The 55,926-nt window shown below is 45.8% G+C and carries 60 protein-coding genes (2 of these 60 only partly in view); 35 read left to right on the top strand and 25 right to left on the bottom strand.

Annotation, left to right across the window (positions count from 1 at the left end; all coding sequences use genetic code 11):
- Positions 1-916, top strand: the 3' portion of a protein-coding gene (locus NCI00_RS14415) for an NADH-quinone oxidoreductase subunit D (RefSeq protein WP_253528664.1). Its footprint begins 305 nt before the window's first position; only the last 916 of its 1,221 coding nucleotides appear in the window; its start codon lies off the left edge, out of view; it ends in the stop codon at positions 914-916.
- Between the two features lie 73 nt (positions 917-989).
- Here NCI00_RS14415 and NCI00_RS14410 read toward each other — a convergent pair whose 3' ends face one another.
- The 3 genes from NCI00_RS14410 to rpmH form a co-directional block, all read right to left on the bottom strand.
- Positions 990-1,691 carry a response regulator transcription factor gene (locus tag NCI00_RS14410; RefSeq protein WP_114463326.1) on the bottom strand — a complete coding sequence of 234 codons (702 nt, stop codon included), beginning with the start codon at positions 1,689-1,691 and terminating at the stop codon, positions 990-992.
- 144 nt (positions 1,692-1,835) lie between these two features.
- Entirely contained in the window at positions 1,836-2,264 is a 429-nt protein-coding gene (gene rnpA / locus NCI00_RS14405; RefSeq protein ID WP_253528663.1) for a ribonuclease P protein component, read from the bottom strand.
- A gap of 85 nt (positions 2,265-2,349) precedes the next feature.
- On the bottom strand, positions 2,350-2,508 hold the full coding sequence (rpmH, locus tag NCI00_RS14400) for a 50S ribosomal protein L34 (RefSeq protein ID WP_013927159.1): 159 nt from the start codon (positions 2,506-2,508) through the stop codon (positions 2,350-2,352).
- 173 nt (positions 2,509-2,681) lie between these two features.
- Between rpmH and NCI00_RS14395 the strand changes: the two genes are divergently transcribed.
- Positions 2,682-4,046: an MptA/MptB family glycosyltransferase gene (locus NCI00_RS14395; RefSeq protein WP_253528662.1), complete on the top strand. Its 1,365-nt coding sequence runs from the start codon at positions 2,682-2,684 to the stop codon at positions 4,044-4,046.
- On the opposite strand, the gene NCI00_RS14390 is transcribed toward NCI00_RS14395, so the two are convergent.
- The 4 genes from NCI00_RS14390 to NCI00_RS14375 all read right to left on the bottom strand — a co-directional run bounded on the left by NCI00_RS14390 (position 4,043) and on the right by NCI00_RS14375 (position 6,767).
- Positions 4,043-4,822 carry a hypothetical protein gene (locus NCI00_RS14390; protein ID WP_253528661.1) on the bottom strand — a complete coding sequence of 260 codons (780 nt, stop codon included), beginning with the start codon at positions 4,820-4,822 and terminating at the stop codon, positions 4,043-4,045. The genes NCI00_RS14395 and NCI00_RS14390 overlap by 4 nt on opposite strands.
- A 119-nt stretch (positions 4,823-4,941) precedes the next feature.
- A complete protein-coding gene (locus NCI00_RS14385; RefSeq protein ID WP_253528660.1) occupies positions 4,942-5,520 on the bottom strand; it encodes a Maf family protein in 579 nt (192 codons plus the stop codon).
- 14 nt (positions 5,521-5,534) lie between these two features.
- Entirely contained in the window at positions 5,535-5,942 is a 408-nt protein-coding gene (locus NCI00_RS14380; protein WP_114463330.1) for a MaoC family dehydratase, read from the bottom strand.
- Between the two features lie 36 nt (positions 5,943-5,978).
- The gene (locus NCI00_RS14375; RefSeq protein WP_253528657.1) at positions 5,979-6,767 is read right to left on the bottom strand and encodes an SDR family oxidoreductase; all 789 of its coding nucleotides are present in this window, start codon (positions 6,765-6,767) and stop codon (positions 5,979-5,981) included.
- Between the two features lie 216 nt (positions 6,768-6,983).
- On the opposite strand from NCI00_RS14375, the gene NCI00_RS14370 reads away from it, so the two are divergent.
- Positions 6,984-7,709, top strand: a complete 726-nt coding sequence (locus NCI00_RS14370; RefSeq protein ID WP_253528654.1) for a DUF547 domain-containing protein — start codon at positions 6,984-6,986, stop codon at positions 7,707-7,709.
- Positions 7,710-7,757: 48 nt separating this feature from the next.
- Here the strand turns inward: NCI00_RS14370 and NCI00_RS14365 are convergent, their stop codons facing one another.
- Both NCI00_RS14365 and rhaM read right to left on the bottom strand, forming a co-directional pair.
- Positions 7,758-9,107: a Gfo/Idh/MocA family protein gene (locus tag NCI00_RS14365; RefSeq protein ID WP_253528652.1), complete on the bottom strand. Its 1,350-nt coding sequence runs from the start codon at positions 9,105-9,107 to the stop codon at positions 7,758-7,760.
- A 47-nt stretch (positions 9,108-9,154) separates the two neighbouring features.
- Positions 9,155-9,469, bottom strand: a complete 315-nt coding sequence (rhaM, locus tag NCI00_RS14360) for an L-rhamnose mutarotase (RefSeq protein ID WP_253528651.1) — start codon at positions 9,467-9,469, stop codon at positions 9,155-9,157.
- A 206-nt stretch (positions 9,470-9,675) separates the two neighbouring features.
- Here rhaM and NCI00_RS14355 point away from each other — a divergent pair, with 206 nt between their 5' ends.
- Positions 9,676-11,880, top strand: coding sequence for a glycoside hydrolase family 20 protein (locus NCI00_RS14355; RefSeq protein ID WP_253528649.1), 2,205 nt, complete (start codon positions 9,676-9,678; stop codon positions 11,878-11,880).
- Positions 11,881-11,931: 51 nt separating this feature from the next.
- On the opposite strand, the gene NCI00_RS14350 is transcribed toward NCI00_RS14355, so the two are convergent.
- Positions 11,932-12,918, bottom strand: a complete 987-nt coding sequence (locus NCI00_RS14350) for an aldo/keto reductase (RefSeq protein WP_253528648.1) — start codon at positions 12,916-12,918, stop codon at positions 11,932-11,934.
- 219 nt (positions 12,919-13,137) lie between these two features.
- Here NCI00_RS14350 and ygiD point away from each other — a divergent pair, with 219 nt between their 5' ends.
- From ygiD to NCI00_RS14310, 8 genes are all read left to right on the top strand, one after another.
- Positions 13,138-13,962: a 4,5-DOPA-extradiol-dioxygenase gene (gene ygiD, locus NCI00_RS14345; protein WP_445508842.1), complete on the top strand. Its 825-nt coding sequence runs from the start codon at positions 13,138-13,140 to the stop codon at positions 13,960-13,962.
- A gap of 147 nt (positions 13,963-14,109) precedes the next feature.
- Positions 14,110-15,282 (top strand): hydroxymethylglutaryl-CoA reductase, encoded by a 1,173-nt coding sequence (locus NCI00_RS14340; RefSeq protein ID WP_253528646.1) that lies wholly within the window; start codon positions 14,110-14,112, stop codon positions 15,280-15,282.
- A gap of 47 nt (positions 15,283-15,329) precedes the next feature.
- Positions 15,330-16,085 (top strand): enoyl-CoA hydratase/isomerase family protein, encoded by a 756-nt coding sequence (locus NCI00_RS14335; RefSeq protein WP_253528645.1) that lies wholly within the window; start codon positions 15,330-15,332, stop codon positions 16,083-16,085.
- 99 nt (positions 16,086-16,184) lie between these two features.
- The gene (locus NCI00_RS14330) at positions 16,185-17,702 is read left to right on the top strand and encodes a 4-hydroxyphenylacetate 3-hydroxylase family protein (protein WP_253528644.1); all 1,518 of its coding nucleotides are present in this window, start codon (positions 16,185-16,187) and stop codon (positions 17,700-17,702) included.
- Between the two features lie 252 nt (positions 17,703-17,954).
- Positions 17,955-18,200: a hypothetical protein gene (locus tag NCI00_RS14325; protein WP_253528643.1), complete on the top strand. Its 246-nt coding sequence runs from the start codon at positions 17,955-17,957 to the stop codon at positions 18,198-18,200.
- Positions 18,197-18,610 carry a PIN domain-containing protein gene (locus NCI00_RS14320; protein WP_253528642.1) on the top strand — a complete coding sequence of 138 codons (414 nt, stop codon included), beginning with the start codon at positions 18,197-18,199 and terminating at the stop codon, positions 18,608-18,610. The genes NCI00_RS14325 and NCI00_RS14320 overlap by 4 nt, the downstream gene beginning before the upstream one ends.
- Before the next feature lie 260 nt (positions 18,611-18,870).
- Positions 18,871-19,140, top strand: coding sequence for a hypothetical protein (locus tag NCI00_RS14315; RefSeq protein ID WP_253528641.1), 270 nt, complete (start codon positions 18,871-18,873; stop codon positions 19,138-19,140).
- 10 nt (positions 19,141-19,150) lie between these two features.
- A complete protein-coding gene (locus NCI00_RS14310; RefSeq protein ID WP_253528640.1) occupies positions 19,151-19,489 on the top strand; it encodes a XisI protein in 339 nt (112 codons plus the stop codon).
- Positions 19,490-19,589: 100 nt separating this feature from the next.
- Here NCI00_RS14310 and NCI00_RS14305 read toward each other — a convergent pair whose 3' ends face one another.
- The 3 genes from NCI00_RS14305 to NCI00_RS14295 all read right to left on the bottom strand — a co-directional run bounded on the left by NCI00_RS14305 (position 19,590) and on the right by NCI00_RS14295 (position 22,813).
- Positions 19,590-20,591, bottom strand: a complete 1,002-nt coding sequence (locus NCI00_RS14305) for a hypothetical protein (RefSeq protein ID WP_253528639.1) — start codon at positions 20,589-20,591, stop codon at positions 19,590-19,592.
- A 2-nt stretch (positions 20,592-20,593) separates the two neighbouring features.
- Positions 20,594-20,923: a hypothetical protein gene (locus NCI00_RS14300; protein ID WP_253528638.1), complete on the bottom strand. Its 330-nt coding sequence runs from the start codon at positions 20,921-20,923 to the stop codon at positions 20,594-20,596.
- Positions 20,924-21,133: 210 nt separating this feature from the next.
- Positions 21,134-22,813 carry a GH39 family glycosyl hydrolase gene (locus NCI00_RS14295; RefSeq protein ID WP_253528637.1) on the bottom strand — a complete coding sequence of 560 codons (1,680 nt, stop codon included), beginning with the start codon at positions 22,811-22,813 and terminating at the stop codon, positions 21,134-21,136.
- Positions 22,814-23,007: 194 nt separating this feature from the next.
- On the opposite strand from NCI00_RS14295, the gene gcvP reads away from it, so the two are divergent.
- The 3 genes from gcvP to NCI00_RS14280 all read left to right on the top strand — a co-directional run bounded on the left by gcvP (position 23,008) and on the right by NCI00_RS14280 (position 27,855).
- Complete coding sequence (gcvP, locus tag NCI00_RS14290) at positions 23,008-25,887, top strand: aminomethyl-transferring glycine dehydrogenase (protein ID WP_253528636.1); 2,880 nt, start codon at positions 23,008-23,010, stop codon at positions 25,885-25,887.
- A 180-nt stretch (positions 25,888-26,067) separates the two neighbouring features.
- On the top strand, positions 26,068-26,484 hold the full coding sequence (locus tag NCI00_RS14285) for a CBS domain-containing protein (protein WP_114463424.1): 417 nt from the start codon (positions 26,068-26,070) through the stop codon (positions 26,482-26,484).
- 60 nt (positions 26,485-26,544) lie between these two features.
- Positions 26,545-27,855 (top strand): cryptochrome/photolyase family protein, encoded by a 1,311-nt coding sequence (locus NCI00_RS14280; protein ID WP_253528634.1) that lies wholly within the window; start codon positions 26,545-26,547, stop codon positions 27,853-27,855.
- A gap of 9 nt (positions 27,856-27,864) precedes the next feature.
- Here NCI00_RS14280 and NCI00_RS14275 read toward each other — a convergent pair whose 3' ends face one another.
- From NCI00_RS14275 to NCI00_RS14260, 4 genes are read right to left on the bottom strand one after another with little or no spacing between them, the layout of a single operon-like run.
- Positions 27,865-28,542: a LytR/AlgR family response regulator transcription factor gene (locus NCI00_RS14275; RefSeq protein ID WP_166556542.1), complete on the bottom strand. Its 678-nt coding sequence runs from the start codon at positions 28,540-28,542 to the stop codon at positions 27,865-27,867.
- Positions 28,543-28,552: 10 nt separating this feature from the next.
- Entirely contained in the window at positions 28,553-29,572 is a 1,020-nt protein-coding gene (locus NCI00_RS14270; RefSeq protein WP_253528632.1) for a sensor histidine kinase, read from the bottom strand.
- On the bottom strand, positions 29,569-29,982 hold the full coding sequence (locus NCI00_RS14265) for a DUF2846 domain-containing protein (RefSeq protein ID WP_253528631.1): 414 nt from the start codon (positions 29,980-29,982) through the stop codon (positions 29,569-29,571). The genes NCI00_RS14270 and NCI00_RS14265 overlap by 4 nt, the downstream gene beginning before the upstream one ends.
- Before the next feature lie 9 nt (positions 29,983-29,991).
- Entirely contained in the window at positions 29,992-30,741 is a 750-nt protein-coding gene (locus NCI00_RS14260; RefSeq protein WP_253528630.1) for a hypothetical protein, read from the bottom strand.
- A 228-nt stretch (positions 30,742-30,969) separates the two neighbouring features.
- On the opposite strand from NCI00_RS14260, the gene NCI00_RS14255 reads away from it, so the two are divergent.
- Both NCI00_RS14255 and NCI00_RS14250 read left to right on the top strand, forming a co-directional pair.
- Complete coding sequence (locus NCI00_RS14255) at positions 30,970-32,094, top strand: alkane 1-monooxygenase (protein WP_253528629.1); 1,125 nt, start codon at positions 30,970-30,972, stop codon at positions 32,092-32,094.
- A gap of 48 nt (positions 32,095-32,142) precedes the next feature.
- Complete coding sequence (locus tag NCI00_RS14250; RefSeq protein ID WP_253528628.1) at positions 32,143-33,633, top strand: DUF1501 domain-containing protein; 1,491 nt, start codon at positions 32,143-32,145, stop codon at positions 33,631-33,633.
- Between the two features lie 136 nt (positions 33,634-33,769).
- Here the strand turns inward: NCI00_RS14250 and NCI00_RS14245 are convergent, their stop codons facing one another.
- Positions 33,770-35,134 (bottom strand): M28 family peptidase, encoded by a 1,365-nt coding sequence (locus NCI00_RS14245; protein ID WP_253528627.1) that lies wholly within the window; start codon positions 35,132-35,134, stop codon positions 33,770-33,772.
- 142 nt (positions 35,135-35,276) lie between these two features.
- On the opposite strand from NCI00_RS14245, the gene NCI00_RS14240 reads away from it, so the two are divergent.
- On the top strand, positions 35,277-35,507 hold the full coding sequence (locus tag NCI00_RS14240; RefSeq protein WP_253528626.1) for a hypothetical protein: 231 nt from the start codon (positions 35,277-35,279) through the stop codon (positions 35,505-35,507).
- Entirely contained in the window at positions 35,504-35,839 is a 336-nt protein-coding gene (locus NCI00_RS14235; protein ID WP_253528625.1) for a PIN domain-containing protein, read from the top strand. Before NCI00_RS14240 ends, NCI00_RS14235 begins: the two co-directional genes overlap by 4 nt.
- A gap of 141 nt (positions 35,840-35,980) precedes the next feature.
- Here NCI00_RS14235 and NCI00_RS14230 read toward each other — a convergent pair whose 3' ends face one another.
- Positions 35,981-37,705: a M3 family oligoendopeptidase gene (locus NCI00_RS14230; protein ID WP_253528624.1), complete on the bottom strand. Its 1,725-nt coding sequence runs from the start codon at positions 37,703-37,705 to the stop codon at positions 35,981-35,983.
- 268 nt (positions 37,706-37,973) lie between these two features.
- Between NCI00_RS14230 and NCI00_RS14225 the strand changes: the two genes are divergently transcribed.
- The 3 genes from NCI00_RS14225 to NCI00_RS14215 all read left to right on the top strand — a co-directional run bounded on the left by NCI00_RS14225 (position 37,974) and on the right by NCI00_RS14215 (position 40,106).
- Positions 37,974-38,417 carry a sterol desaturase family protein gene (locus NCI00_RS14225; RefSeq protein ID WP_253528623.1) on the top strand — a complete coding sequence of 148 codons (444 nt, stop codon included), beginning with the start codon at positions 37,974-37,976 and terminating at the stop codon, positions 38,415-38,417.
- Positions 38,418-38,522: 105 nt separating this feature from the next.
- Positions 38,523-39,281, top strand: a complete 759-nt coding sequence (locus NCI00_RS14220) for a ThuA domain-containing protein (protein ID WP_253528622.1) — start codon at positions 38,523-38,525, stop codon at positions 39,279-39,281.
- A 165-nt stretch (positions 39,282-39,446) separates the two neighbouring features.
- Complete coding sequence (locus NCI00_RS14215) at positions 39,447-40,106, top strand: porin family protein (RefSeq protein ID WP_253528621.1); 660 nt, start codon at positions 39,447-39,449, stop codon at positions 40,104-40,106.
- Positions 40,107-40,211: 105 nt separating this feature from the next.
- On the opposite strand, the gene NCI00_RS14210 is transcribed toward NCI00_RS14215, so the two are convergent.
- Positions 40,212-40,460, bottom strand: coding sequence for a hypothetical protein (locus NCI00_RS14210; protein WP_253528620.1), 249 nt, complete (start codon positions 40,458-40,460; stop codon positions 40,212-40,214).
- A 147-nt stretch (positions 40,461-40,607) separates the two neighbouring features.
- Here NCI00_RS14210 and NCI00_RS14205 point away from each other — a divergent pair, with 147 nt between their 5' ends.
- The 5 genes from NCI00_RS14205 (at position 40,608) to NCI00_RS14185 (ending at position 45,603) form a co-directional block, all read left to right on the top strand.
- A complete protein-coding gene (locus NCI00_RS14205) occupies positions 40,608-41,801 on the top strand; it encodes an AI-2E family transporter (protein WP_253528619.1) in 1,194 nt (397 codons plus the stop codon).
- Positions 41,802-41,929: 128 nt separating this feature from the next.
- Complete coding sequence (locus NCI00_RS14200) at positions 41,930-43,744, top strand: alpha-amylase family glycosyl hydrolase (protein ID WP_253528618.1); 1,815 nt, start codon at positions 41,930-41,932, stop codon at positions 43,742-43,744.
- A 36-nt stretch (positions 43,745-43,780) separates the two neighbouring features.
- Positions 43,781-44,239 (top strand): hypothetical protein, encoded by a 459-nt coding sequence (locus NCI00_RS14195; RefSeq protein ID WP_253528617.1) that lies wholly within the window; start codon positions 43,781-43,783, stop codon positions 44,237-44,239.
- Between the two features lie 101 nt (positions 44,240-44,340).
- Positions 44,341-44,733 (top strand): hypothetical protein, encoded by a 393-nt coding sequence (locus NCI00_RS14190; protein WP_166556563.1) that lies wholly within the window; start codon positions 44,341-44,343, stop codon positions 44,731-44,733.
- Positions 44,734-44,808: 75 nt separating this feature from the next.
- Positions 44,809-45,603: a transglutaminase-like domain-containing protein gene (locus NCI00_RS14185; RefSeq protein WP_253528615.1), complete on the top strand. Its 795-nt coding sequence runs from the start codon at positions 44,809-44,811 to the stop codon at positions 45,601-45,603.
- Positions 45,604-45,617: 14 nt separating this feature from the next.
- On the opposite strand, the gene NCI00_RS14180 is transcribed toward NCI00_RS14185, so the two are convergent.
- Positions 45,618-46,187, bottom strand: coding sequence for an RNA polymerase sigma factor (locus tag NCI00_RS14180; protein WP_253528613.1), 570 nt, complete (start codon positions 46,185-46,187; stop codon positions 45,618-45,620).
- 131 nt (positions 46,188-46,318) lie between these two features.
- Entirely contained in the window at positions 46,319-46,816 is a 498-nt protein-coding gene (locus tag NCI00_RS14175; protein WP_253528611.1) for a ferritin-like domain-containing protein, read from the bottom strand.
- Between the two features lie 190 nt (positions 46,817-47,006).
- On the opposite strand from NCI00_RS14175, the gene NCI00_RS14170 reads away from it, so the two are divergent.
- Positions 47,007-47,276, top strand: coding sequence for a hypothetical protein (locus NCI00_RS14170; RefSeq protein WP_166556567.1), 270 nt, complete (start codon positions 47,007-47,009; stop codon positions 47,274-47,276).
- 30 nt (positions 47,277-47,306) lie between these two features.
- Positions 47,307-47,579, top strand: coding sequence for a YtxH domain-containing protein (locus NCI00_RS14165; protein WP_253528609.1), 273 nt, complete (start codon positions 47,307-47,309; stop codon positions 47,577-47,579).
- Positions 47,580-47,859: 280 nt separating this feature from the next.
- On the opposite strand, the gene NCI00_RS14160 is transcribed toward NCI00_RS14165, so the two are convergent.
- Complete coding sequence (locus NCI00_RS14160) at positions 47,860-48,225, bottom strand: response regulator (protein WP_114067865.1); 366 nt, start codon at positions 48,223-48,225, stop codon at positions 47,860-47,862.
- Positions 48,226-48,483: 258 nt separating this feature from the next.
- Here NCI00_RS14160 and NCI00_RS14155 point away from each other — a divergent pair, with 258 nt between their 5' ends.
- The 3 genes from NCI00_RS14155 to NCI00_RS14145 all read left to right on the top strand — a co-directional run bounded on the left by NCI00_RS14155 (position 48,484) and on the right by NCI00_RS14145 (position 49,720).
- Entirely contained in the window at positions 48,484-48,795 is a 312-nt protein-coding gene (locus NCI00_RS14155) for a YtxH domain-containing protein (protein ID WP_253528606.1), read from the top strand.
- 78 nt (positions 48,796-48,873) lie between these two features.
- Positions 48,874-49,239: a phage holin family protein gene (locus tag NCI00_RS14150; RefSeq protein WP_253528604.1), complete on the top strand. Its 366-nt coding sequence runs from the start codon at positions 48,874-48,876 to the stop codon at positions 49,237-49,239.
- Positions 49,229-49,720, top strand: a complete 492-nt coding sequence (locus NCI00_RS14145; RefSeq protein WP_253528603.1) for a hypothetical protein — start codon at positions 49,229-49,231, stop codon at positions 49,718-49,720. Before NCI00_RS14150 ends, NCI00_RS14145 begins: the two co-directional genes overlap by 11 nt.
- Here NCI00_RS14145 and NCI00_RS14140 read toward each other — a convergent pair.
- Both NCI00_RS14140 and NCI00_RS14135 read right to left on the bottom strand, forming a co-directional pair.
- Entirely contained in the window at positions 49,713-50,159 is a 447-nt protein-coding gene (locus tag NCI00_RS14140) for a response regulator (RefSeq protein ID WP_253528601.1), read from the bottom strand. The genes NCI00_RS14145 and NCI00_RS14140 overlap by 8 nt on opposite strands.
- Before the next feature lie 29 nt (positions 50,160-50,188).
- Positions 50,189-51,583: a sensor histidine kinase gene (locus tag NCI00_RS14135; protein WP_253528600.1), complete on the bottom strand. Its 1,395-nt coding sequence runs from the start codon at positions 51,581-51,583 to the stop codon at positions 50,189-50,191.
- A gap of 262 nt (positions 51,584-51,845) precedes the next feature.
- On the opposite strand from NCI00_RS14135, the gene rpoN reads away from it, so the two are divergent.
- From rpoN to NCI00_RS14120, 3 genes are all read left to right on the top strand, one after another.
- Positions 51,846-53,267 carry an RNA polymerase factor sigma-54 gene (gene rpoN / locus NCI00_RS14130; protein ID WP_253528599.1) on the top strand — a complete coding sequence of 474 codons (1,422 nt, stop codon included), beginning with the start codon at positions 51,846-51,848 and terminating at the stop codon, positions 53,265-53,267.
- Positions 53,268-53,417: 150 nt separating this feature from the next.
- A complete protein-coding gene (locus NCI00_RS14125; RefSeq protein ID WP_253528597.1) occupies positions 53,418-54,893 on the top strand; it encodes a sigma-54-dependent transcriptional regulator in 1,476 nt (491 codons plus the stop codon).
- On the top strand, positions 54,893-55,926 hold the 5' portion of the coding sequence (locus tag NCI00_RS14120) for a sensor histidine kinase (protein WP_253528596.1). It continues 568 nt past the right edge of the window; only the first 1,034 of its 1,602 coding nucleotides appear in the window; the start codon lies at positions 54,893-54,895; its stop codon lies off the right edge, out of view. The genes NCI00_RS14125 and NCI00_RS14120 overlap by 1 nt, the downstream gene beginning before the upstream one ends.

Raw genomic sequence — 55,926 nt, 5'->3', positions numbered from 1 at the left:
CGCCTACGTGATGGGCGTTGAGCGGATGCTGGGCATTGATAAAGACCTACCCAAGCGCGTCGAATACATTCGGGTATTGGTGGCTGAACTCAACCGCTTGGCATCGCATTTTGTAGCGATAGGCACCTACGCCATGGACATTGGAGCGTATACGCCTTTTCTCTGGATGATGCGCGACCGTGAGCATATTTTGCGGATGCTGGAGTGGCTTTCGGGCGCACGAATGCTCTACAATTATATCTGGGTGGGCGGTTTGTTTTATGATGTACCCGTTGGTTTTGAGGAGCGTTGTTTGGAGTTTGTTAATTATCTTAAACCTAAATTAGAAGAACTTCAACAACTGGTTATTGACAATAAAATTTTTGTACAACGCACGGCTAATGTAGGTGTACTGCCTTTATCAGTTGCGATAAATTATGGCTGCTCAGGACCCGTATTGCGTGGTTCGGGATTGAGATGGGATTTACGCAAAGTAGATGGTTATTCGGTTTATCCCGAATTGGATTTTGACGTACCGATGGGAGAAGGACTGGTCGGAACCGTCGGAGATTGTTGGGACCGAAATTATGTGCGGGTGCTAGAATGTAGAGAGTCTGTTAAAATCATCAAGCAATGCGTTGAGAAATTGCTGGGTGAACACTGCCGTACGCCTGATTTTGACCCGCAGGCTTTTGTTCCCAAAAAAATTCGTCCGCAGGCGATGGATTACTATGTACGGGCTGAAAATCCCAAAGGAGAACTAGGCTTTTTCTTCCGTACAGATGGCAAATCCGATATTCCCGTTCGCTGCAAAGCCCGGGCCTGTTCATTTAATAACCTCTCGGTGATTGCCGAAATTTCCCGTGGTGCTATGCTCGCCGATTTGGTAGCGATTATCGGCTCCATTGATGTAGTGATGGGGGAGGTTGATAGATAAGTGGCAATTTGCAGTAGACAATTTAAACATGATAAAATTACTACCTGCCTACTGCAAACTACCTACGCTAAAACTATTCGTCGGTAAACATATACCCCACACCTTTGAGCGTTCTGATGTAGGTTTCGCCTACTTTTTCCCGCACTTTTCGGATGTGCACGTCTACGGTTCGTTCGAGAACGTAAATATCAGCTCCCCAGATTTTTTGGAGCAATTCTTCTCTATTAAATACTTTGTTTGGGTGGTTGGCTAAGAAAAAGAGTAATTCAAACTCTTTTTTGGGCAAAACCACCGATTTATCGGCCTTAGTGACTGTGTAGTTTTTTCGGTTGATAGACAGACCCGCAATCTCAATCTGCGACTCAGGCTCGGCCTTTTGGGCCTCTCTTCTAAACAACGCATTGATACGACTCATCAAGGCCCGTGGCTTGATGGGTTTTGTAATGTAATCATCCGCGCCGATTTCGAAGGCGGCTACCTCCGAATACTCTTCCGAACGAGCGGTCAGAAACAAGAGATACGTGTTCCGAAAATCGGGAATGTCCCGCAACAGTCGGGCGGTTTCGATGCCGTCCATTTGGGGCATCATAATGTCGAGTACGACAAGCTCAGGAATGAAAGTACGGGCGATTTCCAACGCATTTTTTCCGTTGGAAGCCGTAGCTACTTCGTAGCCTTCTTTTTCCAAATTGTAAGCAAGAAGCTCGACAATATCCGGGTCGTCGTCGACGACTAATACTTTGTGTGCAATTTGAGCCGATTTAGCTGCGCTCATGGCATGGGAGTTGATTTCGAGGACGAAAGTACGAGACGTGTCAGGAATTTTAACACCGCTTATTCATTCTTAACACAAAGTTAACAGTAGATTTGTATAAATGGAAGGTTGAAAAAAGGTTATAAAAGGTAATTTCTTCACTTTCTAAGCATCTAAACGCTCCGGGGAAGGATTTGCTGCTTCATCCATCACTTTTGCCATCCGACCAATGAGTTTTTGCATCGAGCGCTCAATGACTTCGTATTCTACTTTTTCTTTGGCAATTAATACAAACGCAATGTAGGAAGGAGCGCGGTGTGCGGGTGTTTCAAAAAAAAGGTGTTTGTTTTTGCGATAAGCTTCGCGGCAGCGGCGGCGCAGGAGGTTGCGGTCAACAGCCCGCTTAAAATTTCGCTTCGAAATCGTAAACAGCACTTGAGGAAGTGCCTGTGCAGAAGGAGAAAGTTCGTAAAGGTAAAATACCTTAAAAGGAAAAAGGTAGGACGTTTGGGTTTCCGTGCTACCTTTTTCAAACAAACGGCCAATTACTTTTGGGCTGCTTAACCGTTCTATTTTTTGTAATGTCTGTCTCAATGTTTGAATCGTTTGAACTACTGCATTTGTTTGAGAAGCTTTCTTCAACTTTCAAACAAACAAACTCCCCAAACACGCAAACAAATTATTGCTTGTGACGTTTTTCGTCCGAAACTGTAAGTTTCCAACGGCCTTTTTTGCGACGAGCGGCCAACACCTTGCGGCCATTGGCTGATTCCATCCGCTCACGGAAACCGTGCTTGTTACGTCTTTTGCGGTTTGAAGGTTGATATGTACGTTTCATTTTTTTGACCTTTTATTTCTTGTAAATCCTTGATTTCAAAAGAGTCCGCAAAGGTACGGAAACTTCCAAAAGTTTACAAACTATTTTTTGATTGAACGGTCGAAATTTGGAAGGACTGTGAATTAATTGTTATTTCACGGGCATTAATTGAGCGGAGAAATACCGCGTTTGCTATGCCCAAAGCCCCCAAAAGTGCCTCTATTCTGTGGTTTCTTCTTTTTATCCTTGTCAGTGCGGCGGGATATGGCTTGGTGGGGTATCATTGGAAACGAACCCAAGCGGGAGAACTTATTCTGACATTTGGCGTATTATTTTTGATGTATGCCTTAGTTATTAGCCAAAAATGGGACAAAATCCAAACCCAAAAATGGATTTGGGGTGCCCTTGGCTTCCGCGTTTTACTGCTGTTTTCGATGCCCGCACTGTCCGACGATTATTTTCGGTTTATTTGGGATGGACGTTTGTTATCAGTGAGTTACAACCCCTATCTGTATCTACCTTCCGAAATAATCACTACTTCTGTCGCCGCCGATGCGCACCTAAACGCAGCGCTTTTTCAGGGGCTTAATTCTCCGAATTACTTCACGGTTTATCCACCCCTGAATCAATGGATGTTCGGGCTGTCGGCTTGGATGGCGGGCGATAGTGTGTTGCTCAACATTGTGGCGTTGCGGTCATTTATTCTTATGGCCGAGCTCGGGACTATTTACCTATTAACTACTTTCAGATTTCCTAAATATAAAGAAAAGGGCATTCAAAACGCGGTGCTGATTTACGCACTCAATCCATTCGTTATCATTGAATTGACGGGAAATTTGCATTTTGAAGCGGTGACGCTGTTTTGTGTTTTGTTGGCAGTGAGGTGGATTGACAGGCCGTTTCGTGGAGATAAATACAACGTCGGGTCGGCAGGAGCATTGGCAATGGGAGCCGCCGTAAAACTGTTGCCATTGATTTTTCTACCGCTTATTTTCAAACGATTTGGATTTCGTAAAGGCCTTGTCTATTGTGTAATCGTAGGTTTGATTTTAGTGACGTTGTTTGCTCCGTTCCTGAGCCGTGAACTGGTTGTCAATTTCGGCAAAAGCCTTGATTTGTACTTTCAGAAATTTGAATTCAACGCCAGCTTTTACTATTTGTTCCGCAAGGTGGGTTATTGGATTACGGGTTATAATATCATCCATTTATTGGGCCCGTTGCTGTCGTTGGTGACGTTGGGTTGTATTGCCCAAATAGCGTTTCAGCGTCGAAGTTTACCCGAAAAAATGCTGCTGGTGCTGACCGTTTATTTTTTGTGCGCCACGACCGTCCATCCTTGGTATATCACTACCTTGGTGGCTTTGGGGGCGCTCACTGGGCGTTGGTACCCCGTGGTTTGGTCGGCGTTATTGCCGCTTACTTACGTTGCGTACGCTTCGCAGCCTTATGAAGAAAACCTGCGGATTGTGGCGCTTGAGTATATCCTGGTGATTGGCTGTCTGGTGTATGAGCTATTCGTGAAAGGGATTGATTGGAACGCTCCAACAAAGGATGTTTAGTGTTCAGGCTTAATTTTTTCCTGAAAAAACTTGACCCGTAAATTCGTTGAATCGGCGGGCGCTTCGTAATTGAGCCACAGGTAAGACGCGCGGGTATCTTTGGGTAAAAACAGCAAACCGCGTACTGATTCGCCCACAGGCAAGGTGGTTTTGCGGAGTGCCATGTCTTGCCAATTTGCTCGTTCATGTTGCAATTGGTCGGTGCGTATTTTTTGAAGCTGTACGTCAGCAATCTGCTTTTGAATGATAAAATTGTACGCCTGCGCATGATTGTAGCGATTGTTGGCCTGTTGCTTCCATGAGCGGTCGTTGCGATTTGAACTGTGAATATCGCTCGCAATAGTCGCCACTAACATCACCCCATTAAAAATAGATGCCGCGACTAAGCGTTGTTTTTGGCGTTTTATTTCCAGGGTTGCCTGTTCAATTTTTTGCTCTGGGTCGGTAGCGCGGTACGTGGCGGCGTACGGAGAATTCGTTTTTTTGAGTAAGGTGTCGCTTTTTTCTTCAAAAGGAAAATAAGTGAAATCGTTGGGGTCAACCAATAATGGGGCGCTAGTTCGGTTTTTGATTTCGACATCCAATACCAAATGATGCGGATCTTCAAACTCGTAGGAAGCCACCAATACCACCCCGTTTTGCTCCACCCGCGTCACCTCACGTCCATCAATCCAGGCGATGTCGCCCGAAGCAGGGCGTAAATGATAAAAGCTTGGGGTACAACCCGCCAGCCAGACAAGGCTCGCGCATAAAAGAATGTTCAGTTTGTTTTTCATGGCAGGAATGATACTTTTTTGTTCTGGATGAACGATTGATGGTTTCAAAATCAATCGTCTTGCTGTTTGACAAAAATAGATATTCACTCCGCTGTTTCAAACAGATTTTTGATAAACGGTTACGACTGCACAAAGGGCAGCAACAGTTCATATACTTTATGCAAAGGCAGACCCATAATGGTATAAAAAGAACCTTCAATGCGATTGATTCCCATCATGCCAATCCATTCTTGTACACCGTAAGCACCTGCTTTGTCGAAGGGGCGATAATGCTGAATATAATACTCAATTTCGGCGTCGGTAAGGGTTTTAAACTCTACCTTGGCTACATCGCTGACGGTTTGGTAACCACGGCTGCTCAACAGACAAATGCCCGTAATGACCTCGTGGCTGCGTCCTGAAAGCTGCTGGAGCATGGCTTTGGCTTCGATGGCGTTGGCGGGTTTGTTGAGAATCATGTTGTCTACCACCACAATCGTATCGGCACAGAGGACGAGGCGGTCGCTCAAATCTGACTCAAATTGGGCTGCTTTGTGTTTGGCCAAATACCCCGCCACTTCGGCGGCGGGCATATCGGCGGGAAAAAGCTCATCGGTGGGGCGAACCTCAACGGTAAAATCAAACCCCAACTCACGCAACAATTGCTGACGGCGCGGAGAGTTGGAGGCAAGAACGAGGGGGTGGGTGAGCAGCAGCATTTAAATAGTAGGCGTTAGATTTTCTCCTTGTGCATCAGCGTAGCCACGCCTTTGGTGGTGATTTTATTGGTAGTTACATCAAAAACTTCGCCCAAAATCTCACCCGTATGTTTTTCAGGATTGAGCGTGATGACCGTAAATTTTACTTTGTAATCGGTATCCACAAACATCGGTCGCAGAAACTGGAAAGTTTGTCCGACGTAGATGGAGCCGTAGCCTGGAAACTTTGTGCCGATTACTTTGGTGAATACGCTCGCGCCCAGCATTCCGTGAATGATGGGTCGTTTGAAGGGCGTCGTGGCGGCGTATTCGGGGTCTAAATGCAACGGATTGTCGTCGCCGGTGAGTTGGGCAAAGGCAATAACATCATCTTGAGAAAAACGGAATTCGTATTCGTAGGTATCGCCGAGGGAAAGTTTCATAGAAGTTGGGTTTTAGCGTTTGATAAAAATATGGTTTTATAATGACCCCGTTTTTCCACCGTCAACGGGAATATTAATGCCGCTTATGGCGGCGGCGGCTGGACTGCACAAAAATGCCACGGCGGCGGCTACTTCTTCAGGCTCAGCAAAACGCCCGATTGGAATTTCGGATTGGAGCTGGTCTGCCACTTCGTCAACGGTTTTTCCTGTTGCTTCAGCCCGCAATTTATTGACGGTGTCCAAACGCCCCGTTTTGGTGTAGCCCGGCAAAACGTTATTGACCGTAATGCCGAATTTGCCAATCTCCAATGATAGGGTTTTGGCCCAACTCGCCACGGCCCAGCGGATGGTATTAGAAACCCCTAACCCTACAATCGGCTGTTTGACCGACGTCGAAATGATGTTTACAATGCGCCCGAAACCCGCTTTTTTCATGGCTGGAACAACCGCCTGCGCCAATACCTGATTATTGACGAGGTGCATTTCAAAGGTCTTCATAAATTGCTCTGGAGTCGCATCAATGATGGGGCCGCCCGTTGGGCCTCCTGTGTTGTTGATGAGAATGTGAACTTCTGGAAACGTCGCCAAATAGGTGTCAATGGCGCTTTTTACGTTTTCTGGATTGGAAAAATCAGCCACAATATAACGGTGCGTTTGCCTTTTGCTCACGTCCAACGTACTGAGTGTTTGTTGCAATGCGGCTTCATTGCGCGCCATAAGCGTTACATTGGCACCCATCAGGGCCAATTCTACCGCCGATGCGCGCCCGATACCTTGCGTACTGCCGCAGACAATGGCGGTTTTTTGGGTTAAATCAAGATTCATAGCTAGTGGCCCAATTTTTTGGGCTGTTTTACGGGTGGAAATCCTTTTGGCTAAAAATTAAGTATGTATTCTAAAACGTATGCTGCTTTGATTTCTGAAAACGTTTTCTGCTGATGGTGAATTATTTGCTTTGTGACATTGTACTAACATCATATCAATCATACCTCTCAACTTCTTAAAACTATGCGCTGTTTTGCTTTAATTGTTTTTTTAGTGATGGCAGTATTTAGTAGCTGTACCGCTACGCCCACGTCTACTGCGGCCCCCGTTGACCACGCGGCTTGGGACAAACTTCTGAAAAAACACGTAAACGACAAAGGTTTTGTCAATTACACTGCATTCAAAAAAGATTACGCCGAACTTAAAAAATACCTAGATATGCTCAGTGCGAGCGCTCCCAACGACAAATGGAGCAAAGATGAGCAGTTGGCGTACTGGATTAATGCCTACAATGCATTTACGATTCAGTTGATACTAGACAATTATCCGGGTATCACGAGCATCAAAGACATTGGCTCAAAAATCAAGATTCCGTTTGTTAATACCCCTTGGGATATAAAATTTATTACCATTGGCGGTACAAAAATGGATTTGAATAACATCGAACACGGGATTATCCGTAAAAAATTTGATGAGCCTCGGATTCACTTTGCGCTGGTGTGCGCGGCCAAATCGTGCCCGCCGTTGCGCAACGAAGCATTTGTGGCGGAGCGTTTGGATAAGCAGTTGGATGAGCAAGGACGGGATTTTATCAACGATAAAACCAAGAATAACGTCACTAAAAACAAGGCAGATTTATCGAAAATTTTGTCTTGGTACGGGGGAGATTTTACGAAGACAATGCCCATTATTGATTGGGTAAATAAATATTCAACGGTAAAAGCCGACAAAAAAGCCAGCGTTACGCACATGGATTACGACTGGGATTTGAACGGAAAATAATTGATAGCTTCCCGAAAGTAGTCAACTTTCGGGAAGCTAAATCTTCGATTATGCTTTTACCGCTACTGGTTTTAAGTCGGTAAGGTCGGCAATTTTGACGGGTTGGCCCGTCTTCATGCTTTTACGAGCACCGATTCCTACCAAAATGGCCATTGCTCCGTCGCGGCTTCCTGCCGATTGGCGGAAGGTGTCTGCTGCGTTGGGGTTGCGGAAAATCTTATCTCGTAAGCGCGCATCGCCGCCGCCGTGCCCTTCGGCTTGCGGAATTTTGATGTATTCTACTTCGCCAAAATTCTTGGAAAGCATCAATTCATCGTAGGGTTCACGCGTCATTTTTCCTGATTCTTTAACCCACGCTTCCAAACGCCCTTTGGTGCCGTTGAACGCGATTCTGTAGCCTTCATACGGCGAATAGGTCGTTAGAGAATAGCTCACGTTCACGCCGTTGGCGTAGTGAATCGTGGCCGCCATTTTATCATAAATATTGATGTCTTCTTTGAATACACAGCCGTCGCGGTGGTAGCCGTCGTATTTTTCATTGTCCACGTACAGGGCAGTGAGGCGTTTGTCTTTGGTGACGTCAAAATAAAACTTACACTCGGCTTTATGCGCACAGCTGCGGCAGTTGGTGCCTCTTATGGTGCCATTTTTGCCATAGTGTTCCAACGCTCCTTGGGCATACACGCTTTCGGGCTCAGATTCTAGCCACCAGTTCAATAAGTCAAAATGGTGACTTGCTTTGTGTACCCAAAGCGAACCGCTTTTCTCTTCCAAACGGTGCCAACGGCGGAAATAATCGGCTCCGTGGCTGGTGTCAAGATACCAGTGAAAATCCACGGAAGTAACTTTCCCGATGGCTCCTTCGCGCAGCAGTTCGTATAGTTTTTGGCGGTGTGGCGAATAACGGTAGTTGAACGTCACCGTTACTTTTTTGCCTGTGCGTCTTTCGGCGTCCAAAATGGCCTGGCATTTACCTTCGTCGGTGGTCATGGGTTTTTCCGTCACAATGTCGGCTCCCATTTCCATGCCTTTGATGATAAATTGGTCGTGGGTGGCGTCAACGGTGGTGACGATGAGGATGTCAGGTTTGGTTTCCCGCATCATTTTTTCAAAATCGGTGAACAGCGGGCAAGTCACATTCAGCATTTTACGGGCGGTTTCGGCGCGGCCAGGGTTGATGTCGCAAAGCCCCACAAACTCGATGACGTCGCTAAATTCTTTGACCACTGCTACGCCCCACATACTCGTACCACGGTGGCCAGTACCTACCATTGCTACTTTGCGTTTGGCCGAAGTACCGCTTGCAAATACGGAAGCAGAGGCCAACACGCCCGCGCTGGCCAAGGTTGATTTTTGTAAAAACTCCCGTCGATTAAGGGTTTCTTGAAAATTATTCATGTGTGAAAGTTTTGATTTACAATAGGTTATTATTTTGCTTATTTGAATCAATCCATGTGAAAAACGCACTCTAAAGACGTACTCACGGGCGAATTGTCGGGATTGGTGTCCATAATATCAGCCATGTATGCCCACCATTTTTTTACGATGGGGAGTTGGGGCAAATCATTGGCGGTATTGTTTTCCGTTAGTTTCTGAACGGCAAACAGCACGCCCGTAGTACGGTCGAGATAAATTGAATAGTCGCTTACTCCAGCTTCGGTCAGTGCTGCCGAAAGTTCGGGCCAGATTTCGTCGTGACGTTTTTTGTATTCGTCCTCAAAACCAGGTTTGAGTTTCATCAAAAAGGCAATTTTTTGCATGGTATCGGATGGATTACTTTAAAAGTGGCAAGGCGTTTATAACACAAATAGAAAAGGATGTTTTGAACCAACCCTCCTGTACTTATATGGCTTGAAATTAATTTCTATTCGCAAAAATTCTTATTTGTAATATATTTTATAAAATATAGGTTTAAATAAAAAATATTTTATAAAATCGCATTGTTTTTAAACCATACTACCTAACAATGAAGCAGATTTTTGTCGGATTATTGATTGTGTTGACGGTCCAACTCAATGCTCAAGTTTCAATCATTCCCAAACCGCAACTCCTCCAACTTCATACGGGAGAATTTACCCTGACGCCCTCCACGGCGATTCAGACCGCCCCTGAGGTGAAAGCAGAAGAAGTGGTTCGTTTTTTGGTCGAATCGGTCAAGGCACAAACGGGAATACAACTCTTGCCCAACGCCAAATCGTTGCCTTTTATTTATCTTAAATCAGATGCCTCTCTGCAAAACGATGAAGCCTATCGCCTCACGGTTACTGCTGAGCGCATTTTGATTGAGGCCAAAACCAATCAGGGGTTTTTCTGGGCGGTGCAGTCATTGCGTCAATTGTTGCCTTTTCAGAAAACGACTTCGGCCAAAATTCCTTGTCTGATGATGGAAGATGCGCCTAGTTTTCGGTGGCGCGGGCATATGATGGACGTAGCGCGGCATTTCTTTCCCGTAAGTTTTATCAAAAAGCAATTGGATTTGATGTCGTTATATAAACTCAATATTTTTCATTGGCACCTGACCGACGACCAAGGCTGGCGCATCGAAATCAAAAAATATCCTAAACTAACTTCCGTAGGCGCGTGGCGAAAAGAGCCCGATGGTAGCATACACGGTGGTTTTTATACCCAAGCCGAAATTAAAGAAGTGGTAGAATATGCCCGCCGTCGCAACATCACGGTGATTCCAGAAATCGAAATGCCGGGCCATTGCGTTGCGGCGTTGGTGGCTTATCCCGAATTGGCCTGTACCAATGAAAAACGAGTGGTTCCCAACAGTTGGGGTGTTTTCGGGGATGTGTTTTGCGTTGGTAAAGAGAACGTGTACGTGTTTTTGCAAAACGTACTGGATGAAGTTATGCCGCTGTTTCCGAGTCGCTATGTTCACATTGGTGGCGATGAAGTGCCCAAAACTGCGTGGCAGGCTTCGCCCGAATGTCAGGCGTTAATGAAAGCCCAAGGCTTAAAAGATGAACATGAATTGCAGAGTTATTTCATAAAACGCATTCAAAAATACCTGCAATCCAAAGGAAAAACGCTCATTGGGTGGGACGAAATCTTGGAAGGCGGAGCCGACAAAGACGCCATTGTGGAAGTGTGGCGGGGCGAAGCCGAAGGCCGAAAAGCACTGGCAAACGGCAATCGGATTATCCACGCAGGGCCTTATTATTTCGACTCTCCCAACGCCAATTTGACCCTCAAAAAAGTCTACGAGTACGATAACCTCAGCGACCCAGCCTACCGACAAAACAGCACTCAAGTTTGGGGAGCGGAGTGTCCATTGTGGACCGAGCGCGTCACGACTTACAACGCCGAATATATGTTGTATCCTAGAATGTTGGCATTTAGCGAAAGCCTTTGGAACAACGGTACGCGCAATTTTGAGGAGTTTCGGGCCCGAGTGCAGCAGCATTATCCCATTCTGACGACCCTAAAAGTAGCCTACGGTGCCGAAGACAAAAGCTTGATTGATACCAAAATAGAATTTGACGCGGCTCATAAATCATGGTCGCTGCGCAGTTATTTGGGCATGAAAGACTTAGCCATTCGGTACACCCTCAACGGCACCAAGCCCACCGCTCAGTCGCCCAAGGCGCAGGAAGTTTTGACGGTAACGAAGCCCGGCAAGATTACGTTTGCGCCGTTTAGGGGAGATAAACAGTACCGCGACGCTCAAAGCTACCAAATCATTGAAAATAAGGCCGTGGCCAAAAAGACCATTTGGAATAGTAAACCCGATGCGCAGTACGCCAAACCCGGTGAATACGGTTTGGTGGATGGCTTGAAAGGAGGAGAATCTTTTGGCGACGGAGTTTGGATGGGTTGGTCGGGGCGGCCTGTGGATGCAGTGGTTGATATGGGTGAAAAAACAACGTTCCGTTCGGTAAAAATTGATTTTATTCAGGAAGCAAAATCATGGATTTTGTTGCCTAAAAGCGTCAAAATCTCCGCTTCTGACGATGGTATAATCTTTACAACCCTTATTGAGAAAACCTTTGACGTGAAGCCCTTATTGGATGGAATCGTGAAAGAAACGGTGGGCTATGAGTCGAAGCAGCCTATTCAAAAAAGATACTTGAAAGTAGAAGCGATTCCGTATGGCAAACTCCCCGCTGGGCACAATGGCGCTGGCGGTGAAGCTTGGCTTTTTACGGATGAATTGGTCGTTAACTAACTATATATTAAAGTCTTTCCAAGGTCTTGAAACCTTGGAAAGACTTCGTTATTACCACAAGTGATGCACTTGCGGCTTAATATATTTTTCGTAAATATCGTTGACGGCCGCGAGTTGTTCCGCGCTCAAATTAGGGATGCGCAATGCTTCCAAGTTGGCAGTGGCCTGTTCGGGATTGGAGGCCCCGGGAATAATCGTGCTGACGGCCGCAAATTGTAATATCCAACGCAAGGCAACGGGTGCGAGGTTGGCGTAGGTGGGGAAAACGCCCTTTAGTTCTTCTACTGCCACTAGGCCAGTTTCGTAATCAATGCCCGAGAAGGTTTCTCCTTTGTCAAATCGTTCGCCGTTACGGTTAAAGAAACGATGGTCGCCTTCTGTAAATGAAGAACTTTTAGAAAACTTTCCTGTGAGCAGGCCGCTCGCCAGCGGTACCCGTACAATGACGCCCACGTTGCGTTTCTGCGCTTGTTCAAAAAACAGCTCGGCAGGACGCTGACGAAACATGTTGAAAATGATTTGTACCGTCGTAACGTTTTCGTATTCAATGCCTTTAAGGGCTTCTTCTACTTTTTCGACGCTGATGCCTAAGTTCAGGATTTTCCCTTCGTCTTTCAGGCGGTCAAACAATTCAAAGATTTCAGGACGGTAATACACTTCCGTGGGTGGGCAGTGGAGTTGAATCAAATCGAGGGTTTCGAGGCCCATGTTTTGAAGGCTGTCTTCCACGAATTTGCGTAGCACCGCTGGCTGATAGGCTTCGCTGATGTGCGGGCTGAGCTGACGTCCGCATTTGGTGGCTACATAAATCCGCTCGGAGCGGCTTTTTACAAATTTGCCTACGGCTTTTTCGCTTTCTCCCGCGCCGTACACGTCGGCCGTATCTATGAAGTTAATGCCTGCATCAACGGCGGCGTGCAGGATTTTCTCGGCGTTGTCGTGGCTGAAATCGTCGCCCCATTTGCCGCCTACCTGCCACGTACCGAGGCTGATTTCTGAAATGTCAAATCCTGTCTTTCCTAATCTTCGATAATTCATCAGTAATTAATTTTAATGGTCCGCTTCAAGTTTACTATTTAATAGGTTGTCGCGGAAATTTCTACTTACTCATTTTAACGGGAGTGGATTTTTAGGAACTAAATGGGGCATTGCTTTGTAATTTATATGTATCTACATATATTTATTGTAGAATTGATTTTGCACCGCAAAATGAAAAGAAACGAATTTATAAAAAGTGCCCTGGGAGGGGCTATTGCGATGGAATCGTTAAAAGATTTGTATAAATGGAACGAACAACTGGCCGTTAAAGACAGCCTGATGCCGATGTTGTTTGTGGGGCATGGCTCGCCCATGAACGGTATTGAAAACAATGAATTCAGTCAAAACTGGAAGAAATTTGGGACCGAAATTCCTGTACCTACGGCCGTATTGGTTGTGTCGGCACACTGGTATATCCCTAGCACCAAGGTAACGGCCATGAATGCTCCTCGTACGATTCACGATTTCGGGGGCTTTCCCAAGGCGCTGTTTGATGTCCAATATCCCGTGCCGGGCAGCCCAGCGCTGGCCCAAGAAACCGCGTCGCTGATTCATAAAACAAAGGTAGGACTCGACCATGAATGGGGCCTCGACCACGGTACTTGGACGGTGGTGCGACACATGTACCCCAAAGCCAATATTCCCGTTTTGCAGTTGAGTATCGACTACACAAAGCCACCGCGCTATCACTATGAGTTGGCAAAAGAACTAGCGGCGTTGCGCAAAAAAGGCGTACTGATTATCGGTAGTGGCAACATGGTTCATAACCTTCGCATCCTCGACTGGCACCTGAGTGATAAAGGATACGATTGGGCGATTGAAATGAACGAGACTCTTAAATCATTGATTATCAAGAATGAACATGATGCGCTGATTAACTACGAGCGTTTGGGGCAAGCAGGAAAACTGTCCATTCCTACGCCAGAACACTATCTGCCGCTGTTGTATATTTTGGGACTTAAAGAAGAGAAAGACAAAGTAAGCTTCTTCAACGATAAAACCATGTTAGGGGCTATTTCCATGACTTCGGTGAAAGTAGGGTAAATAGCATCATTAATCGCCAAAAATGCGCTCGTGTGTCAGAGAATGAGCGCATTTTTGGTTTATGAAAGGGTTGGTGAGGGGTTTATCAATACACTATTTACTTCAAAAGAAAAAAGGTATTTTTGTTGGTATTCCAACCCTCTACCCATGAATAACGCAAAACTACCGATTGATAAGACCGACAATTATACTTCTGAAATAGCACAGGCGCGTCGGACGTTTGTGACTGAGAAAACAGGAGTTGATTTTCAGCACCTTGCGCAATATTCGTTTGAGCCGTCGGTGCTAAAAGGCAATATCGAAAACTTTGCGGGCGTTGCGCAAGTACCCATTGGCTTCGCTGGGCCGCTAAAAGTGCTCGGCGAATACGCCCAAGGCGATTTTTACGTGCCTTTGGCTACGACGGAGGGGACCTTGGTGGCGAGCTACAACCGTGGTATGAAGCTTTGCCGCGAAGCGGGGGGCATTACCACCACCGTCATGGACGACGCCATGCAGCGCGCACCCTTGTTTGTCTTCAAAAATGCCCGTTATTCAAAGGCGTTCGGAGAATGGGTAACCGCTCATTTTAACGAATTAAAAACCAAAGCGGAAGAAACAACGTCGGTCGGGAAACTGATTGATATTGAGCAGTATACCGTTGGTAAACTTCATTGGCTGCGCTTTAATTATTCTACGGGCGATGCCGCTGGGCAAAACATGGTGACCAAAGCCACGCACCGAGCCTGTCATTGGGTGTTTGACCAAAACATCGAAGGGTTGGAGCATTTCACGATGGCCGCCAACATGGATACCGACAAGAAACATTCGCACCTAAATACCCTCCAAACGCGCGGTAAACGCGTGGTAGCGGAGATTACGCTTCCGAACGAATTGCTGCAAGGTATCATGCACGTAAGTAGTGAAGCGCTATTTAAGCAGCGACAATATTCAAACGCGGGGTCGATGTTATCCAATGCTGTCAGCAACGGGTCACATTTTGCCAATGGAATCACAGCTATTTTTATCGCTACCGGACAAGACGTTGCCAACGTTGCCGAGTCCTCAGCGGGCATCGTTTATGTAGAATTGAAACCCAACGGAGATTACTATTTTTCCGTTACTATTCCTTCCCTTATTGTAGCAACTTACGGCGGTGGAACGGGTTTGCCTACGCAACGAGAGTGTTTGCAAATGATGGATTGCTATGGTGCGGGAAAAGTGAATAAATTAGCTGAAATTGTGGCCGCAACGGTGCTTTGCGGTGAGTTGTCACTGGGCGCGGCCATCGTGGCCAACGAATGGGTCAGCAGTCACGAGCAATACGGCCGCAATCGTTAAAATACATCATTCTCACTCCTGAATATTGACTTCTAACTCCTGAAATCATGTATCAAGACATTCTTTTTTCGCAAGCCGACGGCATTGCCCGCATCACGTTCAATCGGCCATCGGTGCTCAACGCCCTCAGTCCTAATCTCATCGCCGAGCTCACCGACGCGACCCAAAAAGTAGCTTTGGACGAATCTGTCAAAGTACTCATCGTGACGGGTACGGGCAGAGCGTGGTCGGCTGGAGTAGATTTAAAAGCCCTCAACGAAAGTATTCAGGGCGGGCATTTCTCCAATTTTGAAGTGATGGAAATGGGCGTTGCGTTTATTTTGGCGCTTCAATCCATGCCTCAAGTGACCATCGCGCAGGTAAATGGACATTGCTACACTGGGGCGACGGAATTGATGATGGCATTCGACTTGGTCTATGCCGCCGACGAGGCACAAATTGGCGATACGCACACCAAATGGGGCATTGCTCCCAAGTGGGGAATGACTCAGCGATTGCAACAAAAAGTAGGTTTGATGAAGGCCATGGAAATGTCGTTTACGGCGCAACCCGTGTCGGGGAAAGAAGCCGAGCGAATTGGTTTAGTCAATAAATCGGTGCCGTTGGCGGAGTTGGAAGCCACCGTGAATCAAGTAGCGGGAAAAATCATTGGAAACTCGGCCCAGACCATTGCCGCTATGAAAAAGATGTACTATTTCGGGGCCCATCACGGCCTGCATCGTGGCTTGGAATACGAATGGGACGCCGATTTTAAAATCACGGACCGAGAAGAGTTTTTAAGGAATTTTGAGAAGAATAAATAACCATTACCTTGTTATAAAGGTGAAATTACTCATCGTATTCTTTGTGTAATTCTTTATGCTCTTCGTGGCGGTCTGCCGCAGCGGTTAAAAAAATCTACTATGTCTTCAACTAACAAAATCCAAACCTCCCAAGACTACTACGAAAGTCTCAAAGGCCGCAAACTGAAAGTGTATTTGTTTGGGGAATTGGTGGAAGAGCCCTCTGAGCATCCCATGATTCGTCCGTCGGTGAATGCTGTGGCCGAAACCTATGATTTGGCGCTTCGGGAACCTGAATTGGCGTCGGTCATTTCGCCTTTTACTGGCGAGCGTATCAATCGTTTTCTACACATTTCGACGAGTGCTCATGACTTGGTCTTACAAAGCAAAATGCAGCGCAAACTCGGGCAAAATACGGGTACGTGCTTTCAGCGTTGCGTGGGGATGGATGCATTCAATGCGCTGTTTTCGACAACGTTTGAAATGGATAAAAAATACAAAACGTTTTATCATGAGCGATTTGTGGCTTTTTTGACCGAAATGCACCGTCGCAATTTTGTCATTGGCGGTGCCATGACCGACGTCAAAGGCGACCGTAGCAAAGCCCCGCACGAGCAAGCTGACCCTGATTTGTTTGTACATATCACCCGCCGTACCTCCGAAGGCGTATACATCACGGGAGCCAAAGCGCACCAAACAGGCTGTCTCAATTCGCATTGGCTACTGGTGATGCCCACCATGCGGTTGGGAGAAAAAGACAAAGATTACGCCATCGTAGGCGCAGTCCCCGTAGATGCGCCTGGCATTACGTACATCTACGGACGGCAATCGTGCGATACGCGCAGCATGGAAGGCGGCAGCATGGATGCAGGAAATGCCAACTTTGGCGGACAGGAAGCGATGGTAATTTTTGAGGATGTATTCATTCCTAATCACCTGATTTTCATGGATGGTGAATACGAATTTGCGTCGATGCTGGTCGAGCGTTTTACGTGCTATCACCGTCGGAGTTATGTTTGCAAAAGCGGCGTGGGCGATGTGTTGATTGGGGCTGCGGCCTCTATCGTGGAAATGAACGGAGCCGAAAAAGCAAGCCACATCAAAGATAAATTGGTGGAAATGACGCACCTCAACGAAACCATTTACGGCACAGGCATTGCGGCGTCGTACCAAGGCTACCCAACCGAATCGGGGGCGTATTTACCCGATGATGTATTGGCCAATGTCTGCAAACATCACGTGACGCGTTTCCCCTACGAAATCAGCCGTTTGGCACAGGATTTGGCAGGTGGGTGGATGGTCACGCTGCCTTCTGAACAGGATTACAACAACCCCGAAACCCACGAACTTCTCAAAAAATACCTCAAAGGCAAACCCAACGTACCGACCGAAGACCGCTTCCGGATGTTTCGCCTCATTGAAAACATGACCTTGGGCCGCAATGCCGTGGGCTACCTCACCGAGTCCATGCACGGGGCCGGTTCGCCCCAAGCCCAGCGGATTCAAATTGCGCGTTTGATGCAGTTGGAATACAAAAAACGTCTGGCCAAAGTGTTGGCGGGGATTGAAGTGGCTGATACAGAGGCGGTGGTGGAAGAGGCGGGGAGTTATTTTGGACGGGTATTTGAGTTGCCTTGAGTTGATATTTTACGGATTATCACTAAAAACAAGGCGACCAAAGTTTGAAGGATGTCATTCGAATGATGCGGGCAAACATAGAACAATCGTATGTTAATAATCACTCCTCAAAAGAAGCGTAAAGCCATGATACCTGATGCAACCAAACCCAGCATGAAGAAGCTCTTCCACCGCATAAATCGCGCTAATTTGCCTATTTGGCAAAAAGACATTAAATTGAAGGCTTGATATTATCAAAGAAAGGAGGCTATTATGACTCATATAATCACCATCGAAACGCATAGCGACAATGATTTTGCTTTGTTAAAGGGATTAGCGCAGCGATTAGGGCTTTCTACTAAGGAAGAGCATAAAGAAATTGGCGGTCTGAGTGAAGCCGAAGAATTAATATTACTGGAGCGCGTTGCAGGAAGCTGGAAAGGTGAAGAAACTGGCGATGAATTAAACGCAATGATTCACAATTCCCGCTATGATAGTCCCCGTGAAATTGAGTTATGAACCAATTCTTACTCGACACTAATATCTGTGTTCATCTACTTAAAAATGAATACGGGATTAAAGAAAAAATTGCCGCAGTAGGTACAAAATCGTGCTTCCTTTCGGAAATTACTATAGCTGAGTTGCTCTACGGAATAGAGAACAGCGCCCCTACCAAACGGAAGGAAAATATCGAATGCTTTGAAAATCTCCGTTCTCTCTTTTTGGGTCGAACACTGCCGATAAGTAACGTACTTTATGAATATGCCAGACAAAAAGCGAGCGTTAGGCGCATAGGTAGGCCAGTAGGCGAATTTGATTTATTGATTGGGGCAACATCTATAGTACACGGCTTAACGCTCGTTACGAGGAATACGAAGGATTTTCAAAACCTCGAACGCATCCAATTGGAAAATTGGATTGATGCTTAATTGTTAACTATTAGGGAAATCAACTCATAGTTTCACTAGATTTCAAATCAAAATTTGTAATGTTATGATTGGTGTTATCGTAGTTATAGTTGTTGGCTTTATATTTTGGCGAATTGATCTCTCCAATTTTAATAATAGCACTTTACATAACTCATGTTACGCATGAGCAAAAAGGCTATTTCATCCCCGATGTTCTTCTCTGTATTTGTGTTCTCAGGTCAACACATTGATAGCCAGTTATTTGTAAATATTAAAAATCAATGAAAATAATCGACTGGGAAAAAAATTTAATCTCTATTGATTTTGATAAACCGCAAGGAAGTTTTCTATTTAAAAACCAAACATATCATTATGGCTATTTTGGGTTTAAATCATCCCAGATGGGGATTTTGATTATTTGGAATGTTTTGACGAAAGAAGCTTTCCGTGTGTCAAGGATGAAGATTCCTGATAATATTGATTTTTATGATTTACATGATGAAGAAACTTGTCGTCAGGTCGTTCCTGAAGACTTAAATTTTTCTTTATAAACTGTAAAAAATGGATAGAATAAAACAGTTTCAGCAGGCAATCATTGAAGTATTAAACGAATACAAAAGTCAATTTCATCAAACAAGTCAGGAGGTTTGGGCAGAGACAGTCATTGATGATACAAACCATCACTATCAGTTTCTCTGGACAGGTTGGCGAGGTGAGCGACATATTTTCAGTGTGGTATTTCACATTGACATTTTGGGAGAGAAAATCCATATTCAACAGGATAATACCGAAATAGGTATTGCTAACCTATTGCTTGAAAAAGGAATCAGCAAGCAGGAAATTGTATTGGCTTATTTCCCCAAAGCACACCGTCCTTATACTGATTTTGCTGTGGCTTGATGGTTCGCTAATCTCATTAGTGATTTGGGTGCTTGTTTGAATTTTCTTGAGATCTATATTTTATGAATGACGCGAATGTCTCGTTCGTGCTATTTGTATTTTAGTCGCTTTCTTTTTCAAAAATGTGTAAAGTGCCTACTTGGTCTAAAACATATATTTTATCTGAGCTGACCTGAATATCTTTTAATAATCCTTTGCGGTCCGGTACTTCGGTGTACCACAATAGTTCGAGGGTATTATAATCCAATACTCCAATATGAGTGGTGGTCATCATGGTGGTATTGGCTGTAAAAAAAAGTTGGTTATCTTGGTACTGCCACATACCTACTTTTAGATTTGGTTCTAACATACTCTCCACCGTTACATTGCGAAGTATTTCCCCTGTTTTTGCATCTATTTCAATGAGCGTACTCGGAGAAGGAACAGAACTGATACTACTTTTAAAACTCAGCAATGTTTGTTTTTCTTCGATGTATTTGACATGCGCATCTGAAAGTCTTAAACCTTCTCCCAAAACCTGCATTACTCGACCCGAATTAGAATCAAGGTGAAGCAGGCTATGACGATTATTTTTATAATCATTTGCCAGCACCCACAAATTATCTTGTACTGCCGCAAGAACAGACCTTATTTCTCCGTACTCGCTCAAATCTACTTCCCATTCGTATTCGCCTGTTAGTAGAGATAGGGATTTTAGGGTAATATCAAATTGATAAATTTCAAAATTTGAATATTTAAAAGCTGGTTCACTTTTTATTTCATTAAGAATACTGCTGGTTTTTAAGTCAAAAACATACTTATGAAATACCCCTCTTGATACCCTTTTAGAAATGATTATTTTACTCTCCCCATATTTTTTTTCACTTAAACTGTAACCTTCTAACAATAAGGAAACTTTGTTATTTACATATATATAAATATCTAAATTCAAAGAACTAAAAATTACAAATTCTTTCAATCCATATGTAAAACAACAAACATTTTCTTCTTTTATTAGAATGTCATCAAAACACAAACTTTTTTGGCGAGAAAGATATAGAAGCTTATCCTTTCTCATTTCAAAGGAATATACATCTCTCTTTTTTTCTTTTAGCTTAAACATATTTATTTAACCTTAATAAAGTTATAAAAAATACTGGAGGTGCTTTCTATAATTTCTTCAAACCGATCTTTGCCTGCAATAGGGTCTGAAATATTAGGAAACAAACTTCCCCTCAACCCAACATTCCCCCAAATAGCATTAAAAACGGCAGTTCCCTGCGTTGTCAATGTTGTTCCGTTATACATCATTTGCTTAAACTTCTCTTTCACTTGACTTTCGGTTACTCCTTTTTTCCCATCAAACCAGTATTCAAGTTGGTTCATAGAGGTAACACGTGCTTGGTCAGAGAGATAGGTTTTAAATTGCGTTACACTTCCCGATGTTCCTGCCACAAAATTTTGGAATGCTTTTCCAGTGAGAGTCCAGCTTTTACATTCAATGATTTTATTACCTTCCTGGAGAATATCGGCATAAGCTGTATTAGTTTCATCTGCATCATTGATTGTTTCTATTTGTATCTCAAACCCGGTAATCGAAGCTACAATGCCGGCATCATGAAGCGTTCGAATCGTAAATGCTGTTGCCGCTACTTAATACGGTTCTCACCACTCCACCATCACCAAACCCACACCCTGCCGAGGCAGCGTGGTTGAAAAAATTAACTGCCCGTCTTTTACGGTTTGGCGCTTGGACTCGCCGTAACGGGCAAGTTGTCCCGCTTTTTCCAGTTCGGTGATTTGTTCCGCCGTGGGATTGGTCGGTGAGCCCATTTTCTTCCACACTTCGTAGCTGTTGCTGTGCTCATTGTCGATGCGGTACTGCGTGATGTTGACTTTTTTAGCCGGAATGTTTTTGAGGGTTAGGTCAATTGTGGCTGCCGTACCTGCGACATCATCGTCGTGGTAATTCCAAAGCATCACGGCTGCCGTGCCTTCGTCTTTGGTGGCCAATCCGCCGGTGTCGGGAGTGGCGCGGCGAATGCTGGAATCTCGTACCGTCAGCGTGGGGTACATCAAGTTTCCTTTGACGTCCACACGTTTGCCGTTCATCATCCCAAACATTCTGAATACGTTCAAAACGGGTTTATCCACGCCGTTGGTGGCCAAATCCCGAAATCCGTAGAACCAAGGCTGGTCTTCAAACTCAAACGACCACGAAACCGCCCCTTTGAAATTGACTTGGTGCAAATCAGCCAAGGCATATTTTCGCGCAAACGAAGCGGCAGTGTAGCTCGAATACATGGTACCGTTGCGGTAGGCATTTTGCGGGTCAGTTTTCATGCCGCAGGCCGCGCAGCCTTCGGGGTCAGACTCTCCGATGATGATGGGCGTATTTTTGAGTTGAGGAAACGAAGCCACAATCTCAAAACCCGACGAAATATCGCGCAACTGCGTTCCCATGTTCATCTGCACGTGCCCGTTCACGAGTTTGGGCGCGCCTTTGGCGTGAAAAGCCACAAAATCCAGGGGCGTACCGATTTTGCCCGTCACGTAGTTGGTGTCTTGGGTGCAGTGTTTTAAAAAAGTTTTGAGAAAATTTCCCCCTCTGCGTCCTGCTGGGCCAGTTACGTGCGGGCCGCCGATTTTGGCTGTGGGCAATGCGCGTCGTACGGCGTCGGCAGAGTAATCGTACAATTTGCAATATTCCTGTACCGTACCACTCCAATAAGGGCTGTCGGGCTCGTTCCACAGTTCCCAATACCAGCTTTCCACTTCTTTTTGCCCATAACGCGCCACCGAATGTTTGACCCACTGATAGACCAATTCGGCCCATTTTTTATAGTCTTTGGGTGGATAAGTCCAGCCCGTATAAATGGTATTGTAAGGTTGTCCGGGCACCCAATTGTGCCGATAGGGTTGCGGTTTGGTCGAAAGGGCCTCTGGCATAAAGCCGATTTGAGCGAGCGGTTTCATGCCGCGCTCGATGTAGGTATCGAATATTTTATCCACAATCGTCCAATCGTATTTTGGATTTCCCTGCGCATCTTCGGTGTAGGCATTGGTTGAACCCCATTTCAGCGCTGGCGTTCCGTCGCCGGTGGTGAGCAGGTTGTGGGCGCGTACGTATACAGGTACGGGGCTGAGGGCGGCGATTTCGGTCAATAATTTTTTGCCGTCTTTCATGTAGGTATAATTCGGCTCGTCGTAGCCAAACCACGCCCAGGCGGGTTGCATGGGGCCGATTTCTTGGCTGAAATCAACCGTGATGGTGGCTTTTTGTCCCCAACCACTTATGCAGCAAAACCACAAAATCAAAATTCTGGCGAAGGGTATGTTTTTCATTTTTTTAGTATTACTAAAAGGAGAACGTAATGACGGTTCAAGTAAGCCTTTTTGTGACTTTATTTATTAATAAGCAGGATTGAATAAACTTTACTTCCTGAATTTTGTTTTTCCAAGAAAAGAAGGCAACAAGCGGCCTCTTTTTTGACTATTTTTGCGAAAATTTACACTCACATACCGCTCTGATAAATCGGATGAAAATCAGTCTTCACCAACAAGAATCCTTCGAGCGCCGTCACCACGGCCAAAGTCCCAAAGATTTACAGGAAATGCTGAAAACGGTCGGCGTAGCTACGCTCGACGAGTTGATAGAGCAAACAGTGCCGGCGGCTATCCGTCTGGCCCAACCGTTAAACTTACCCGCACCGAAGTCAGAATCTGACTTTTTGAACGATTTGAAAAAAGTAGCGCGTCAAAACCGCATTTTTCAATCTTACATCGGAACAGGTTATTATGATACCAATGTACCCAATGTGATTTTACGGAATATTCTGGAAAATCCCGCTTGGTACACGGCGTATACACCTTACCAAGCCGAAATTGCGCAGGGACGTCTTGAGATGTTGCTCAATTTCCAAACGGCGGTCATTGACCTGACGGGCATGGAAATCGCCAACGCCTCGTTGTTGGATGAAGCCACCGCCGCCGCCGAAGCCATGACGATGCTCCACAGCCTTCGCCCGGCGGCCAAGAAAAAAGCGGAAACGTTCTTTGTGTCGGACCGTTGCCATCCCCAAACCATTGATTTGATCTATACCCGTGCTACTCCATTGAATATCAACGTAGTAGTGGGCGACCATACCAAGGTAGATTTGACCGACCCTGCCATTTATGGCGTGTTGGTGCAATATCCTGCTACCGACGGTGAAGTCATTGATTATACCGATTTTATCGCTGCTGCGCACGAACTGAATATTTTTGTGGCCGTTGCCGCTGATTTATTAAGCCTTACTTTGCTGAAAGCCCCCGGTGAAATGGGCGCCGATGTAGTCGTAGGTTCGGCCCAGCGTTTGGGTGTTCCGATGGGCTACGGTGGCCCTCACGCGGCATTTTTCGCCACAAAAGATGCCTTTAAGCGTCAGATTCCAGGCCGTATTATTGGTGTGTCTATTGATGCCGAAGGAAATCGGGCGCTACGTATGGCGCTCCAAACGCGCGAGCAACACATTCGTCGCGAAAAAGCGACTTCCAATATTTGCACCGCTCAGGTGTTACTTTCGGTCATGGCGGCGGCATACGCTGTCTATCACGGACCCGAAGGTTTGAAAGCGATTGCTTCCAAAATTCACGGATTGACCAAAGCATTTGCCGATTCGGTCTCGCACATGGGCTATGAAGTGTTGACTCAAAACTATTTTGATACCGTTACGGTAAAGGTGCACAATGCCGATAACTTGCGCGAAGAAGCCGAAAAACGTTGGATTAACTTACGTTACAGCGCCAATGGGCACGTAGGTGTTTCGTTTGACGAAGTAAAGTCATTTAGTGATTTGATTGCTATCTTGGATTTGTTCGCCACGGCTTCAGGCGAAGGCGTTGAGATGACGGTTCCGAGCGAAGTGGACGTAACTTTCCCCGAGAATTTGGCCCGTCAGTCGGATTATTTGACGCATCCCGTATTCGGCACGTACCATACCGAGCACGATATGCTTCGTTATTTGAAGTCGTTGGAAAGCAAAGATTTATCGTTGGTTCATTCCATGATTTCGTTGGGAAGTTGTACAATGAAGCTCAACGCTACGGCCGAGATGATTCCCGTTACGTGGCCTGAGTTCGGTAAGATGCACCCTTTTGCCCCCGTAAATCAAACGGCAGGTTATCAATTGTTGTTCAAACATTTGAACGATTGGCTGTGCGAAATTACGGGCTTCGCGGCCATGTCGCTGCAACCCAACTCGGGTGCGCAGGGCGAGTACGCGGGCTTGATGGTGATTCGGGCGTACCACGAGGCGCGCGGCGACAGCCACCGCAACGTGGCCTTGATTCCGTCGTCGGCGCACGGCACCAACCCAGCTTCGGCCGTGATGGCAGGTATGAAAGTGGTGGTGACCAAATGCGACGAACGCGGAAACATCGACGTAGCTGACCTCAAAGCCAAAGCCGAGCAGTACAGCAACGAGTTGGCGTGTTTGATGGTGACTTATCCTTCGACTCACGGCGTTTTTGAAGAAAGTATCATTGAAATTTGCCAAGTTATCCACAATCACGGTGGACAAGTATACATGGACGGGGCAAACATGAACGCGCAGGTAGGCTTGACCAGCCCCGCCACGATTGGTGCGGACGTTTGTCACCTCAACTTGCACAAAACATTCTGTATTCCTCACGGTGGCGGTGGCCCGGGTATGGGGCCCATCGGCGTAGCCGCGCACTTGGTGCAGCATTTGCCAAGCCACGTTACCCTCACCGACGGAAAAGCGGCGGGGGCGGTTTCGGCGGCACCTTATGGTTCTGCCAGCATCCTGACCATTTCGCACGCTTACATTGCCATGATGGGAGGAGAAGGGTTGACCAATGCCACCAAAATGGCGATTTTGAACGCCAACTACATCAAGCAACGCTTGGCGGGAGACGGTCAATTTGAAATCCTGTACACGGGAGCAAACAATCGTTGTGCGCACGAAATGATTGTGGACTGTCGGCCGTTCAAAGCGTCGGGTATTGAAGCCGAAGATTTGGCCAAGCGCTTGATGGACTATGGATTCCACGCGCCCACTTTGTCGTTCCCGGTAGCGGGTACGCTGATGATTGAACCAACAGAATCGGAGTCAAAAGCAGAACTAGACCGTTTTTGCGATGCACTGTTAAGCATCCGTGCCGAAATCCGCGAAGTGGAAGAAGGTATTGCCGATAAAGCCGATAACGTTCTGAAAAATGCCCCTCACACGGCACGCGTGGTATTGACCGAAAATTGGGAGCGCCCTTACACTCGCGAGAGAGCGGCTTTCCCGTTACCTCATTTGCGTTTCAATAAGTTTTGGCCAAGCGTAAGCCGCATCGATTCGGCCTATGGTGACCGTCACTTGGTGTGCGCATGTGTGCCAGTTGAAGAATACGCGCAGGCAGAAGCATAATCAATTAAACCAGATTTTTGGTTGTTGATAACTGACACCAATTAATAAATCCCTCGGTTGCTTTGGCGGTCGGGGGATTTTTATTGAAAATGACAAAAAGCATTTTTTGGGGATGTTGTTGGTCATAAAGCATTTGGCGGGAAATGGTGAATATTGAACATCACAAAAAACAATTTCCCAATGAAAAGAAGAGAACCAGTTTCGCACATCATGACCAAAAACGTGTTTACCGTAAAAGTAACCGACGATTTACACGAAGTAATTGAATTAGTTAAAAAGAATCACATTCGTCACTTGCCCGTTTTGGACGGGACAGAAGTGGTAGGAATCATAAGTAGCACGGACATTAATCGGCTAACATTCAGTTCGTTGTTTGAGAATCAGGAGGGAGCCGACGAGGCCATTTTAGAAATGCTTTCCATTCAACAAGTGATGACCCAAAAGCCGCGTACGGTAGAGGCTTCTCTGAGCATCAGAGAAGTGGCCGAAATCCTTACGACCGAAGAATACCACGCTCTACCAGTGGTTGAAAATGGTCATTTGGCGGGCATCGTGACCACCACCGACGTGATAAAATATATGCTGGAACAATACTAGCTTTTAAAACAATCTACCAAACGGCGTGGTTTGTAGCAATACAAATACGCCGTTTTTTTTATGCATACTCCTCTTACGCTTTTTTGGTTTCGTCGCGATTTGCGCTTACACGACAATGCAGGATTGTATCACGCGCTCAAGTCAGGCAATCCAGTTTTGCCCGTGTTTATTTTTGATACCGAGATTTTGGACCAATTGGAGGACAAAAAAGACCGTCGGGTAGAGTTTATTCATCTGGCCATTCATGAACTTCAAACGCAATTAACGCAACTCGGCAGTACACTCATTGTCAAATACGGCAAGCCCTCAGAAGTATGGCAGCAGCTTTCGGACGAATACGACATCGCTGAAGTGCATACCAATCACGATTACGAACCCTACGCCCTTGCCCGCGACAAAGCCATCGGTGAGTTTTTGAACAGTCGAGGGACGGCTTTTTATACCCACAAAGACCAGTGTATATTTGAAAAAAGTGAAGTGCTAAGCGGCGCGGGAACGCCTTATACTGTTTTTACGCCTTACAGTCGCAAGTGGAAAGAAACCGTCAACGATTTTTATCTGCGCTCTTACCCGACGGAGGCGTATTTTGATGCTTTTCTGAAGACGCAGCCGTTGGAAATTCCGTCGCTCCAACGCATGGGATTTGAGGCAGTAGGCCAGCCGTTTCCGGGGAAAGAAGTCCGAAAAGAACTCATTGAAAACTACAAAGAACGTCGGGATATACCGTCGATTCAGGGCATTTCGCGGTTGAGTGTACACTTGCGGTTTGGCACTATTTCGATTCGAGAATTGGCCCGTAAAGCCCAAACGTTGAACGAAACCTTTCTGAACGAACTGATTTGGCGGGATTTTTACATGCAGATTCTCTGGCATTTTCCGCACGTAGGGCAGGGCAGAGCCTTCCGGCCCGAGTACGATAAAATTGAATGGCGACACGATGATGCCCAATTTCAGGCGTGGTGCGAAGGCCGTACGGGCTACCCGATTGTGGATGCCGGAATGCGTGAACTCAACGCCACTGGTTTTATGCACAACCGCGTCCGGATGGTGGTGGCGAGTTTTCTGACCAAACATCTGCTCATTGACTGGCGTTGGGGCGAAGCCTATTTTGCCCAAAAACTATTGGATTATGATTTATCGGCCAACAACGGTGGCTGGCAGTGGGCGTCGGGCTCTGGAACGGATGCAGCGCCTTATTTTCGGATTTTTAATCCCACTTCTCAAACCCAAAAGTTTGACCCACAGCTTGTTTACATTAAAAAATGGGTTCCTGAAATCAATAGTTTTGAGTATCCGCAGCCCATCGTTGACCACGCTTTTGCGCGGGAGCGGTGTTTGAAAGTGTATCAGAAGGGGTTGAAAGGAATATAATTGTTTTTGTCACTTCAACAGCCGCGCTTCCAATTCTCCTTTATAACTCCCCGCCAGCGGAATGGTGACATTGCCTACTGTTACCTGATGGCGTTCCATTTTCTGAATGGCGTTGAGCGCCACCAAATACGATTTATGAATGCGCAAAAAGCGGTCGGGCGGCAGCTGGGCCAGCATTTCATTGAGCGTCATGCGGGTCGTAACCTTGCGGGTGCGTTCGTGGATAAACAGCAGGTTGGTGTCTGACTGAATATACAGGATTTCGTCCACATTGACCCTGACCCAATCGTAGCCGTCTTTGACAAAGATACCCGACGACTCACCCGTTTTTTTGGAGTGTTGTCCCAGTGCGCGGTTGCAAGCCTGCAAAAAGCGCCCGAACTCGACGGGTTTGAGCAGATAATCTAGGGCGTGCAATGCAAAACCTTCCACGGCATAATCAGGATATGCTGTCACAAAAATGATGTGTGTTTTAGTATTATTGAGCAATCGGGCAAAGTCTGTTCCGAGCATATCGGGCATTTGTACGTCCAAAAACAAAACATCAACGGTATTTTGGCCCAGAAATGCCAAAGCATCTGCCGTACTTACAAACGTGTGTGTGAGGCTGATAAAGGGTACTTTTTCGGCGTGCCGGCGCAAGATTTCGAGGGCAGCGGGTTCATCATCAAGGGCAATGGCAATCATCGTTTCAAAATCAGTAAAGATCCACTTGTAAATGTATTTCAAAAACGCTGTTTTCTTCTTTTATCTTCAGCGTATGTCGGTGGGCATACAGTAATTTCAGGCGTTGTTGTACATTGGCGATGCCCACGCCGTGGCCTTTGCGATGGGCTTCCTTTGCTATTGTGCTATTTTGAAGATAGAAATCAAGGGTCTGATTTTCAACGTATAGCTTCATACGAATAAAACATGGGTGCTCCATGCTGATGCCGTACTGAAACGCGTTTTCCACAAAGGGAATCAACAGCAACGGGGCGATTTGGGCAGGCTGGCCGTCGTAGTCAATGCGGATGTCTAAGCGAATGCTGTCACGGTGGGGCAATCGGGCGCGTTGCAGAGTGAGGTATTTGTCCAAAAAAGCCAACTCACTTTCAATACTGATATACGGTTTGGCTGATTCCTGCAAGGTAAAGCGCATGATACCCGCCAATTGTTGTACCAAATCAGCAACGGTGTCGTTGTTGGCTCCGGCGGCTTCATTGTAGATCGTATTGAGGGTATTAAACAAAAAATGGGGGTTGATCTGCGATTTCAGCGCGGTCAGTTCGGCTTCCGTTTTTTGTTGCTGCAACACCAACTGCTCCCGACGTGCCCGAAAAGCATCGGCGATGTAGCCAAAACCGATGATGATTCCCATCAGAACCAGCGTGACAAGGCTGTTTTCGTCCACAAATTCGAGCTCTCTGTCTTGACGGAACTGCAGTAGTTCAAACACCAACCACGTGAGGGCCACTATCCACGTCCAATACCACCAACGTTTTTCGGAGGCTAAAAACCACCACCGAAAAGGACCGCGATAATTGAGCCAGCCTATTGTCCAAACTCCCGCGACCAACAGTACATAGCTCGCCAAAAACTTACCGAATCCGCTCAGGCTTTCTCCATCATTGCTGAATTGCGTTTTTAGGCTTACGTACAGCAAAAACCCAAGGTAACCGCTGAACGTAACCGTCAACAACAGGAACACTAAGCGGCTGTAAGGGAAGGGTTTCATTCGATTTTTTTGAGGGCGGTTTCGTCTGGTTTCAATTTGGTCATTTCTTTGGCCGCTTGGTCACTGGCGGTACGTTTAAAATAGAGGGCATTGCTCAGGTAATCATAATCGACAATGCCTTTCAAAAAAAGCGTTTCGTTGGCATTAACGGTAAATATCATGCTTTTCTTTTCGGTAATAAAGTCGCCTTCGGTCTCTATCCTAATTTTCCCCGCAGGGACTTCCAGCCGAAAGTATTCGTTATTGCTGAACCGTTGCGTAACCACCTGACTGTTTATTTTCACCGTAAAGTCTGAGCCAAAATAATCTTTTCTTCGGTACAGTACCACTGAGGCCCGTTCGGCGGAGGGCGGCTCCTCTCCAAAACCAGGAAAGTAAAGCCAAAGCAGCATAATTGTTCGGAGTTTCATGGCTGTATATCAGACTTTTGACTTCCGTTTATGGCTTTTGCTGATGACGAAGATGCTTTGGATAAATACCTGATGTATGCGGTCAACGGGAGCGTTGGAAAGGAGGATATTATTGTCTGTTTTCCAGGGTACGGTGTTTATTCCCAAGCGGTAGCCTATCCGAAAGACCGAGTTTAGGCTGACGGGGCGAGTGGGCCGGATGGTTCGCTCCAGTGAAAGTTCAAAAAAGGTGTTTCGGTGTACTAACGCGGGCGATTGCCCAACGATGGGTGTGGAAAGGAGATTATTAAAGGCCAGTGTTTGGGAAGCATCGGTTGTATATACGCTGGCGGTGGATTCAACCCTGCCTACCCCTATGTTGATAAAATACTGCCGGTTTCGCTCAAAAAAAACGGCATAGCCAGCATTCAACAAGTACGCAATATAACTCCCAGTGACTTTGGTTTGTTTTTTTGTATCGCTTCCTGGTAGCCCATAGATGGCTTCTATCCCAAACTTATAACGACCTCCCTGCAAAGCACCGCCGTAGGAAGCGATGGTGTTGAATTGGACGGCTGAGTACCCAACCCCCTGACTTTTAAATGCCTGCCTCAGGTGTGGATAATGCGTTATGTTAAAATTGACGAACGGCGCTCCGATGTAAATATGTGAATGCCATTTAAACTCATCAGGATCGGGAATGGCCACAGAATCCTGTTGGGCGTTGCTTTTGATAAACGTGCTAAAAACAATCAGGGGGAATAGACAAAATAATTTCATAAAAGTTGTACTGGTTATCTTTCAAAGGATTGTAGAAATTTTTCAGGGCTGTTAACAGGCGTGCCAGTTAGACGATACAAATCAACCTACTGATGGATGCTTTAGCAAAGGTTTGTGGCCAAAGCAGCGGAGTTTGTGGGCAAACTCAATAACTTTGAGGTGAAAAGGTTGTTTTACAGTAACTTTGAATAAATAAGCACTGCTTCAACCCTTAGCCTAAGATGAACGATGAGCGCTTTTAAAAAACTCGGTTTTTTGTCTATTTACCTCATGATACTGCTGTCAAACGGTGTATTCATTCTCACCCACGGACAATTTACGTGGACGGGCGTGCTGTTTGCTTACGGTTTGGTGCCGTTGGTGGATGCTCTCATGGGGAAAGACAAAAACAACGCTGGTAAAGAAGACATGGAACAACTAATGTACGACCGTTTTTTTGATGGGGTGGTGTTTTCGTTGGTGTATGTACATCTGATTCAATTGGTTTTGGCAGTATTTGCTATTCTGACCTATGAAATGACGTTTTTTCAGTGGATAGGCTATGTGCTATCGCTGGGGATTTTTGCGGGAACCATGATCAACGTAGCGCATGAGTTGGGGCATCGAACCAGCAAAACGGCACAGTTTCACGCCAAATTTACCTTAATGACGGTGTGCTACATGCACTTTTTCATTGAGCACAATCGCGGTCACCACGTGTGGGTAGCTACCCCGCACGACCCTGCTACGGCCCGCAAAGGGCAATCGTTGTATGCGTTTTGGTGGCAGAGCGTGACGGGAAGTTTTCGGAGTGCGTTGGCGATCGAGAAACGATTGCTGAAAAAAGCTAATCTTCCTTTTTGGAGTGTCAAAAACAACATGATTTGGGCGGTACTGTGTCCCTTGCTGTTTTGCGGTATATTGACCGCCCTGGGCAGTTGGAAAGTGGGGCGTTTCGCTTGGGAAGTGATTCCGTTCCTTTGGGGGCAGAGTTTGGTGGCGGTATTGCTGCTGGAAAGTGTTAATTACATTGAGCATTACGGCATTGTGCGTCGGGAAATGGCCCCGGGCAAATACGAGCGTGTCAATCCACTCCATTCCTGGAATGCCAATCATTTGTTTAGTAATCTTGTATTATTTCAACTTCAGCGGCACTCCGACCACCACGCCTACGCCTCGCGGCCGTATCAGGTGTTGCGGCATTTTGACGAAAGTCCGCAGTTGCCTTTCGGCTATCCGCTCATGATTTTGATGGCGAGCGTGCCGCCACTGTGGTTTTCGGTCATGGATAAGCGTTTGGAGCAATGGCAGGGCTATGCTTATGATTCGCAGTACATTGCGCAGGTGGTGCGGGAGATGGCAGAGAGCCGATAAAAAAGGTCGATTTTAGGTAATTTTAAAAGCGCAATTGCTTTATAAAATATGGAAAAACTACTCAAAGAACTTCAAGATGCCGAGTTGGAGCGCCAAACGCGGCGGTATTTTCTGCAAACACTGGGCGCAGGAATCGGGTCGTTGGGATTTGGTTCATTGTTAAGCAGTTGTGGGTATTTTGGAAAAGAAGAGGCGACCTCGGCACCGCTTCAGTCAGCTGATGCCATGGGAGTAAGACTGCCGCAGTTTGCGCCCAAAGCCAAACAAGTGATTTATATTCACATGGCGGGCGCGCCGTCGCAGTTAGAACTGTTTGACTATAAACCTGAACTCGAAAAATACCACGGCAAAGACTGTCCAGCGGAATTTCTGGAGGGAAAGAAGTTTGCATTCATTAAAGGCGTTCCCAAGATGTTGGGGCCGAAGGGAAAATTTGCCCAACACGGCCAATCTGGCGCGTGGATTTCCGATTACCTGCCGTATTTACAAACCGTGGCCGACGATGTTTCTTTTGTCAAGGCCATGTATACCGACCAGTTCAACCACGCACCCGCGCAGCTGCTAATGCACACTGGAAGCGCCCGTTTGGGCCGCCCGAGCATTGGCGCTTGGACGGTTTACGGACTGGGTTCGGAAAATAAAAATCTGCCCGGTTTTATCGTTTTGGCCTCTGGTGGAAAACAGCCCGACGCTGGCAAATCTGTGTGGGGCAGCGGCTTTCTGCCAACGGTGTATCAGGGTGTACAATGCCGCACGGGCGGTGACCCCGTTTTGTACGTTTCAGACCCGCAGGGCATGAACCGCGACATTCGGAAGCAAACCATTGAGGCCATCAACGAAATCAATAAACAGACCTATGAAGAAGTCAAAGACCCTGAGATTCTGACGCGTATTAGCCAATACGAAATGGCGTTTCGGATGCAGATGTCGGTGCCAGAAGTGATGGATGTGAGCAAAGAGCCGCAGTATATTTTGGATATGTACGGCGTAAAACCGGGCGAAGGTTCTTTTGCTATGAACTGTTTGCTGGCCCGCAAACTCGTCGAAAACGGGGTGCGCTTTGTGCAGTTGTTTGACTGGGGTTGGGACACGCATGGCACGAGTGAAGATGGCTCGGTAGAAATTGGCCTTCATAAAAAGTGCCAAGCCTCCGACCAAAGCGTGACGGCGTTGCTAAAAGACCTTAAAATGAGAGGTTTGCTGGACGAAACACTCGTGGTATGGGGTGGTGAATTTGGCCGGACCCCCATGCAGGAAAACCGCGATGGACAGGTGCTACCTTACTCAGGCCGCGACCACCATTTGGAGGCGTTTACGGTTTGGATGGCTGGGGGGGGCGTTAAGAAAGGCTTCTCCATCGGAGAAACCGACCCGTTGGGCTATTATGGCGTCAAAGACCGTACGCACGTCCATGATTTACAGGCCACGATTCTGCATTTGATGGGCTTCAACCATGAAAAATTTACCTATCCTTTCCAAGGACGAAACTTCCGCCTGACGGATGTGGCGGGGAAGGTCATCAAGCCGATTTTGGCTTAAAGCAGTTAGACTTGGAAAGTCTCTAAGACTTTCCAAGTCTGAATCGTGCGTGTTTTCGGATTCTCAAATCCGAAAAGCTTTGGCAAGTTCCCTCGGCAGGTTGTAAGCAACCTGCTGCACGCACAGCATGGCAGTTTTAAATCCCGTACTTATCCAACAAATAAATAATGGCTGCCATTGACGCAGTGCCCAGGTCAAGCTCGCGTTTGTTGACGTTCTCAAAATTATCATTAGCAGCGTGGTGATAATCAAAATACCGTTGTGTATCAGGTTTATAGCCAAAAAGTACCGTGCCCGACTGCGCCAGCGGTCCAATATCGGCCCCGCCGCCGCCCGGCCCGATTTCGTGCAGACTGTACGGAGCTAACAAACTCTTCCATCCAGCTATTTTGGCTTTTTGTTCGGCTTTACCCACAATACCAAATCCCTTTGGCGTAAAACCTCCATTGTCGGACTCTACGGCCGCAATGTGCTTTTCGTTGTTTTGTTTGGCCAAATCGGCGTATTTCACACCGCCGCGCAGACCATTTTCTTCGTTCATAAACATCACCGCCCGAATCGTGCGCTTGGGTGTATAGCCGATGGCTTTCAGAAGGCGTAAAACCTCGATGGATTGGACACAGCCCGCGCCGTCGTCGTGGGCACCTTCGGCCAAATCCCACGAGTCCAAATGCCCGCCTACAACGATGATTTCTTCGGGCTTTTCACTGCCTTTGAGTTCGCCCACTACATTGTGTGAGTCAGCGTCGGGGAGGGTTTCGCAGTGTTGACGGAAAAAGAACGTAAGGCTTGGGTTTTCTTTCAGCTTCTCACTCAATAAGTTGGCGGCGTTGGTACTGATGGCTGCTGTCGGAATCAACGGTACGCCCGTGGCGTAGCGCATACTGCCTGAGTGCGGCACGTCATCCTGTAAAGTAGTGACTGAGCGCACAATGGCACCTACTGCGCCGAGATTGCCGGCTTCGGTGGCACCGTTGGCGCGTTGCTCTACGGCCCCGCCGTACGCTTCAAAGGTATTGAGTTTGGTGGGGTCCATGGGGCGGTTGAAAAAAACGATTTTGCCTTTCACTTTGTCTTTGCCCAGCTCGCGCAGTTGCTGAAAGCTTTTTACTTCAATCACTTCGGCTTCCACACCTTTGGGAGCGGTAGCGACCGAGCCCCCCAAGGCCGCAATAGGAACTTTGATTTTTTGCTTACCGAGTTTGATGTACGCTTCTTCTTTGGCCCCGCGTACCCAATGGGGTACTTTTACATCCTGCAAAAACACGCGGTCAAAAGCTTGTTTTTCCATCAATTCTTTGGTGTAAATAACGGCCTTTTGGGCACCTACCGAGCCGCTGAGACGTGGTCCGACTTGTTTGCAGAGATACCGCAGCCATTCGTAGGCCTGTCCGTTGGTGAGTACTTCGTCGTAGATTTTGCGAATAATGATGGAGTCTTCGCGGGTCTGAGAAAAAGCAGTTGTGCTGATGAAGAGGAGGAGGAAGAGTGATTTTTTCAAAGGTATTGCCAGTTTATGGTTGGAGAATCGAATGCACACAAAAATAGGGCTTTGTTTCCTAACTTTCCCATGCCGCAGTGCGTTAAAAAGCCCGGAACAGGATTTGAAAGAAAAATCTTACATTTGAAAAAAAGGAAATGAGATGACACAGGTTACCTTAAAAATTGACGACGCTTTCATTGAGAGTCTTGGCAAAGAGCAAATTGAAAAATTATTGCAGGAGTGGCTAATGCAGTACAAGAAGCGTTTGGCGTTGCAGGAAGCTGCTGACGAACTTTCATCCATTGATCTTGTTAATGACCCGCAGTGGCAGACCGCGAGGTTGCTGGCTTGGGAAACCTATAAACATACTTATGAGAATTTGGCGCTATGAGAGACGCAGTCGTTGACGCCAATGTATTGATGTCTATGTTGATTAGTGGAAAAGCTATCTATAAAACACTGCTTTCGGACTATACTTTTTTCAGCAGTGATTTTGCTTTTATTGAAATTGAAAAATACCAACGTATCATTAGGCAAAAGTCACGTTTAGAGATAGATATCTTTCAGCAATTTTCGTATTTTGTGTTTACTCATGTACATTTTATGCCCGGTTATTTAATTGATAATGATGCAAATAACAAAGCTTTTCAACTTGTCCATGATATTGATGTCAAAGATATTTCTAACGTATCCTTAGCTTTATATTCCATTGCTTACCCGTGATGCTCCGCTTTATGCAGGATTGCGCAAAAAAGGGTTTCGTAAAGTAGAAATGTTTGATGTTTTTTTCGTAATGCCTGACAAGGCAGTTCCGGTATAGCCTGTGAGAATCTTCTTAGAACGTTCTCACAGGCCTAAGAACTCTTATCCCTTCAACCCTTCCAATTCTTCCCTCACAAAATTCATCAACTCTGTAATGCATTCTTTTGAGAAATCGAACGGAATGTTGGCGGCGGAGTAGATGGCACTGATAGGGGCCGTGTAGCCGAGTTTGAGGGCATTGAGATAACCGTGCAGCCCTTTTTGCGGGTTTTGCTTATAATTCCGCCATACGCCGATGGCTCCCAGCTGCGCCATGCCGTATTCGATATAATAAAACGGCACTTCGTAAATGTGCAATTGCTTTTGCCAAATGTATTTTTTAAACTCCTCAAAACTACTCCAGTCGGTGATGGAATCGCTGAACTGCTCGTAGATTTGAATCCACATCGTTTGGCGCTCTTCAATACTGTGCGCGGGGTTTTCGTATAGCCAATGCTGGAATTTATCAATCGTAGCTACCCACGGCAGCGTTTCGATGATAGACTCTAAATGTTGAATTTTGGCGCGGCGCAGGTCTTCTTCGTTGTCAAAAAAGACGTTCCAATAGTCCATCGTCAACAATTCCATGCTCATGGAGGCCAGCTCTGCCACTTCGGCGGGTGGGTTTTTGAAGGAGTTGAGCAGCAAATCACGCGTGACGAAATTGTGGACGGCGTGGCCGCCTTCGTGCAGCAACGTGACCAAATCGCGGAGGTTGGAGGTGGCGTTCATGAAGATAAACGGCACACCGATTTCTTCCAGCGGATAGTTATACCCGCCCGGCGCTTTTCCCTTGCGCGACTCGAGGTCGAGGTGGCCCATGGCTTTCATTACACGCAGGTAATCGCCCAACTCGGGGTCAAGAAGGGTGAAACAGGTGATGGTTTTTTCCAACAATTCTTCCCCCGTGCTGAACGGCTTGAGCGGCGGGCGGTTTTGCGGGTCTACCTTAAAATCCCACGGGCGCAGGCTGTCGAGTTGGAGGGCTGCTTTGCGCTCGGCGGCCATGTCGTTGAGCATAGGCACCACGGCTTCTGCTACTGATTCGTGAAAGTTAAAACAGTCTTGGGGCGTATAATCAAAGCGGCCCAGTGCGGCAAACATATAATCACGAAAATTGGCAAAACCTGCATTGACCGCCAGTTGATGACGTAAATCGCGTAGCGAATTTAGTAATTCATCCAATTGGTCTTTGCTTTCAAATCGGCGCACCTGAAGTTTATTCCAGACCAGTTCGCGCAGGGCACGGTCGGTGGATTGGAGATAATCAGAGGCTTTTTGAAGGGTTACTTCCTCGCCGTCGATGTTGACGGTCATGGCTCCGACGATGGCCCCGTATTTGGCTTGCTCGGTTTGGATTTGGGTTTGAATCGGGATGTTTTCTTCACGAAAGATTTCAATCGCTTTTTTCATACTCCGCAGCGTAATGTCGAAGCCGCTGTCTTTCAATTCGCCCAAATAGGGGCTTTCCAACGCTTTTTTGTCCAACTCGTTGCCGTAAGCGGAAAGGTGGGGTTGGAAATTTTCCACAAAATCGTTGAACTCCTTTTGGTATTGCTCACTTGTGGTGTCGCAGGTCATGCGAATATAACGCCACGCAAAGTTTTCGGAAAGGTAGGATTCCAATTCGCTTTTGTCCAGAAACCACTGGCGCAGGTCATCAGCGGAATGAATTGCGCGTTTTTTAAGATTTTCGTAAAACGGTTGCAGTTGCTCCCACGTTGTTAATTCAAATTCTTCGCCCAAAAAGGTACGTGCGGGACGTTGAGGGATGGTTATTGCTGACATAAAGCTAATTTTGCAATGTTTTGGTTTTGTTCACTAACAAAGGAAGCCAAAAAATGGTTTTATTGAAAGCCGGCACCTGAGAAGCCTCAAATTGCTCGTCAGGTGAAGGAAGCGTTTGATAAACATTTCTATAAGTGTACTGGTCTTTGTTTGATTATTGTGACTTTAAAAAGTAAAAAAAACTATATAAGTATTTGATTGTTAATTGTTTGTGTCGATATTTTTACATTTGTTATTTTATATTTGAAATTTTTCATTCACCTATTTTATGTTGCTCCCTATTCTTCTTGTTGTCGGAACGTTTGTTTTTATGGAGGGCTTTGCTTGGTTTGCGCACAAGTACATCATGCACGGATTGATGTGGAATTGGCACGAATCGCACCATGTGCACCACAAAGGATGGTGGGAAACCAACGATTTGTTCGGGATTATTTTTGGGGTTGTGGCCACGGCCCTGATTGTGGTCGGTTCTGAGATAGAATCCCTTCGTTGGGTAATGTACGTGGGCTTTGGTATTACGCTTTATGGTATTTCTTACTTCATTTTTCATGATGTGATTGTGCATCGGCGGGTTAAAATCAAGTTCAAAACCAAAAATCGTTACCTAAACCGCATCATTCGGGCGCATTATGTACACCATAAAGTGCATGAGCGCGACGGCGCGGAAGCCTTCGGATTTCTATACGCCCCCAAAAAATACGAAAAACCGTAGGGGCGGGGCCGAATCGTGGGGCTGTTTACCTCGGCCCTTTTTCTTTAAAAGTCAAATAGTAGTTTTGTTGAGGGCCTTTCTTTTATCTGAAAATACTGGACAATTATGAGAAATACGTTTTATCTCTGCGCGTTACTTTTTGCGCTTTCAATCAGTTCGTTTGGACAGAAAAAGAAAAAAGTTGCCGCGACCAAAGACGCCATTTTGGTTTTTTCCAAGACAAAAGGCTATCGTCATGCGTCTATTCCGAAGGGGAGAGAAGCCTTAGTGCTGATGGGGCAACAGAATAAATTTTCGGTAGATACTACCGAAGATGCCTCCGTTTTTACGCTTGAAAATCTAAAAAAATACAAGGCAGTTGTGTTTTTGAGTACTACGGGTAATATCTTGGACGACACGCAACAGGCGGCTTTTGAGCAATACATTCGCGGTGGCGGCGGTTTTGTGGGCATCCACGCGGCGGCTGATACTGAATACGACTGGCCTTGGTACAATCAATTGGTGGGTGCTTATTTTTTGAGCCACCCCAAGCAGCAAAATGTGGATGTGGTAGTCCATGACCATACGCACCCTTCTACGGTGATGCTACCCGACCGCTGGAAGCGTTTTGACGAACTTTACAGTTATAAAAAGATAATATTAGGTATCAAAGTCTTAGCTACGCTCGATGAAAGTACGTACCAGGGAGGTGCCAATGGCGTAAACCACCCGTTTATATGGTACCGTGAGTTTGATGGAGGCCGTTCTTTCTATACAGGAGGAGGCCATACAGATGAGTCGTATGTTGAACCCTTATTTGTGCAACATTTGCTGGGGGGAATAGAGTATGCGATGGGTCGTAAATCCGCAAAGAAACCGATGTAAGGGGTTACGTTGGTAATTTAGTACAATCACGCGCAGTCGGTTCTTTATCCTAAAGAGCCGGCTGCGTTTTTTTTGGGCTTTTTTGAGGAGAGAATTCCCCAGTTTAACGGCTGATACGCGTTGGAATGCGTTTTTTACGATGAATAGAAACAAAATAGTAAAATCATGAAAACGAATGTATTACTGCTGGCATTACTCTTGGTTCAGGGAGTATCTTGGGCGCAGGATGGAACAAAATTTTTTAGTTTGGGTCTTCGGGCAGGGGCGAATCTTTCGCAGGTGAGAGGCAATGATTTATCACTCGGTAATAACGCCAACACCTGGCAATTGAGTGATAAAAGCAACCGAGTATGGGGAGCTACGGGCGGGATTTTTATGCGAATTGGCCGTACTTTTTATGTACAACCCGAAATTATGTTTTCCCAAAAAGGCGGACAATTTAGCCTGTACGATGGCACTGCCACCACTACCAAGAGTTTTAAAATGTCCAATATAGATTTTCCGTTGATGTTTGGGGTTAAAATTGCGCGCTTTTTGCGTATCAATGCGGGCCCAGTAGCGGCGTTTAATATTGGCAACAGCGGAAATTTGGAAGATGCTTTCAATGATTATACCAACGAAGATACGTTTGACGACGCTTTTCGTCGTGCATCTTTGGGGTATCAGGCAGGGATTGGAATTGACGTTGGTAAGTTGAATTTTGACCTGCGCTACGAGGGAAATTTAACGGACGTTGTTAATCTTAAATTGGATAACCCGCAGGCACAGGCGCAATTTGAACGCAAGCTCAATCTGTTGCAAGCCACCATTGGCTTTGCGTTTTAGACGACATATTTAAAGCCTAATGGCTTAATAAAGAAGGGTTAAAGGGGATGAAAGCAGGAAATTGCTTTGGCCCTTTAACCCTTCTTTATTGTATTCCTGAAAAGGTTATTTCTCAAAAACTTCTTTTTGCCCATTTACCACTTCGTTGGGCTTGTTTAGGATTTCTTCCTGCCCGTTTATCTCGTGCTTTTGTGGGTTTGGATTTGTTTGTTTATCGGGGTCTATTTCGGGCAGAACCGAGGGAATAGGCACCTCAGGTTGGTGTATCTCTGGCTGGGCCGGATGTGGCTTAATCTCGGGCGACGGGTGCGGTGGCGCAGGTGGCGGTGTGGGCTCTGGAGCTGGTGTTTGCATGATTTTCGTGTTTATTTTAGTGATATGTATGTGTAGAAAAATCAAAAACCCATGCCAGTCTTTTTGGGGAACATTTACCTCAAATTCGTTTTTTCTCGCTTTGGAATGGGAATTTTATTGAGAGGGTAATCAAAACAGTGAACAGCTATGCCTCCAATTCCTCAAAATTTTCAGTTGCCGTACGTTGCCCGGTTGGCCTTTGCCCTTATCAGTATTACGATACTGGTCTATTGGATGTATGTTTTAGATTCGATTATAACACTTCTTTTATTCTCGGTTATTATTTCGATTGCCCTGTATCCGCTTACGGCTTGGCTTGAGCGGAAGGGCTTTCCCCGAATGCTGGCCATTACGGTTTCTATTTTGGCGTTTTCGCTGGTTGCGGCGGGTATTGCTACTTTGTTGGTGTATCAAGTCACTGATTTTACGACGATGCTTCCGCAATTGATTCAAAAAATAAATGCCTCTCTCAACAAACTGCAGCTTTGGGCTTACGATAGGTTCAATATTCCGCCCAGTCGTCAGTTGAAAGAAATTCAAAAGTACTATCAAAATATGGCCGAAGGCGGCGGTGCGCTGGTAGGGACTGCTGTCACTACAACTACTTCTATGCTAGGCAATCTGTCTATTTTGCCCGTTTACATCTTTTTTCTGTTGTATTATCGGGATATGTTTCGTCAGTTTTTTTGTAAAGTGTTTGTTTCTGCCAAAAAAACACAAGTCCATGAAGTGCTTGACAAAATCTACGAAGTGGTACACAGCTACTTATCAGGGCTGTTTATTGTGACACTCATTGTAGGTACGCTCAATTCGGTCGGCCTATTGATATTAGGAATTCCGTCGGCGATTTTCTTTGGGTTTCTGGCGGCAATGTTGCTGATTATCCCCTATATAGGTATTTTAATTGGCTCTATTTTGCCCATTGTTGTGGCGTTAGTTACCAAGGATTCACCCATGTATGCGTTGGGTGTGGCGGGAATTTTCTTTTTTGTGCAAATGCTCGAAGGAAACGTCATCACCCCCTACATTGTAGGTTCAAAGATAAGTGTAAACCCTCTAATTGCCATCGTTGGCTTGTTTTTAGGTGGCTCTCTTTGGGGTATTGCGGGGCTGGCTTTGGCGCTGCCACTTACGGCCATCATTAAGGTGGTTTTTGATGCCGTAGATTATTTAAAACCATACGGATACTTGATGGGAGAGCCAGAAATCTCGAAAGAACGCGCCGTAAAAAGCAGGAAAGTACAACAAATCGAGCGCGAGGTGGTGGACACCATTACCGATACAACCAACGAAGTAAAGTCACTTTTTAAGAAAAAACGCGCTGGGAAATCGACTGTTTAGTAAAGATGGGGAAATTGTTGCCCATTCTTGATGTGGTTTCCCCACTTTCGGAACGGGACTTATTTGGCATGAAATTTTTGATTTCTAGGGCATAATTATGAAAACTTTATGTTTAATACTACACAACCATGGAAATCGAATCTGTAGCAAAGTATCCTAAAAGCGAAGTCGCCGGTATGGGGGCAATTGCCACGGAAACAGGAGTATCGTTTAGGGTTTGGGCACCCAACGCCCAAAAAGTATTTGTCATGGGCGACTTCAATGACTGGGACCGAAGTACCATTCCGTTGGTGCAGGAACAAAACGGCTATTGGTCGGTAGAAGTACCCGACGCAACCACTGGACAGCAATACAAGTATGTGTTGAAGACAAAAGCGGGACAATTGATAAAAAATGACCCTTATGCGCGCGAATTGACCAATTCAATCGGCAACAGTATTATACATAATCCTGCTTTTGACTGGGAAGACGAAGATTTTCGTATTCCGGATTGGAACGAAATGGTAATCTATGAACTCCACGTCGGCACTTTCAACGTCAAGGAAAAAGGAAAGCCCGGAGATTTTTATGGAGTCATCGAACGCCTCGATTATTTAAAAGCGCTGGGTGTCAATGCCATCGAAATTATGCCAGTTGCAGAGTTTCCGGGAGGGCATTCGTGGGGCTACAACCCCGCTCATCCTTTTGCGGTTGAATCAGAATACGGCGGTCCAACTGGGCTTAAAGCTTTGGTGAAGGCTGCTCATGCTGCGGGAATCGCGGTGATACTTGACGTGGTTTATAACCATTTTGGCCCCACCGATATGGACTTGTGGCAGTTTGACGGCTGGCAGGAAAATGGAATGGGCGGTATTTATTTTTACAACGACTGGCGTGCCAAAACCCCGTGGGGAGATACTCGACCCGATTATGGCCGTGCGGAAGTGCGTCAATACATTAGAGATAATGCCTTGATGTGGCTGGAAGACTATCACATTGATGGATTACGAATGGACATGGTGCCTTACATTAGGAATGTGAACGCAGATGAGAATCCTGCCAACGATTTGAAAGATGGGTCTAGCCTGATTCAGTGGATTAATTCTGAAATTCACAATCGGTTTCCAGGGCGTTTTACGGTAGCGGAAGACCTCCACTGCCTGGATTTTATCACTGCCCCCGTCGAACACGGCGGATTGGGCTACAGTAGTCAGTGGGATGGTGGCTTTGTGCACCCGATTCGGAAAGCAATTATTGACATGCACGATGAAGGCCGCGACATGAATGCGGTGGCGGAGTCTATTGTGCATCGTTACAACAATGACGCATTTCAACGCGTGATTTATACTGAGTCGCACGATGAAGTAGCCAACGGGCAGGCCCGGGTGGTACAGGAAATAGCTGGTCAGGACGATGTTAACACGTGGTACGCCAAAAAACGCGCCACGCTCGGAGTGGCACTGATGATGACCGCCCCGGGAATTCCGATGTTGTTTCAGGGGCAGACAATTTTGGCCAATCGGTGGTTTGATGACCAAGATCCCCTTGATTGGAATCGTTTTTCGGAATTTAAAGGGATCACAAAACTGCACCGCGACCTGATTCATTTAAGGCTCAATAAGCGGGGCTATACGCGGGGCCTTTCGGGGCAACATGTACAGATATTAAACGTAGATAATGACCGTAAGCTGATTGCTTTTCACCGTTGGAAAGACGGCGGCGCAGGAGATACCACGGTGGTAGTGATGAACTTCTCGCATCAGGCCATTGACAATTATTCCTTAACGTTTCCTGAAGAGGGAGTCTGGAAAATCAGATTCAACAGCGACTGGGAGGGTTATGACAGTGACTTTGAAAATTATTTCAGCTTCGATACCGAAGCCGTAGGCCATCGCGAGAACACCTTATTTGTGGCAACAGTGGCCATTGGGCCGTATAGTACAATTATTTATTCAAAAGAATAATGCATGTTTCACTTAAAACCAACCAAACAAAAAAGTATGAAAACGGTACAAACGCTCACAATATCAATGATGGTTTCTGGGGTACTGATGATGGCAGGTTGCTCGCGCGACGATAAGCGCGAAGCCGCCGACAGCGTACAGGACGCTCAGGAAAAAGTAGAAAATACGGCCGATAACGTAGCCGAAGATGTCAAAGAAGCAGGCAATGAAACGGCTGCTGAAATAGAAGCCGAACGCAAGGAAATATCGGCAAAAATAGAAGAGCGCAAAGTGGCTCTTAAAAACGAAATGGACCGGATTGACGGAAAAATCAAAACGACTTCGGCCAAAGAAAAAGAAAAATGGCAGGCTCGCCGCGACGACTTGAAAGAAGATATGAACGAATTGGATATGCAATTGGCAGAAGTGAAAAAAGACGTAAAACGCGACTGGAAACAGTTTAAGCGGGATGTGAACGCCAAAATTGACAAGATTCAGGAAGACATCGAAAAGTAATGCTTACGTAGCTAAAGCCAAGCTGTGACACTCACGGCTTGGCTTTATTTAAAACAGATTACTCAACGTTGAGAATATAAATATTAAATCGAAAGGGGAGAATGGAAAGTGTGAAAGAGTCGATAAAGATGCAGTTTAGAAAACTGTGGTCGCTGTACCTGTGCCGCCGGCAATTGTGCAAGCAGCTCGAAAAAGAAGTATTTTCTGATGACAGGCAGGCGTTTGTCCGGCATTTTTACAATGAAACCGATCTTTTTTTGAAGGAAGTTAGCCAGTTTGATTGGGTAAGGGGGCATGTGTGTCTGCCAATTGTCAAGGATTGTAAAAGTTTGCAGGATACCGATAGGCAGCTACTCAAGACCTACACTGGCTTACAGGCAGATGCTTCATGGGAGCTAGAATACCCAGAATTGGCTCGTTTTTTACTGCGTAATTTGAGCCGAATAAGGGCCTCGCTTCGATTATTGCGTTATTTGACCCCATCAGGATTGTAAACAAAACGATACTCAACATTTTGCATTACCTTTATCTTCTCTAAATTTTATTCATTTTACGCATCACCCACCGTCATGAAACTCAAAGGAAAAAGTGTGTTTAAATACACTGTCAATAATCCTACGCCCGTACAAATGCTGCTGCGGTCGAGGCGGCAAGAAGGGCAATCAATCATCAGAGAAGAATTCAGCATTGACCCTGTCATACCGTTTGTAGAATTTATCGATCAGTTCGGCAATCAGTGCCAACGAGCCGTTTTGCCCGTTGGTGATGTTACTATCACCATGGAAGCAGAAGCGCTTGTTGAGCCGGGTTTGGTTCCGCCGCAACCGTTGCCCGCGTATGTACCCGTAGAAGAACTTCCCGATGAAGTCATGATGTTTTTATTGCCCAGCCGTTATTGCCAATCAGATTTGTACGAAATCAACAATTTAGCCTTTGAAATTGTCGGAAATCTTGACCCAGGCTACGCCCAGGTAGAAGCCATCAGAAACTGGATTCATCAAAATATTAGCTACCAATACAACACCTCTAGCTCCGTAACTACGGCTTTGGATACTATTTACCAGCGCGTGGGCGTATGTCGTGATTTTACCCATCTGGGCCTTGCCCTAACCCGTAGTCTTTCGATTCCGGCACGTATGACAGTGGGGTATCTGGACAAGCTGGAATACATGGATTTGCACGCGTGGTTTGATGCCTTTGTGGGCGGAAAATGGTACACGTTTGATGCCGTACAGGCCCAAACGCACGGAAGCAGAATTGTGATTGGATACGGCCGTGATGCGGCTGATGTGGCGATGATTACGCAATTTGGAAATGCGCAGCTTCTATCACTTGAAGTGACAACGGAAGAAATAATGGACTGAAGAGTGTTGAGGCGCTAACTTGCCATAGAAGGCGAACAAGAAGAGGTATGGGCCAAATGAAGTCGCAGATTTTTGATGGCGAGACGTAGACGGGTTTTGACGGTTCCCAGCGGTAGTTTGAGGCGGTTGGCGGCTTCGATTTGTGTATAGCCGCCCCAATAGACCATCTCAATGATGGTTTTTTGCTCATAACTGAGGCGTGAGACCAACTCCCGGAGTTCGTTGTGCTCTATCTCACCAAATACCGTCTGATTGCTCTCAATCCAATGAATAGAGGATTCAAGGTCTTGAATATCATTGCGTTGTCCTCGCAAATAATCAATTGAGCTATTGCGAGCTATGTTGAGCATCCACGTAAAAAAACGTCCCTTTTCTGAATCGTATCGGTTAATATTTGCCCAGATTTTGATAAATATTTCCTGAAGTAGGTCTTGGGCGGGCTCTTCCTTGGCCACAATTTTGAGGACTACTCCGTGCAGCGCGTCTGAATAATTTGTGTACAGATAGTTAAACGCATGGCGGTCTTGGGTGAGAAGCCTACCGATTAGCTCGCTTTCTGAATAGATAAGTACATTGTTTTTCATAGGGCGATTCTTTATAAATAAATGGTGTTGAGTACTTGGTTAAGGCTAGGTTTATGTACTTAATGATTTGTTAAGGAGGGGTGTGGGTGTTAGGTAAAGTCTAGTTGCTATTTGATTGTAGACTTAACCTATCACTCACGTAGTTTCAAAGCATCCTGCTCCGCTTGGGTACTGTTGGTGCGTGGAGTAAGGGTCTGAATAATTTTGAGAGAACTTTCAATGTCAGCTTGTTGGCGAAGCAACACTCCTTTAAGCTCATCATCCGCTTTGATAGACTCGTCGTTGAGGGCTTTTTCGTATGCCTCAATGGCCGATTTGTCCCCAAACTCGCAAGATTCTAGAAGAGCGATTCGGTCATGCTGTTGGAGAGCTGCTTTAAAATTCAGCCACGTTCGGTGAATTATGCCCGCGGTTGTGCCGCCCAAGGCAGGCTCGCCGCCCATGTCCTTAATGTATGCGCTTAAAGTTTCTGAAAAATTAATACTCTCGTTGAGGCGGCTCGAAAAGAGCTGTTCCAAATCGGCATCTTTTGTTTCAAGAGAGGCCTGATGATAGCCTGCAATCCGATCATTGTTGATTTGAACGAGCCCATTAAGGATGCCGATTGTATCTTGTTGATTGGGATTCATGAGATGTTGATGCTGAGGGTGTTGTATTGCATCATAAAAATCAATACCCGCCCATTTTAGGGTAATATTGAGGAAATCTCCGCTGCTAATGAGGCGTTTCTGCCCCTGATTTTAGACATTTTGGCGCTGGCACTTGATTTTCTTGTGTGTTATCAGTTCAACAAGACTATTTACCTAACGCAGCAACATCATGGACGAATTGGAAAATAGCGGTCTCAAAAAAGAAGCGGAAAGAAAAGAGCTGGAAAAAGAGAGCGTGAGTGACGATAAGAAATCCCAAAAAATGTCCGCTCAAACAATCTTTTTGTTTGTAATAATCATTGGTATCGTGTTGATGATATTTGCGTATGCAAGCGGTTATTTCACGGCTGGAGGCCCCCAAGGAGACCGAAGAATGGGCCCCGTAAATGCGCAAGATTCAGCGATGGTCAACAAAAGTGATACCATCATTGGGAATTAATTATTTCAATACACCATAAATTCAAACTACATGAAAACGACCAAAGAAGAATTGCTCGAAGAAGCGGCAAAACACAAAGCCGAGACTGCCGAAAAGAAAGGGGAAGTCCTAAAATCAGAATTGAAGGAAAAAGTAGACGACGTAAAAATAGGAGCCGTTGATTTGGCCGAAAAAGCCAAAGATAAATGGGAAGATGTCAAAGATAAAGCCAAAGATGTCTGGGAAGATACCAAAGACAAAGCCGAAGAAATTGCCGACCGGGCGGCGGCTAAAAAGAAAGAAATGAAAGAAGATTTGAGCTGAAATCGGCCCGAAATCCCACGCTAATAGAACGATGCTCCAGACGGTACTTTTAAGTATTGTACTGGAGCATTTTTGTGGCCCAATCATTGAGCATTATGACGGGGATTTATGGGCACAATTGCCCATTTTATTATTCTTGTTTACCAAGAATCCACCAAGACAAGCGTCTCGGCAGTGAGCTAGCTAGCAGCATAGAAAATCCGTGAAAGTCGTCGAATTTGAACGAAAGAGAGGAAGGTGTGGAAAATAGCGGTAGCCGCGTAGATAAAAATGTATTTATCTAGATAATGATTTTTTCAATTTTGGTCATATCGAGCGGCTTCTCCACAAAACCGTCTGCGCCTGAAAGCAGCGCCCGATCTCGCAGGCCACTCATGGCAGTAATCATGACTAATTTAGAAGCAGGGGCTTTTTTACGAAATTCTTTGATTTGTTCAATTCCAATCCCGTCGGGAAGGTTGTTGTCCAGAAAAATGATAGCGGGTTGTTCTTCGGTTGCTTTTTGAAGTCCCTCGGCGAGGGTATGCGCCCTTAGGGAGACAATCCCGAAACGTTTTAATACCATTCCTAACAAAAGACAAGTATCTATTTCGTCGTCAATAATTACAGCCTTTTGATTAGAACTGGAAAAGGCCTTGTTACTCATTTTAGTTAATTAATTAAGTTGTTAATAAATACATTTTACATTTTAAGTTTACTGTGAATTGTCTAATCAAAAAAACCGTGCCAGACTATCGGAGGGGCAGGATAGAAGCTGCTCAATATATCCCAATTTGGGGAAAAGTGTCCACGGATTTTTTTTAGTGCCTGCATAATGTGGCAAAGTCAGGGGTGGAATAAAGTTTTTATTACTGCTTATGTCAAATTGTTTAATTTTTATAAAATCCTTTAAACGCACATTGCCATGACAAGTAATTCAAAAATAGTATTAGGCCTCGTTACCGCTGCGGCGGCGGGCGCAGTGATTGGGCTATTGTTTGCTCCTGAAAAAGGAACAGAAATCCGTGACAAAGTACGTGAAACCGCCAATGGATTTGCGTCAGATTTGCTGGATGCACTTCAGCGCGGTCGCCAACAGTATACTGAAATAAAAGACAATGTTGAAGACACCGCAAAAGAACTGAAATCGAAAGCAGAGGATAAAATCTCGGAAGTAAAAGACCGGGTAAGCGATGAAGTAGACCACGTCAAAAATAAAGCGCAACGTTACGCTTAGTGAATGAGATACCCATTAATTTCTGCGGGATGGCCTTTGTTTTGGCCATCCCGTAAAAATTAAAACCCCTGTTGAGCCATGCAAGTAATAGATTCTGCCAATGAGATTAAAGAGCGTGCAACCGATTGGTTTGACAACGCTTCCGATTATTTTGAAGCCCGTTGGAACCTGGGCGTTTTGGATATGTCCGAAAAAACGGCGAGTGCCGTATCAAGCCTTGCTTCGGTGCTTATTATAGGGACCGTCGGGACTATTGCGTTACTTTTTGTGAGTTTGGGAGTGGCTTGGCTCATTGGTGAGCGCCTCAACAGTCCCGCCTTTGGGTATTTGATTGTAGGAGGTTTTTATGCACTTGTATGCATTATCCTGTTTTTGGTGAAAGACAGTTTAATCAAAGTGCCTGTCGTCAATGCTTTTATAAAAAGATTTTATTATGAAAACTAAGCTCGAATCGTTGGACGATGTACGCGCCGAACGGGCCCGTTTGAAAAACCAACTCGCACTGTCGCAGGTGAAAATGCGGAAAGATATTACGGCCATTAAAACCGAAATAAACCCGGCGCGTCAGGCGGTGGGGGCATTACGTGATTTGTTGACAACCCCCAAAAAAGGATTGCTCAGCGTTGGGGTAGGTATCGGAGTGGATATTTTACTTAAAAGGGGTCTATTGGCGCGTGCTGGATGGCTACCGAGATTGGTTGTACCTTTTGTTGCACGAAATTTGGCCACCAATCTTATCTATAAAAATCGGACCTCGCTCCTTGAAAACGCCCTGATGTGGGTGAAAAAGAAGACCGAAAAGAAACCCGACCTAAAGACCGATGGGCAGCAAAAATTTTTGCCGCCCGCTAAAGATGTTGTGGCCAACGGATATACATCAAGCGCTGGGAATCAGGTTGTTCCCCCAGTTATCAGCGTCAATTAAGAAACCGAGCGGCTTCCGGAACCACGGGAAGTTGGCTGACCTTTACCCAAAATTTAATGAGGGTAGAGATGGTATCGTTAAAAACATCAAAAGACGAAGGCTTGGCTATATAGCAGTTGGCCCCCAATTCATAACAGTCGTTGATGTCTTGCTCAGATTTAGAGGTTGTCAGAACCACCACTGGTATTTTTCGTAAATGAGGTTCTGATTTTAAGATTCTCAACACTTCTCGCCCGTCCATTCGGGGCATATTCAAATCCAGTAAAATCAGACCTACCGAATATTCGTTATTACTGTGGCGAATATATTCAATGAGTTCAAGCCCATCTTTCACATAGACGGTAGGATTAACCAATCCGCAATCATCAAACACCGATTGGAGCAAAAAACGGTCATCGGCGTCATCATCAGCTATTAAAATCGTGGCTTGTTTGTTCATAAATTATTGACGGGGTTATCGCCAGAGTTTCAGGTAGGTAAATATACATGAAAAATTGAACCTTCCTGATTTGGTTTTGCTTCGGCAACAATAAATCCGTTGTGATTGGTCACAATCCGACGACAAAGTGCAAGGCCAATGCCAGTTCCTTCGTATTCGGTTCGGTTGTGTAAACGTTGAAAAATAATAAAAATCTTTTCTGAATAGATGGGGTCAAATCCAATCCCATTATCCATAAACGAAATACGGTGGTAAATGTTATCCTTTTGGATATCTCCTAGATTGGGCAACTCACTGCCATTGACTTTTTGGCAGTCGATTTCAATGATGGGTGGCGTGTCGGCTTTGCTGTATTTAATGGCATTGGAAATCAAGTTGTTAAATAATTGAAAAAGTTGAAATTCTACGCCTTGTACAGTAGGCAAAACTTCAGAAATAATTGTTACCTTTTTTTGTTCAATCAAATCGTTTAGTTCGTCTTTTACATCCCTAAAAACAGAATTCAGGTTTACCTCTTCAAATATACGTTCGCGCAAATTAGCCGTTCGTGAAAACATCAGCAAGTCATCAATAAGTTGCTGCATTCTAATCGCCGATTGATTGATTTTAAGAAGAGTGGTCTTGCCATCGTCTGTCAGCAGGTCGCTTTGTTTCATTTTCAGGCGTTCGCCAAAGGCCCTTATCTTGCGCAGCGGTTCTTGCAAATCGTGCGAGGCCACGTACGCAAACTGTTCCAGTTCGGCGTTGGCTCGTTCCAAATCGGTCAGTTTTTCTTCGAGGGTTTTCTGAAAAGCAATTCGTCGACGTAGCTCAATGTACAGGAGTCGAAAAAATACCAATAAAAACGCCAGTGAAACCGCCGAGAGCAGCAGCAGAAAAAAGTTGGTATTCTCATCGGCTTCTTTTTGCAGGATGCTCCGGTAGGTCAAAAGCTCCCGCTCTTCGTTGTCTAGTTCTTTACACAAGCTTCTGATATTTTCCATGTGATTTTTGCCGTCGCTCAATTTCACCGTGTCAATTCCGTATCCGTTGCGTGTTCTTTCAATATTAAATTCAATCAGGGTAATCCGCCGGCTTATTTCTTTTTTGATACTGTCTACTCTTTTTTGTTGGCGGGGGTTATCTCTTACCAGTAAATCCATCGACCTCAAAATTCCTTTCATACTGCTTCGTCCTTCGCCATAAGGTTGCAGATACTTTTCATCTTTGGTCAATAAATAGCCGCGTTCGCCCGTTTCGATTGTATTAATGGTGGCAAGTATATCTTTGTTTTTGAGTCTAACTCGGTAGGTGTGATTGACGGATTGAGTACGATTATTTGACTCTACACTGCGATCATAAGCCAACCAACTTAAGAAAATCAGCATGGCTAAACTAACCCCCATTGCTAAAAATATTCCTAAAAGAGCATTTCGTAAAATCATAAGAAAATATAATTGAGGTGTTTTGTCCACATATTTTTGTGGAAAAAATTGCCCATTTTGGGTAAAAAACAGCAATATGAGAAAACTATAAAATTAGTAACGTTGTTTTAATAAAAAAGTTTTTAAGTATAAATGCCTGATTAGAAGTATTTTGTTGAAAGTTACATAAAGAAAGAAGGCTTTTACGTAATTCATTGAATCTCTGAGGCATCCGATTTGGTACTTAACTACCAAAAAATGTTGTCCAACCATGGCGGCTCCCATGCTAAACCTTATTCAATCGCAGAAACAAACGCTGAAGATATCTCCAGCGCAAATACAACTGCTAAATTTTCTGCAACTCAATACGCTCGAACTTGAGCAACATATAAAAAATGAACTCGAAGACAATCCTATTCTGGAAGAAGGACCGGAGGATTCGAATGAGGAATTTGATGCGGCTGATGAGGGCGGATTAATCACAAAAGCCGAAGACCGAACCCAAGACTATATGGACTGGGACGAGTTTAGGGATGATGATACCCCCGATTATCGCACCCGAATCAATAATTTTTCGGATGACGATAGCGAGTATACGCCCATGATGGCAGAAATCACCACTTGGCGCGACGAACTCAAAGAGCAATTTCACCTCTTGGCGCTCAACGAACGTCAGCGGTTATTGTCTGATTTTGTGGTGGATTCATTGACCGACAGCGGCTACCTCAACTACAGCGCCGGTGCCATTGCCGACGATGTGTCGTTTACGAGCGGGATGTTTGTGGAAGAGGAGGAAGTGCAAGAAATCATTCAGTTGCTTCGAAAAATGGACCCGCCGGGGCTGGGCGCGCGCGATTTGCAAGATTGTTTGTTGTTGCAGTTGGAGCGTTTGCAAGGCCCTGAAGTGGCCATTTCAACGAAGTTGATTAAAAATAATTTTGAGGATTTTGCGGCTCGTAATTACGAGAAACTGATGAAATCCAACAACATCACTTCCGACCAACTAAAATCCATTGTAGCCCTCATCGGTACGCTTAACCCACAACCGGTAATTGGTAGCCAAACGGATAGTTTGGTCATTAAGGATAATATCGTGCCTGACTACATCATCACCGTAGACGGAGATTTGATTGATGTAGAACTCAACAATCGGCGGATTCCCCCCTTGAAAATCAACAAGTCGTATGCCAAAGAAGTGGGAGGAACTCGGGCCGCCAATACGTACGTAAACTCAAAACTAAACGCCGCCAATTGGCTCATTGAAGCCATTCAGCAGCGCGAAAATACCATGCTGAAGTCGATGCGAACCATCGTAAAACTTCAGGAAGACTATTTTAAAACGGGCAATGTGAGATTGCTCAAACCGATGGTATTGCGTGATGTAGCTGAGCGCATTAACATGGATGTATCGACGATTTCGAGGGTGACTAGCGGCAAATACGCCCAAACACCTTTTGGCGTTATTCACCTCAAAGACCTCTTTACGGAGGGAGTTCTGACCCAAAGTGGCGAAGAAGTCTCCAATCGTCAGATTCAGTTGGTATTGGCAGAATTGGTGTCTAAAGAAGACAAGCAGCATCCTTTTAATGATTTTCAATTGGCTGAAATGTTGGCTGAGCGCGGTTATCCAGTGGCCCGCCGGACAGTAGCCAAATACCGCGAACAAATGGATATTCAAGCCGCTTCGTTGCGGAGAGTTTTATAACCTGAATCGGCCAACCGCGTATACGTTGAGCAGATGAGAAAAATAGAGTTGAAAATAAATCAAATCGCAGCTGTATAAACGGCCTTCGTTGCTCAAACCAGCGAGCCTTTATCAATAAAAGCGAAACAACCTCTTGAACGTTTAAGTTAGATGGCACAGAAAATTTTGGTTATAGACGACGACACCGACATTTGCTTACTATTGCGTCGTTTTTTGAGCAAACACGGTTTTGAGGTGGCGGTGGCCCACAACGGTGTCACAGGCTTGGCAATTTTGGAAGAATTTCATCCCGATTTGGTCCTCACCGATTTCAAACTCGGGGACATGGACGGAGCCACAATCTTGACACGCATTAAAGAAAAATTCCCTCACCTGCCCGTGTTGATTATCACGGGCTATTCTGACATCAAAACGGCCATCAATGTCATGAAGCAGGGGGCGTATGACTATATCACAAAACCGCTCTTTCCGGATGAAATTTTACTTACGATTCGGAAAGCGCTCAATCACTCGCAGACCCATGAGCAGGGCGGGCAGTTTGCCGAAGAAGCAACCCCTGCGACGCCCGGAGGCGCAACGCGCCGAAAAAGCACACAAGCTCATTATATTTTTGGGGAAGGCCCCGAATCAACTTATCTCTACAAGCAGGTTGACTTGGTAGCTCCGACCAATTATAGCGTGCTTATTTACGGTGAAAGCGGCTCTGGAAAAGAAGCCGTTGCGCTCGAAATCCACAAGCGAAGCAAACGCGCCTCGGGGCCGTTTGTGGCGATGGACTGCGGGGCCATTTCGCGAGAGCTCGCAGCAAGTGAGCTTTTCGGGCACGAAAAAGGCTCGTTTACGGGAGCCCTCGCCCAGAAAATCGGCCACTTTGAAATGGCCAACGGAGGAACACTTTTTTTGGATGAAGTAGGAAATCTTCCCTACGACGTTCAAGTGTCGCTTTTGAGGGTGGTGCAGGAACGAAAGCTTAGGCGCATTGGCGGCAACCGCGAAATTGACGTCGATGTGCGTTTGATTGTGGCTTCCAATGAGCGATTGATGGATGCCGCCCGCCGCGGCCGATTCCGGGAAGATTTATATTACCGTTTCAATGAGTTTAGCATTGATGTGCCGCCCCTGCGTGAGCGCCGGTCTGACCTGATGATTTTTGCCCAATTCTTTCTGGATAAAACAAATATTGAACTTGGAAAGCAGGTAAAAGGATTTACGCCCGAAGTTGAAAGGGCCTTTCGCGAATACCCGTGGCCGGGCAATCTACGCGAATTGCGCAACGTCATTAAGCGCTCTACGCTCCTCACCGAAGGCGATTACGTAGATGCCCGTACGTTGCCGTTTGAATTGTTAAATTATGAAAAACTGCTCTTTTTTGATTCAGGGACTTCAACAACCCCTTCCGTTCAAGATTTACCTCCCCCTCAGCCTTATTACGAAGCGCCCGCCGCTCCCAAGCCATACACCAGTTCGAAGGTTGACCTGAAATCGGCGGCGTTGGAAGCCGAATATGAAATGATTTTGAACGTACTTAAACAGGTGAATTTTAATAAAAGTAAAGCGGCTCAGGCCTTGGGCATTGATCGGAAAACGCTTTACAATAAAATGAAAAATATAAACTTAAGTAACTGATGCCGCTTGCCGAAGTCCCCGTTGCTGTCCCAAACCCCTTTCGACTTGACCTAACCGGGAAACAAGTAGAAAGGCTGTTTCAGATTTCGCCCGATTTGGTGTACATCATTGACGTGAACCTACGCAAAATGGTGTTTATCAGCAATCGCGTACAAGACATACTGGGCTATACTTACGACGACATTCAGCAAATGGGCGGGTCGTTGATTTCGGTATTGATCCATCCTGACTTAAACCGTTTTGTGGCAGAAACCTACCAACGCTTTGCGGCCCTGAAAGAAGGAGAAACGGCTAAATTTACGTTTGAAATACGCCACAAGAATGGCAGTATTCGCAGTATACGCAGCCGAGCAACGGTATTGACGTACGATGAGCAAGGAAAAAACCACCTCATCATGAATGTGGCCGAAGATGTCACAGATGCGCTTGCTCATGAGATGGACTTGCAAAAAAAGCAGTACCAAATCAACGAAACTGAGGTTATTTTTAAATGTGGAAGCTGGGAGTGGCAAAAGAATGAAAAGGGGATTCGGTGGTCTGAGGGGCTGTTTAGACTGATGGGCCTTGCGCCAGAGGCCTATCCTGACAAATGCGTGACGAGGGCCTTTTTTGAAAGCTTCATTGTGCCCGAAGATTTGGCCCGCGTTCAAAATTATTCCAAAACGGTATTGGCCGAAAAAAATGATACTTTTCAAATAGAGCACCGCATCATTGATGCCGCTGGAAACCTAAAATACCTCACGTTGCGGGCGCGCTGCCAATACGGAGAAGATGGGCGATTGGAACGCGTGATAGGCGTAGCCGCCGACCGTACCGAAATAGAAACTTACCAAAAAGAATTGGAACGCCGGCTGGTAGCCCTCAAAAAAAGCAACCAAGACTTGGAGCAATTTGCCTACGTAGCCTCGCACGATTTGCAGGAGCCCCTGCGTAAAATCATTGCATTCGGCGAACGGTTGGATAAAAAATATAAAGAACAACTCGGGACCGAGGGGCAGTTTTTTGTGGAAAGAATGACCAACGCAGCCTATCG

This window comes from Runella salmonicolor, assembly GCF_024158025.1.
In the GTDB taxonomy this organism is placed as follows: domain Bacteria; phylum Bacteroidota; class Bacteroidia; order Cytophagales; family Spirosomataceae; genus Runella; species Runella salmonicolor.
The sequence above is the reverse complement of the archived record's forward strand: the minus strand, read 5'-3'. Positions and strand labels throughout refer to the sequence as shown.

Excerpts from the sequence above, each read along its gene's own strand:
- NCI00_RS14410 (WP_114463326.1), bottom strand. The coding sequence starts at position 1,691 with ATGAGCGCAGCTAAATCGGCTCAAATTGCACACAAAGTATTAGTCGTC.
- rpmH (WP_013927159.1), bottom strand. The coding sequence starts at position 2,508 with ATGAAACGTACATATCAACCTTCAAACCGCAAAAGACGTAACAAGCAC.
- NCI00_RS14395 (WP_253528662.1), top strand. The coding sequence starts at position 2,682 with ATGCCCAAAGCCCCCAAAAGTGCCTCTATTCTGTGGTTTCTTCTTTTT.
- NCI00_RS14390 (WP_253528661.1), bottom strand. The coding sequence starts at position 4,822 with ATGAAAAACAAACTGAACATTCTTTTATGCGCGAGCCTTGTCTGGCTG.
- NCI00_RS14385 (WP_253528660.1), bottom strand. The coding sequence starts at position 5,520 with ATGCTGCTGCTCACCCACCCCCTCGTTCTTGCCTCCAACTCTCCGCGC.
- NCI00_RS14380 (WP_114463330.1), bottom strand. The coding sequence starts at position 5,942 with ATGAAACTTTCCCTCGGCGATACCTACGAATACGAATTCCGTTTTTCT.
- NCI00_RS14375 (WP_253528657.1), bottom strand. The coding sequence starts at position 6,767 with ATGAATCTTGATTTAACCCAAAAAACCGCCATTGTCTGCGGCAGTACG.
- NCI00_RS14370 (WP_253528654.1), top strand. The coding sequence starts at position 6,984 with ATGGCAGTATTTAGTAGCTGTACCGCTACGCCCACGTCTACTGCGGCC.
- NCI00_RS14365 (WP_253528652.1), bottom strand. The coding sequence starts at position 9,107 with ATGAATAATTTTCAAGAAACCCTTAATCGACGGGAGTTTTTACAAAAA.
- rhaM (WP_253528651.1), bottom strand. The coding sequence starts at position 9,469 with ATGCAAAAAATTGCCTTTTTGATGAAACTCAAACCTGGTTTTGAGGAC.
- NCI00_RS14355 (WP_253528649.1), top strand. The coding sequence starts at position 9,676 with ATGAAGCAGATTTTTGTCGGATTATTGATTGTGTTGACGGTCCAACTC.
- NCI00_RS14350 (WP_253528648.1), bottom strand. The coding sequence starts at position 12,918 with ATGAATTATCGAAGATTAGGAAAGACAGGATTTGACATTTCAGAAATC.
- ygiD (WP_445508842.1), top strand. The coding sequence starts at position 13,138 with ATGGAATCGTTAAAAGATTTGTATAAATGGAACGAACAACTGGCCGTT.
- NCI00_RS14340 (WP_253528646.1), top strand. The coding sequence starts at position 14,110 with ATGAATAACGCAAAACTACCGATTGATAAGACCGACAATTATACTTCT.
- NCI00_RS14335 (WP_253528645.1), top strand. The coding sequence starts at position 15,330 with ATGTATCAAGACATTCTTTTTTCGCAAGCCGACGGCATTGCCCGCATC.
- NCI00_RS14330 (WP_253528644.1), top strand. The coding sequence starts at position 16,185 with ATGTCTTCAACTAACAAAATCCAAACCTCCCAAGACTACTACGAAAGT.
- NCI00_RS14325 (WP_253528643.1), top strand. The coding sequence starts at position 17,955 with ATGACTCATATAATCACCATCGAAACGCATAGCGACAATGATTTTGCT.
- NCI00_RS14320 (WP_253528642.1), top strand. The coding sequence starts at position 18,197 with ATGAACCAATTCTTACTCGACACTAATATCTGTGTTCATCTACTTAAA.
- NCI00_RS14315 (WP_253528641.1), top strand. The coding sequence starts at position 18,871 with ATGAAAATAATCGACTGGGAAAAAAATTTAATCTCTATTGATTTTGAT.
- NCI00_RS14310 (WP_253528640.1), top strand. The coding sequence starts at position 19,151 with ATGGATAGAATAAAACAGTTTCAGCAGGCAATCATTGAAGTATTAAAC.
- NCI00_RS14305 (WP_253528639.1), bottom strand. The coding sequence starts at position 20,591 with ATGTTTAAGCTAAAAGAAAAAAAGAGAGATGTATATTCCTTTGAAATG.
- NCI00_RS14295 (WP_253528637.1), bottom strand. The coding sequence starts at position 22,813 with ATGAAAAACATACCCTTCGCCAGAATTTTGATTTTGTGGTTTTGCTGC.
- gcvP (WP_253528636.1), top strand. The coding sequence starts at position 23,008 with ATGAAAATCAGTCTTCACCAACAAGAATCCTTCGAGCGCCGTCACCAC.
- NCI00_RS14285 (WP_114463424.1), top strand. The coding sequence starts at position 26,068 with ATGAAAAGAAGAGAACCAGTTTCGCACATCATGACCAAAAACGTGTTT.
- NCI00_RS14280 (WP_253528634.1), top strand. The coding sequence starts at position 26,545 with ATGCATACTCCTCTTACGCTTTTTTGGTTTCGTCGCGATTTGCGCTTA.
- NCI00_RS14275 (WP_166556542.1), bottom strand. The coding sequence starts at position 28,542 with ATGATTGCCATTGCCCTTGATGATGAACCCGCTGCCCTCGAAATCTTG.
- NCI00_RS14270 (WP_253528632.1), bottom strand. The coding sequence starts at position 29,572 with ATGAAACCCTTCCCTTACAGCCGCTTAGTGTTCCTGTTGTTGACGGTT.
- NCI00_RS14265 (WP_253528631.1), bottom strand. The coding sequence starts at position 29,982 with ATGAAACTCCGAACAATTATGCTGCTTTGGCTTTACTTTCCTGGTTTT.
- NCI00_RS14260 (WP_253528630.1), bottom strand. The coding sequence starts at position 30,741 with ATGAAATTATTTTGTCTATTCCCCCTGATTGTTTTTAGCACGTTTATC.
- NCI00_RS14255 (WP_253528629.1), top strand. The coding sequence starts at position 30,970 with ATGAGCGCTTTTAAAAAACTCGGTTTTTTGTCTATTTACCTCATGATA.
- NCI00_RS14250 (WP_253528628.1), top strand. The coding sequence starts at position 32,143 with ATGGAAAAACTACTCAAAGAACTTCAAGATGCCGAGTTGGAGCGCCAA.
- NCI00_RS14240 (WP_253528626.1), top strand. The coding sequence starts at position 35,277 with ATGACACAGGTTACCTTAAAAATTGACGACGCTTTCATTGAGAGTCTT.
- NCI00_RS14235 (WP_253528625.1), top strand. The coding sequence starts at position 35,504 with ATGAGAGACGCAGTCGTTGACGCCAATGTATTGATGTCTATGTTGATT.
- NCI00_RS14230 (WP_253528624.1), bottom strand. The coding sequence starts at position 37,705 with ATGTCAGCAATAACCATCCCTCAACGTCCCGCACGTACCTTTTTGGGC.
- NCI00_RS14225 (WP_253528623.1), top strand. The coding sequence starts at position 37,974 with ATGTTGCTCCCTATTCTTCTTGTTGTCGGAACGTTTGTTTTTATGGAG.
- NCI00_RS14220 (WP_253528622.1), top strand. The coding sequence starts at position 38,523 with ATGAGAAATACGTTTTATCTCTGCGCGTTACTTTTTGCGCTTTCAATC.
- NCI00_RS14215 (WP_253528621.1), top strand. The coding sequence starts at position 39,447 with ATGAAAACGAATGTATTACTGCTGGCATTACTCTTGGTTCAGGGAGTA.
- NCI00_RS14210 (WP_253528620.1), bottom strand. The coding sequence starts at position 40,460 with ATGCAAACACCAGCTCCAGAGCCCACACCGCCACCTGCGCCACCGCAC.
- NCI00_RS14205 (WP_253528619.1), top strand. The coding sequence starts at position 40,608 with ATGCCTCCAATTCCTCAAAATTTTCAGTTGCCGTACGTTGCCCGGTTG.
- NCI00_RS14200 (WP_253528618.1), top strand. The coding sequence starts at position 41,930 with ATGGAAATCGAATCTGTAGCAAAGTATCCTAAAAGCGAAGTCGCCGGT.
- NCI00_RS14195 (WP_253528617.1), top strand. The coding sequence starts at position 43,781 with ATGAAAACGGTACAAACGCTCACAATATCAATGATGGTTTCTGGGGTA.
- NCI00_RS14190 (WP_166556563.1), top strand. The coding sequence starts at position 44,341 with ATGGAAAGTGTGAAAGAGTCGATAAAGATGCAGTTTAGAAAACTGTGG.
- NCI00_RS14185 (WP_253528615.1), top strand. The coding sequence starts at position 44,809 with ATGAAACTCAAAGGAAAAAGTGTGTTTAAATACACTGTCAATAATCCT.
- NCI00_RS14180 (WP_253528613.1), bottom strand. The coding sequence starts at position 46,187 with ATGAAAAACAATGTACTTATCTATTCAGAAAGCGAGCTAATCGGTAGG.
- NCI00_RS14175 (WP_253528611.1), bottom strand. The coding sequence starts at position 46,816 with ATGAATCCCAATCAACAAGATACAATCGGCATCCTTAATGGGCTCGTT.
- NCI00_RS14170 (WP_166556567.1), top strand. The coding sequence starts at position 47,007 with ATGGACGAATTGGAAAATAGCGGTCTCAAAAAAGAAGCGGAAAGAAAA.
- NCI00_RS14165 (WP_253528609.1), top strand. The coding sequence starts at position 47,307 with ATGAAAACGACCAAAGAAGAATTGCTCGAAGAAGCGGCAAAACACAAA.
- NCI00_RS14160 (WP_114067865.1), bottom strand. The coding sequence starts at position 48,225 with ATGAGTAACAAGGCCTTTTCCAGTTCTAATCAAAAGGCTGTAATTATT.
- NCI00_RS14155 (WP_253528606.1), top strand. The coding sequence starts at position 48,484 with ATGACAAGTAATTCAAAAATAGTATTAGGCCTCGTTACCGCTGCGGCG.
- NCI00_RS14150 (WP_253528604.1), top strand. The coding sequence starts at position 48,874 with ATGCAAGTAATAGATTCTGCCAATGAGATTAAAGAGCGTGCAACCGAT.
- NCI00_RS14145 (WP_253528603.1), top strand. The coding sequence starts at position 49,229 with ATGAAAACTAAGCTCGAATCGTTGGACGATGTACGCGCCGAACGGGCC.
- NCI00_RS14140 (WP_253528601.1), bottom strand. The coding sequence starts at position 50,159 with ATGAACAAACAAGCCACGATTTTAATAGCTGATGATGACGCCGATGAC.
- NCI00_RS14135 (WP_253528600.1), bottom strand. The coding sequence starts at position 51,583 with ATGATTTTACGAAATGCTCTTTTAGGAATATTTTTAGCAATGGGGGTT.
- rpoN (WP_253528599.1), top strand. The coding sequence starts at position 51,846 with ATGCTAAACCTTATTCAATCGCAGAAACAAACGCTGAAGATATCTCCA.
- NCI00_RS14125 (WP_253528597.1), top strand. The coding sequence starts at position 53,418 with ATGGCACAGAAAATTTTGGTTATAGACGACGACACCGACATTTGCTTA.